At 72.6% G+C, this 57671-nt stretch carries 43 protein-coding genes, 1 tRNA gene, 1 rRNA gene and 2 pseudogenes (1 of these 47 running past the window's edge); 27 read left to right on the forward strand and 20 right to left on the reverse strand.

The genetic code is table 11. The annotated features are described in order from the left end of the window. The first annotated feature begins 140 nt into the window (after positions 1-140). From rrf to ACZ45T_RS14920, 3 genes are all read left to right on the forward strand, one after another. Positions 141-258 (forward strand): 5S ribosomal RNA (gene rrf / locus ACZ45T_RS14910). Positions 259-263: 5 nt separating this feature from the next. Further along, a tRNA-Thr gene (locus ACZ45T_RS14915) sits at positions 264-339 on the forward strand. A gap of 213 nt (positions 340-552) precedes the next feature. After that, entirely contained in the window at positions 553-774 is a 222-nt protein-coding gene (locus ACZ45T_RS14920; RefSeq protein WP_468441159.1) for a hypothetical protein, read from the forward strand. A 28-nt stretch (positions 775-802) separates the two neighbouring features. On the opposite strand, the gene ACZ45T_RS14925 is transcribed toward ACZ45T_RS14920, so the two are convergent. After that, the gene (locus ACZ45T_RS14925) at positions 803-3388 is read right to left on the reverse strand and encodes a SpoIIE family protein phosphatase (protein WP_468441161.1); all 2586 of its coding nucleotides are present in this window, start codon (positions 3386-3388) and stop codon (positions 803-805) included. 166 nt (positions 3389-3554) lie between these two features. Here ACZ45T_RS14925 and ACZ45T_RS14930 point away from each other — a divergent pair, with 166 nt between their 5' ends. The 9 genes from ACZ45T_RS14930 (at position 3555) to ACZ45T_RS14970 (ending at position 17904) form a co-directional block, all read left to right on the forward strand. Beyond that, entirely contained in the window at positions 3555-9089 is a 5535-nt protein-coding gene (locus tag ACZ45T_RS14930; protein WP_468441163.1) for a HAMP domain-containing protein, read from the forward strand. 274 nt (positions 9090-9363) lie between these two features. Next, the gene (locus ACZ45T_RS14935) at positions 9364-10047 is read left to right on the forward strand and encodes a response regulator (RefSeq protein ID WP_360892641.1); all 684 of its coding nucleotides are present in this window, start codon (positions 9364-9366) and stop codon (positions 10045-10047) included. A gap of 175 nt (positions 10048-10222) precedes the next feature. Further along, the gene (locus ACZ45T_RS14940; RefSeq protein WP_468441165.1) at positions 10223-13012 is read left to right on the forward strand and encodes a DNA translocase FtsK; all 2790 of its coding nucleotides are present in this window, start codon (positions 10223-10225) and stop codon (positions 13010-13012) included. Positions 13013-13220: 208 nt separating this feature from the next. Then, positions 13221-14117 carry a helix-turn-helix domain-containing protein gene (locus ACZ45T_RS14945; RefSeq protein WP_468441167.1) on the forward strand — a complete coding sequence of 299 codons (897 nt, stop codon included), beginning with the start codon at positions 13221-13223 and terminating at the stop codon, positions 14115-14117. Between the two features lie 126 nt (positions 14118-14243). Continuing rightward, positions 14244-15749 (forward strand): 30S ribosomal protein S12 methylthiotransferase RimO, encoded by a 1506-nt coding sequence (gene rimO / locus ACZ45T_RS14950; protein ID WP_468441169.1) that lies wholly within the window; start codon positions 14244-14246, stop codon positions 15747-15749. Continuing rightward, the gene (pgsA, locus tag ACZ45T_RS14955) at positions 15746-16402 is read left to right on the forward strand and encodes a CDP-diacylglycerol--glycerol-3-phosphate 3-phosphatidyltransferase (protein ID WP_468441171.1); all 657 of its coding nucleotides are present in this window, start codon (positions 15746-15748) and stop codon (positions 16400-16402) included. The genes rimO and pgsA overlap by 4 nt, the downstream gene beginning before the upstream one ends. 62 nt (positions 16403-16464) lie before the next feature. Continuing rightward, the gene (locus tag ACZ45T_RS14960; RefSeq protein WP_468441173.1) at positions 16465-16965 is read left to right on the forward strand and encodes a CinA family protein; all 501 of its coding nucleotides are present in this window, start codon (positions 16465-16467) and stop codon (positions 16963-16965) included. A 109-nt stretch (positions 16966-17074) separates the two neighbouring features. Beyond that, complete coding sequence (locus ACZ45T_RS14965) at positions 17075-17452, forward strand: helix-turn-helix domain-containing protein (protein WP_202199433.1); 378 nt, start codon at positions 17075-17077, stop codon at positions 17450-17452. Between the two features lie 143 nt (positions 17453-17595). Continuing rightward, entirely contained in the window at positions 17596-17904 is a 309-nt protein-coding gene (locus ACZ45T_RS14970) for a hypothetical protein (protein ID WP_468441175.1), read from the forward strand. Here the strand turns inward: ACZ45T_RS14970 and ACZ45T_RS14975 are convergent. Together ACZ45T_RS14975 and ACZ45T_RS14980 are read right to left on the reverse strand one after the other, a co-directional pair. Next, a complete protein-coding gene (locus tag ACZ45T_RS14975; RefSeq protein ID WP_468441177.1) occupies positions 17852-18622 on the reverse strand; it encodes an SDR family NAD(P)-dependent oxidoreductase in 771 nt (256 codons plus the stop codon). The two genes, ACZ45T_RS14970 and ACZ45T_RS14975, sit on opposite strands and share 53 nt — an antisense overlap. A gap of 32 nt (positions 18623-18654) precedes the next feature. Continuing rightward, positions 18655-19794, reverse strand: coding sequence for a nuclear transport factor 2 family protein (locus ACZ45T_RS14980; protein ID WP_468441179.1), 1140 nt, complete (start codon positions 19792-19794; stop codon positions 18655-18657). 244 nt (positions 19795-20038) lie between these two features. Between ACZ45T_RS14980 and ACZ45T_RS14985 the strand changes: the two genes are divergently transcribed. Further along, a complete protein-coding gene (locus ACZ45T_RS14985; protein WP_468441181.1) occupies positions 20039-20746 on the forward strand; it encodes an NADPH-dependent F420 reductase in 708 nt (235 codons plus the stop codon). A 129-nt stretch (positions 20747-20875) separates the two neighbouring features. On the opposite strand, the gene ACZ45T_RS14990 is transcribed toward ACZ45T_RS14985, so the two are convergent. Both ACZ45T_RS14990 and ACZ45T_RS14995 read right to left on the reverse strand, forming a co-directional pair. After that, a complete protein-coding gene (locus ACZ45T_RS14990) occupies positions 20876-21550 on the reverse strand; it encodes a hypothetical protein (protein WP_468441183.1) in 675 nt (224 codons plus the stop codon). A gap of 156 nt (positions 21551-21706) precedes the next feature. Continuing rightward, a complete protein-coding gene (locus ACZ45T_RS14995) occupies positions 21707-26323 on the reverse strand; it encodes an ATP-dependent helicase (RefSeq protein WP_468441185.1) in 4617 nt (1538 codons plus the stop codon). Between the two features lie 80 nt (positions 26324-26403). On the opposite strand from ACZ45T_RS14995, the gene ACZ45T_RS15000 reads away from it, so the two are divergent. The 3 genes from ACZ45T_RS15000 to ACZ45T_RS15010 all read left to right on the forward strand — a co-directional run bounded on the left by ACZ45T_RS15000 (position 26404) and on the right by ACZ45T_RS15010 (position 28356). Beyond that, positions 26404-27237 (forward strand): helix-turn-helix transcriptional regulator, encoded by an 834-nt coding sequence (locus ACZ45T_RS15000; protein ID WP_468441187.1) that lies wholly within the window; start codon positions 26404-26406, stop codon positions 27235-27237. A 106-nt stretch (positions 27238-27343) separates the two neighbouring features. Beyond that, positions 27344-28042, forward strand: a complete 699-nt coding sequence (locus ACZ45T_RS15005; RefSeq protein ID WP_468441189.1) for an AzlC family ABC transporter permease — start codon at positions 27344-27346, stop codon at positions 28040-28042. A 5-nt stretch (positions 28043-28047) separates the two neighbouring features. After that, complete coding sequence (locus ACZ45T_RS15010) at positions 28048-28356, forward strand: AzlD domain-containing protein (RefSeq protein WP_468441557.1); 309 nt, start codon at positions 28048-28050, stop codon at positions 28354-28356. Here the strand turns inward: ACZ45T_RS15010 and ACZ45T_RS15015 are convergent. Continuing rightward, positions 28325-29317, reverse strand: coding sequence for a hypothetical protein (locus tag ACZ45T_RS15015; RefSeq protein WP_468441191.1), 993 nt, complete (start codon positions 29315-29317; stop codon positions 28325-28327). The genes ACZ45T_RS15010 and ACZ45T_RS15015 overlap by 32 nt on opposite strands. 81 nt (positions 29318-29398) lie before the next feature. Between ACZ45T_RS15015 and ACZ45T_RS15020 the strand changes: the two genes are divergently transcribed. Next, entirely contained in the window at positions 29399-29593 is a 195-nt protein-coding gene (locus tag ACZ45T_RS15020) for a DUF3046 domain-containing protein (RefSeq protein WP_468441193.1), read from the forward strand. A gap of 99 nt (positions 29594-29692) precedes the next feature. Then, on the forward strand, positions 29693-30898 hold the full coding sequence (locus tag ACZ45T_RS15025; RefSeq protein WP_468441195.1) for an AI-2E family transporter: 1206 nt from the start codon (positions 29693-29695) through the stop codon (positions 30896-30898). Here ACZ45T_RS15025 and ACZ45T_RS15030 read toward each other — a convergent pair. Both ACZ45T_RS15030 and ACZ45T_RS15035 read right to left on the reverse strand, forming a co-directional pair. Next, the gene (locus tag ACZ45T_RS15030) at positions 30846-31601 is read right to left on the reverse strand and encodes a Clp protease N-terminal domain-containing protein (RefSeq protein ID WP_468441197.1); all 756 of its coding nucleotides are present in this window, start codon (positions 31599-31601) and stop codon (positions 30846-30848) included. The two genes, ACZ45T_RS15025 and ACZ45T_RS15030, sit on opposite strands and share 53 nt — an antisense overlap. A gap of 100 nt (positions 31602-31701) precedes the next feature. Next, the gene (locus ACZ45T_RS15035; RefSeq protein WP_468441199.1) at positions 31702-32487 is read right to left on the reverse strand and encodes a hypothetical protein; all 786 of its coding nucleotides are present in this window, start codon (positions 32485-32487) and stop codon (positions 31702-31704) included. Between the two features lie 126 nt (positions 32488-32613). Here ACZ45T_RS15035 and ACZ45T_RS15040 point away from each other — a divergent pair, with 126 nt between their 5' ends. After that, positions 32614-33237: a class I SAM-dependent methyltransferase gene (locus tag ACZ45T_RS15040; RefSeq protein WP_468441201.1), complete on the forward strand. Its 624-nt coding sequence runs from the start codon at positions 32614-32616 to the stop codon at positions 33235-33237. A 136-nt stretch (positions 33238-33373) separates the two neighbouring features. Then, positions 33374-34741: a pyridoxal phosphate-dependent decarboxylase family protein gene (locus ACZ45T_RS15045; protein WP_468441202.1), complete on the forward strand. Its 1368-nt coding sequence runs from the start codon at positions 33374-33376 to the stop codon at positions 34739-34741. Here ACZ45T_RS15045 and ACZ45T_RS15050 read toward each other — a convergent pair. Continuing rightward, positions 34740-35028 (reverse strand): annotated as a pseudogene (locus tag ACZ45T_RS15050) (cation efflux transmembrane domain-containing protein); the annotation flags it as partial. The gene ACZ45T_RS15045 and the pseudogene ACZ45T_RS15050 sit on opposite strands and share 2 nt — an antisense overlap. Before the next feature lie 13 nt (positions 35029-35041). Then, positions 35042-35212, reverse strand: a pseudogene (locus ACZ45T_RS15055) (transcriptional regulator); the annotation flags it as partial. 182 nt (positions 35213-35394) lie between these two features. Here ACZ45T_RS15055 and recA point away from each other — a divergent pair. The 3 genes from recA to ACZ45T_RS15070 all read left to right on the forward strand — a co-directional run bounded on the left by recA (position 35395) and on the right by ACZ45T_RS15070 (position 39961). After that, positions 35395-36513 carry a recombinase RecA gene (recA, locus tag ACZ45T_RS15060; protein WP_468441204.1) on the forward strand — a complete coding sequence of 373 codons (1119 nt, stop codon included), beginning with the start codon at positions 35395-35397 and terminating at the stop codon, positions 36511-36513. Positions 36514-36516: 3 nt separating this feature from the next. After that, complete coding sequence (recX, locus tag ACZ45T_RS15065) at positions 36517-37080, forward strand: recombination regulator RecX (RefSeq protein WP_468441207.1); 564 nt, start codon at positions 36517-36519, stop codon at positions 37078-37080. Between the two features lie 307 nt (positions 37081-37387). After that, complete coding sequence (locus ACZ45T_RS15070) at positions 37388-39961, forward strand: FtsX-like permease family protein (RefSeq protein WP_468441209.1); 2574 nt, start codon at positions 37388-37390, stop codon at positions 39959-39961. Between the two features lie 227 nt (positions 39962-40188). Here the strand turns inward: ACZ45T_RS15070 and ACZ45T_RS15075 are convergent, their stop codons facing one another. The 8 genes from ACZ45T_RS15075 to ACZ45T_RS15110 all read right to left on the reverse strand — a co-directional run bounded on the left by ACZ45T_RS15075 (position 40189) and on the right by ACZ45T_RS15110 (position 46441). Further along, the gene (locus tag ACZ45T_RS15075) at positions 40189-40578 is read right to left on the reverse strand and encodes a rhodanese-like domain-containing protein (RefSeq protein ID WP_468441559.1); all 390 of its coding nucleotides are present in this window, start codon (positions 40576-40578) and stop codon (positions 40189-40191) included. Continuing rightward, a complete protein-coding gene (locus ACZ45T_RS15080) occupies positions 40569-41102 on the reverse strand; it encodes a cupin domain-containing protein (protein ID WP_468441211.1) in 534 nt (177 codons plus the stop codon). The genes ACZ45T_RS15075 and ACZ45T_RS15080 overlap by 10 nt, the downstream gene beginning before the upstream one ends. A gap of 77 nt (positions 41103-41179) precedes the next feature. Beyond that, entirely contained in the window at positions 41180-41266 is an 87-nt protein-coding gene (locus ACZ45T_RS15085) for a putative leader peptide (protein WP_311318651.1), read from the reverse strand. Between the two features lie 32 nt (positions 41267-41298). After that, a complete protein-coding gene (locus ACZ45T_RS15090; protein WP_468441213.1) occupies positions 41299-42882 on the reverse strand; it encodes an FAD-dependent monooxygenase in 1584 nt (527 codons plus the stop codon). Between the two features lie 155 nt (positions 42883-43037). Next, on the reverse strand, positions 43038-43931 hold the full coding sequence (locus ACZ45T_RS15095) for an amino acid ABC transporter permease (RefSeq protein ID WP_468441215.1): 894 nt from the start codon (positions 43929-43931) through the stop codon (positions 43038-43040). Beyond that, positions 43928-44602: an amino acid ABC transporter permease gene (locus ACZ45T_RS15100; protein ID WP_468441217.1), complete on the reverse strand. Its 675-nt coding sequence runs from the start codon at positions 44600-44602 to the stop codon at positions 43928-43930. The genes ACZ45T_RS15095 and ACZ45T_RS15100 overlap by 4 nt, the downstream gene beginning before the upstream one ends. An 83-nt stretch (positions 44603-44685) precedes the next feature. After that, positions 44686-45537, reverse strand: a complete 852-nt coding sequence (locus ACZ45T_RS15105; RefSeq protein ID WP_468441219.1) for a glutamate ABC transporter substrate-binding protein — start codon at positions 45535-45537, stop codon at positions 44686-44688. A 118-nt stretch (positions 45538-45655) separates the two neighbouring features. Then, positions 45656-46441 carry an amino acid ABC transporter ATP-binding protein gene (locus ACZ45T_RS15110; protein ID WP_468441221.1) on the reverse strand — a complete coding sequence of 262 codons (786 nt, stop codon included), beginning with the start codon at positions 46439-46441 and terminating at the stop codon, positions 45656-45658. Between the two features lie 314 nt (positions 46442-46755). On the opposite strand from ACZ45T_RS15110, the gene ACZ45T_RS15115 reads away from it, so the two are divergent. Both ACZ45T_RS15115 and ACZ45T_RS15120 read left to right on the forward strand, forming a co-directional pair. Continuing rightward, positions 46756-47475 (forward strand): response regulator transcription factor, encoded by a 720-nt coding sequence (locus ACZ45T_RS15115; RefSeq protein ID WP_468441223.1) that lies wholly within the window; start codon positions 46756-46758, stop codon positions 47473-47475. 13 nt (positions 47476-47488) lie between these two features. Next, on the forward strand, positions 47489-48901 hold the full coding sequence (locus ACZ45T_RS15120; protein WP_468441225.1) for a sensor histidine kinase: 1413 nt from the start codon (positions 47489-47491) through the stop codon (positions 48899-48901). Positions 48902-48914: 13 nt separating this feature from the next. On the opposite strand, the gene ACZ45T_RS15125 is transcribed toward ACZ45T_RS15120, so the two are convergent. Together ACZ45T_RS15125 and ACZ45T_RS15130 are read right to left on the reverse strand one after the other, a co-directional pair. Then, positions 48915-51083 (reverse strand): endo-beta-N-acetylglucosaminidase, encoded by a 2169-nt coding sequence (locus ACZ45T_RS15125; protein WP_468441227.1) that lies wholly within the window; start codon positions 51081-51083, stop codon positions 48915-48917. A gap of 82 nt (positions 51084-51165) precedes the next feature. Continuing rightward, on the reverse strand, positions 51166-52419 hold the full coding sequence (locus tag ACZ45T_RS15130) for a glycoside hydrolase 5 family protein (protein WP_468441229.1): 1254 nt from the start codon (positions 52417-52419) through the stop codon (positions 51166-51168). Between the two features lie 190 nt (positions 52420-52609). On the opposite strand from ACZ45T_RS15130, the gene ACZ45T_RS15135 reads away from it, so the two are divergent. Further along, a complete protein-coding gene (locus ACZ45T_RS15135) occupies positions 52610-56956 on the forward strand; it encodes a glycoside hydrolase family 38 N-terminal domain-containing protein (protein ID WP_468441231.1) in 4347 nt (1448 codons plus the stop codon). A gap of 12 nt (positions 56957-56968) precedes the next feature. Further along, positions 56969-57671: the 5' portion of a LacI family DNA-binding transcriptional regulator gene (locus tag ACZ45T_RS15140; protein ID WP_468441233.1), read on the forward strand. Its footprint extends 341 nt past the window's final position; the window shows 703 of its 1044 coding nt (coding positions 1-703); the start codon lies at positions 56969-56971; its stop codon lies off the right edge, out of view.

Genomic DNA, 57671 nt, shown 5'->3' on the forward strand with positions numbered 1-57671 from the left:
CCAGATGTGGAAGCCCGGTAACGGGTGAAGCTGACTGGTACTAATAGGCCGAGGGCTTGTCCTCAGTTGCTCGCGTCCACTGTGTTAGTTCTGAAATAACGAACAGCTGTGTCCATGCCAGCGTTCAAATTTCATAGTGTTTCGGTGGTCATAGCGTTAGGGAAACGCCCGGTTTACATTCCGAACCCGGAAGCTAAGCCTTTCAGCGCCGATGGTACTGCAGGGGGGACCCTGTGGGAGAGTAGGACGCCGCCGAACAACCCGCCCTTTTAGCTCAGTCGGTAGAGCGTCTCCATGGTAAGGAGAAGGTCAACGGTTCGATTCCGTTAAAGGGCTCCAAAATGAAAAGGCCCCCGCTATCTGGCGGGGGCCTTTTTGCGTTTCAAGGCCTCCGCCAGCCGACGGGGGCCTTCCTGTCAAGCCCCGACTTTTCGGGCCGTGACCAGGGGCGCCGCTCGGGGCGCAATGGGATCACGGATGACGAACGGGGAGGCGGACAGCCCCCTCGCCGCATCCGCAGATCGAGCCCCCGACCTGCGGAAGGACCCTCTCATGAGCATCGAAAAGATCCGACGCATCGCCTTCATGATCGTGACGGCCTTGGAGCCCGGTAGCGCCCCCTACTCGTCGGCCTCGGCCGACCAGGGCACCGCTCCGGCGAGTGCCGGCTCCGCTGCCGACGCCCCTGACACGGTCCACGACAACGGCAGGACGGGCTGGGCCACGGAGATGGCGTCCCCGTCATTCATGATCTTGTCAGCGCGGCTGCGGTAGTTCGGTAGAAAGGGGAGGCTGGCCGGCCTCATTCGCCTTCGCGCTGGTGAGGGACACGGAAGGCCAGGATGGCCATGTCGTCCGAGGCGGGCTCGGCCGCGAAGCGTTCCACCGCGCGCAGGACGCGGGAGGCTACCGCGCCGGCCGTGAGGCCCGTGCAGGTGGTGAGGACCTCGGCGAGGCCGTCGTCCCCCAGCATGCGGGTGCCCTCGCGGCGCTCCGTCACCCCGTCCGTCACGCACAGCAGGACGTCGCCCGGGTGCAGGGTGAGGGTCTGCTCGTAGAGGGACAGGTCTTCCATGACGCCGAGCAGCGGCTGGGGGTCCGCGGCCGCCTCGACCACGCCGCTCGGGCGCAGCCGCAGGGGGAGCGGGTGGCCCGCGCAGACGACCTTCATCAGGGCGCCGCCGTCGGGCTGGGGGTGGAGTTCGCCGTAGAGGAGGGTGAGGAAGCGGCTGCGGGCGCCCTCGTCGAGGATGGCCGCGTTGAGGCGTTCGAGGACGGCCGGGCCGCCGAGGCCCTCGCGGGCCAGCAGGCGCAGGGCGTGCCGGGCGAGGCCGGTGACGGCGGCCGCCTCGGGGCCCGTACCGCAGACGTCGCCGATGGCGAAGCCGTACACGCCGTCGCGGATCGGGAAGACGTCGTAGAAGTCGCCGCCCACCTCGTTGCCCTCGCCGGCCGCGCGGTAGATGACCTCGACCTCCATGCCGGGGATGGCGGGGGAGCCGGGCGGCAGCAGGCTGCGCTGGAGGGAGCGGCTGATCGCGGTGCGCTCGGAGTAGAGGCGGGCGTTGTCGAGGGCGAGGGCGGCCCGACGGGAGAGGTCTTCGGCGAGTTCGAGGATCTCCTGGCGGAAGTGCTCCTCCCGCGGCTTGCCGAGGGTGAGCATGCCGATCACGCGGTTGCGGGCGAGGAGCGGGAGGACCACCGTCTCGCCGCCGACCGCGAGGGCCGTCTCGGGCCAGGGGCGGGCGCCGGCCTCCCGGACCGGTTCCGGCGGGCTGACCCGGGAGAGCAGGGCCTTGAGGCCGTCGATGCGCTCCTCGTCCTCGTGCAGGACGTAGGAGAGGTACGGGTCGGAGGACTGGTCGGCGATCGTGTAGACGGCGCACCAGGTGGCGAGGGTCGGGACGGTCATCTGGGCCATGAGGGCCAGGGTCTGGTCCCGGTCGAGGGTGCCGGCCAGCAGGTCGGAGGCCTCGACGAGGAAGGAGAGGGAGCCGCGGCGCAGCCGTTCCAGTTCGCCGAGGCGGGCCGATTCGACGGCCAGGGCGATGCGGTCGGCGGCGAACTGGAGGTGCAGGGCCTCTTCGTTCGAGTAGCGGCCGGGGGTTTCGGCGGCGACGCCGAGTGAGCCGGTGAGCCGGCCTTCCACCTTGAGGGGGACGGTGACCGCGGAGCGCATGCCGGTGGATTCCAGGAGCGGGACGGCTCCGGGGACGGCGACGAGGTCGTCGTGGACGGCGGGCATGCGGGCGGAACCGTACCGATTGGTGCCGGCCTCGACGGGGACGCGGGCGAAGCGCTGGCGGGTGGAGGGCAGGCCCGTGGTGGCGCGGACCTCCAGCTCGGTCTCGTCGTCGGTGGCGAGCAGCAGGAAGGCGGCGTCGGCGTCGAGGAGGTCGCGGGCCCGTTCGACGGTGCGCTGGAGGAGTCCGTCGAGGTCGTCGGGGGCGGGGGAGCCGATGAAGACCTCGAAGGGGTCCGCGGGGCGCGGATCGGTGAAGTGGCCGCTGTCGGTGCTGGGGACCCGTACGGGGGTCTGGAGGAGGGCGCGCTCGTCGTCGTGGACGAGGAGGCAGACGATGGACGGCTCGCCGTGGGCATCGCGGACCCGCAGGTGGGAGGCGTAGACGGGGATCACGCGGCCGTCGGAGCCGCGGAGGCCGTAGCTGCCCTCCCAGCGGGACAGCCGCAGGGCCTCGGCGATGCCGGTGCCGGTGCCGGGGGTCTGTGGCCAGGCGGCGAGCTCGGCGAGCTGGCGGCCCACGACCTTCTCCGCGGCGTAGCCGAAGATGTGCTCGGCGTCCTCGTTCCAGGCGGAGATGGAGTCGGCCGAGTCGATCTGGAGCACGGCGACGCGGACGCGGCTGTCGGCGAGGGGGAGCAGCTGGTCGGGGACGACGGGGCCGGCGGAGCGGGTACCGACCGGCCGGTCCGGAAGGTCCAGGCGGAACCACACGTGTTTGTGCGTGGCCGTGTATTCGACGCCCCAGCGGGTGGCGAGCGCGGCGCAGAGCATCAGGCCGCGGCCGTTCTCGCGGTCGGGGTCGGCGTACGGGCGCTCGCCGGGGTGCCGGAGCGGGAGCTCGCGCTCCGGGTACCGGTCGGCGACCTCGACCCGTACGCCGCCCTCGGCGCGCAGGCACAGGACCTCGGCCCGGGTTCCGGCGTGGACCACGGCATTGGTGACGAGCTCGCTGGTGAGGACCACCGCGTCGTCGACGATGTCCGCGAAGCCCCAGCCCTGCAGGGTGTCGCGGACGAACGCGCGAGCGGCGGCGACCGAACGCCCGAGGGGATCGAAGCTGGCAGCCGCCCGTGCCGTGATCACTAGTCTCCTTCGACGCGGTTGGACATCGGGTGCCAGGTTACTTACCTTCGCGGTCGGCATGTTGCCGTCGTCGGGGAATCCACCCGCAGGGTACGGCGGGTGTGCGATGGTGCCGAAGTGTTATGGCCGGGTTCGGCCAGGGTGAAACACTGGGCAGGCTTGAAGAGCCGGGCAGGCACACTCGACGCCCGGTGGAACAGCGGTCGACCCTTTCGGGAGGGACACGGTGGAGTCTGGCGCAGCGGTGCGGCGTACAGGAACGCGGCCGAAGGGCGGACGTTCCCGGCGCGGTGGTACGACGGAGGTCGATACCGCCGCACTGAACCGGCTGCTCACGGCCCTGGTGTCGATGCGGGACGGGAACTTCCGCAAGCGGCTGACGGTGTCCGGCGAGGGCGTGATGGCGGAGATCGCCGCCGTCTACAACGAGGTCGCCGACCGCAATCTCCACCTGACCGGGGAGCTGTCCCGGGTGCGGCGGATGGTGGGCCGCGAGGGCAAGCTGAGCGAACGGCTGGAAACGGGCGCTTGCGAGGGCTCCTGGGCGGCCGCGATCGATGCCTCGAACCAGCTGGTGGACGACCTGGCCCGGCCGGTGTCCGAGGTGGGCCGGGTGCTGTCGGCGGTGGCCGAGGGTGATCTGGACCAGCGGATGGACCTGCGGACGCAGAGCCCCGAGGGGGTCGGGCATCCGCTGCGCGGGGAGTTCCTGAAGGTCGGGCGCACGGTCAACAACCTGGTCGACCAGCTGTCCGCGTTCACCGACGAGGTGACGCGCGTGGCGCTGGAGGTGGGTACCGAGGGCAAGCTCGGCGGGCAGGCCCAGGTGCGCGGAATGTCGGGTTCCTGGAAGGATCTGACCGACTCCGTCAACACGATGGCGTACCGGCTCACCGCTCAGGTGCGTGATATCGCTCTCGTGACGACGGCGGTCGCCAAGGGCGATCTGTCGCGCAAGGTCACGGTGCACGTGGCCGGCGAGATGCTCCAGCTGAAGAACACCGTGAACACGATGGTGGACCAGCTGTCGTCCTTCTCCTCCGAGGTGACCCGTGTCGCCCGCGAGGTGGGTACCGAGGGCGAGCTGGGCGGCCAGGCGAAGGTGCCCGGGGTCGCGGGTGTGTGGAAGGACCTGACCGACTCGGTCAACACCATGGCCGGCAACCTGACGGCCCAGGTGCGCGGGATCGCGCAGGTGACGACGGCGGTCGCGAACGGTGACCTGTCGCAGAAGGTACGGGTGAGCGCGCGCGGCGAGGTCGCGCAGCTGGCCGAAACGATCAATCAGATGACGGAGACGCTGCGGACCTTCGCGGACGAGGTCACGCGCGTGGCCAGCGAGGTCGGTGCGAAGGGGACACTCGGCGGCCAGGCGCAGGTGCCGGGTGCCGCGGGGACGTGGAAGGACCTCACCGATTCGGTGAACACGGTCTTCCGCAACCTCACCACGCAGGTGCGGGACATCGCGACGGTGACGACGGCGGTGGCCAACGGCGACCTGTCGCAGAAGGTCACCGTCGATGTGGCCGGCGAGATGCTGGAGCTGAAGAACACCGTCAACACGATGGTGGACCAGCTCCAGTCCTTCGGTGCGGAAGTGACGCGGGTGGCCCGTGAGGTCGGCGTCGAGGGTGAGCTGGGCGGTCAGGCGCAGGTGCCGGGTGCGGCGGGCACGTGGAAGGACCTCACCGACTCGGTGAACACCGCGTTCCGCAACCTCACCGGGCAGGTCCGCAACATCGCGCAGGTGACGACGGCGGTCGCCAACGGCGACCTGTCGCAGAAGGTCACGGTGGACGTCTCCGGCGAGATGCTCCAGCTGAAGAACACCGTGAACACCATGGTCGACCAGCTGTCCTCCTTCGCCGACCAGGTCACGCGGATGGCGCGGGACGTGGGTACGGAGGGCCGGCTCGGCGGCCAGGCACGGGTGGAGGGGGTGTCCGGTACCTGGAAGGAGCTCACCGACTCCGTCAACTTCATGGCCGGCAACCTGACCTCTCAGGTGCGCCAGATCGCCCAGGTGACGACGGCGGTGGCGCGCGGCGACCTGTCCCAGAAGATCGACGTGGACGCCCGGGGCGAGATCCTGGAGCTGAAGAACACCATCAACACGATGGTCGACCAGCTCTCGGCCTTCGCCGAGCAGGTGACCCGGGTGGCCCGGGACGTGGGTACGGAGGGCCGGCTCGGCGGCCAGGCGCAGGTGCCCGGGGTGGCCGGCGTATGGCGTGACCTCACGGACTCCGTGAACGGCATGGCCGGGAACCTGACCTCGCAGGTGCGCAACATCGCGCAGGTCGCCACGGCGGTGGCGCGCGGTGACCTCTCGCAGAAGATCGACGTGGACGCCCGGGGCGAGATCCTTGAGCTGAAGAACACCCTGAACACGATGGTCGACCAGCTCTCGAACTTCGCGGAGCAGGTGACGCGGGTGGCCCGCGAGGTGGGCACGGAGGGCATCCTCGGCGGTCAGGCGGAGGTGAAGGGGGTCTCCGGTACCTGGAAGGACCTCACCCAGTCCGTCAACTTCATGGCGAACAACCTGACGTCGCAGGTGCGCAACATCGCCGAGGTGACCACGGCCGTGGCCATGGGCGATCTCTCGAAGAAGATCACCGTCGACGCCAAGGGCGAGATCCTCGAACTGGTCACCACCGTCAACACGATGGTGGACCAGCTGTCGTCGTTCGCGGAGCAGGTGACGCGGGTGGCCCGCGAGGTGGGCTCCGAGGGCATCCTGGGCGGTCAGGCCCGGGTGCGCGGGGTGACGGGCATCTGGAAGGACCTGACCGACAACGTCAATCTCATGGCCAACAACCTGACCTCCCAGGTGCGCAACATCTCCCAGGTCTCGGCGGCGGTCGCCAACGGCGACCTGACGAAGAAGGTGACGGTCGAGGCGCGCGGCGAGGTCGCGCAGCTCGCCGACACGGTCAACACGATGGTGAAGACCCTGTCCTCGTTCGCGGACGAGGTCACGCGCGTGGCGCGCGAGGTGGGTACGGAGGGCCGCCTGGGCGGTCAGGCGCACGTGCCGGGCGTCTCGGGGACCTGGAAGGACCTCACCGACTCGGTGAACTTCATGGCCTCCAACCTCACCGGCCAGGTGCGGCAGATCGCCATGGTCACGACCGCCATCGCCAAGGGCGACATGACCAAGAAGATCGACATCGATGCCCGCGGCGAGATCCTGGAGCTCAAGACCACCATCAACACGATGGTCGACCAGCTGTCGTCCTTCGCCGACCAGGTGACCCGGGTGGCCCGCGAGGTGGGTACCGAGGGCATCCTCGGCGGCCAGGCCCGGGTCCGGGACGTGGACGGCACCTGGCGGGACCTGACCGAGTCCGTGAACGAGATGGCCGGGAACCTCACCCGGCAGGTGCGCGCGATCGCGGCCGTGGCCACCGCGGTGACCCGCGGCGACCTGAGCCTGAAGGTCGACGTGGACGCGGCGGGCGAGATCCAGGTCCTCCAGGACAACATCAACACGATGATCGTCAACCTGCGCGACACCACCTTGGCCAACAAGGAGCAGGACTGGCTCAAGGGCAACCTCGCCCGGATCTCCGCCCTGATGCAGGGCCGCCGGGAGCTCGACGACGTGGCCTCGCTGATCATGAGCGAGCTCACCCCGGTGGTGTCCGCGCAGCACGGCGCCTTCTTCCTGGCGCTGCCGGCCGGCGGCACCACCGAGATCGGGACGGAAGGGGGCGCGGACGGCTCGTACGAGCTGCGGATGCGCGGGAGCTACGCGTACGCGGGCGGCCAGATGCCCATCTCCTTCCGGCCGGGGGAGGGGCTGATCGGGACGGTCGCCGAGGAGAAGCGGACGATCCTTGTCGAGAACACCCCGCCCGGCTATCTGAAGATCTCCTCGGGGCTCGGTGAGGCGCCGCCGGCGCACGTGATCGTGCTGCCGGTGCTCTTCGAGGGGAAGGTGCTCGGCGTCATCGAGCTGGCCTCCTTCACGCCCTTCACGCAGATCCAGAAGGACTTCCTCAGTCAGATCGCCGAGATGATCGGTACGAGCGTCAACACCATCAGCGTCAACTCCAAGACGGAGATGCTGCTCAAGCAGTCGCAGGAGATGACCGAGCAGCTGCGCGAGCGTTCCGACGAGCTGGAGAACCGGCAGAAGGCCCTGCAGGCCGCCAACGCGGAGCTGGAGGAGAAGGCCGAGCTGCTGGCCCAGCAGAACCGGGACATCGAGGTGAAGAACACCGAGATCGAGGAAGCCCGGCAGGTCCTGGAGGAGCGTGCCGAGCAGCTCGCGGTCTCGATGCGCTACAAGTCCGAGTTCCTGGCGAACATGTCGCACGAGCTGCGGACCCCGCTCAACTCGCTGCTGATCCTCGCCAAGCTGCTCGCCGACAACGCGGACGAGAACCTCTCGCCGAAGCAGGTGGAGTTCGCCGAGACCATCCACGGCGCGGGTTCCGACCTGCTCCAGCTGATCAACGACATCCTCGACCTGTCGAAGGTCGAGGCCGGGAAGATGGACGTCTCGCCGACCCGGATCGCGCTGGTCCAGCTCGTGGACTACGTGGAGGCCACCTTCCGGCCGCTGACGGCGGAGAAGGGCCTGGACTTCTCGGTGCGGGTCTCCCCGGAACTGCCCGCCACCTTGCACACCGACGAGCAGCGGCTGCTCCAGGTGCTGCGCAACCTGCTGTCGAACGCGGTGAAGTTCACCGACGGCGGTGCGGTGGAGCTGGTGATCCGGCCGGCCGGGGCCGATGTGCCGACGGCGATCCGCGAGCAGCTGCTGGAGGCCGGTTCGCTGCGGGAGGCGGACGCGGACCTGATCGCCTTCTCGGTCACCGACACCGGGATCGGGATCGCGGCGAGCAAGATGCTGGTGATCTTCGAGGCGTTCAAGCAGGCGGACGGGACGACGAGCCGCAAGTACGGCGGCACGGGCCTGGGGCTGTCCATCAGCCGGGAGATCGCCCGGCTGCTGGGCGGCGAGATCCACGCGGCCAGCGAGCCCGGCCGCGGGTCCACCTTCACGCTGTACCTGCCGCTGCACCCGAGCGAGCTGCCCCCGCAGGGGTACGCCCCGCCCACGCCCGGCGGCGGCCGCGGCGATCTGTACCGCCGTTCCCTGGACGGGATGCGGCCCGCGCGGCCGGTGTCGCCGGCCGGGACCGCGGCCCTGCCGTCGGCGCAGCCGCAGCCGGTGCGGCCCGCCCTGTCGGCGACCGAGTCGGCCGGGCAGGGGCAGGGCGGCGGGGCCGCGCTGTTCCGGCGGCGGCGTAAGGCGCTGAGCGACCTGGAGCCGCGTACGGCGGTGCCGGGGCAGCCGAACGCGGTGGGGGCGGAGGACGCCTGGGCCAACCCGGAGGAGGAACTTCCGGTGGTGCCGCGGACGTACGACTTCCACGGCGAGAAGGTGCTCATCGTGGACGACGACGTACGCAACGTCTTCGCGCTCACCAGCGTGCTGGAACAGCACGGGCTGGCCGTGCTGTACGCGGAGAACGGGCGGGAGGGAATCGAAGTCCTGGAGCAGCACGACGATGTGACGGTCGTGCTGATGGACATCATGATGCCCGAGATGGACGGGTACGCAACGACCTCGGCGATCCGGCGGATGCCGCAGTTCGCGGGGCTGCCGATCATCGCCCTGACGGCCAAGGCCATGAAGGGGGACCGGGAGAAGGCGATCGACTCCGGGGCTTCCGACTACGTCACCAAGCCGGTCGACCCCGACTACCTGTTGTCGGTGATGGAGCAGTGGATGCGCGGGAAGTGACCGCCCGGAGAGCGAACGGATACCAATTGCTGACTCACTGTGGCCGGGGCGGTGTGGGAGCCCGGTAAACGGGGAACCTTCTGCTCTCCCACCACGTTTCTGCTTCGTGCACAGTGACATCTTGGTGACAGGGTGTGGCGATCTCGGGACTGGGGCTACGATGACCGGCACAAGGACGGACGGCGCAAGGATGTCGTCCTCTGGGGCGGGGCCCGGCGCACAGGCCGGAGCCAGGAGCCGGGGAGGCCCCATGCCGGGGCGAGGAGGACAGGGCATGGTGCAGAAGGCCAAGATCCTCCTGGTCGATGACCGGCCGGAGAATCTGCTGGCGCTGGAGGCCATCCTCTCCGCGCTCGATCAGACACTGGTCCGGGCATCGTCCGGGGAGGAAGCGCTCAAGGCGCTGCTGACGGACGATTTCGCGGTCATCCTGCTGGATGTGCAGATGCCGGGGATGGACGGATTCGAGACGGCCGCGCACATCAAGCGGCGGGAGCGGACCCGGGACATCCCGATCATCTTCCTCACCGCGATCAACCACGGTCCGCACCACACCTTCCGCGGCTACGCGGCGGGTGCGGTGGACTACATCTCCAAGCCCTTCGACCCGTGGGTGCTGCGGGCCAAGGTCTCGGTCTTCGTCGAGCTGTATACGAAGAACTGCCAACTGCGGGAGCAGGCGGCCCTGCTGCGGCTCCAGCTGGAGGGCGGCAGCTCGAACGGCGTGGACGGCAGCAAGGAGACGGCCGGACTGCTGGCCGAGCTCTCCGCGCGGCTCGCGGCGGTCGAGGAGCAGGCCGAGGCGCTGACCAAGCAGCTCGGCGAGGATTCGGCCGACGCGGGCGTGGTGGCGACCGCGGCCCATCTGGAGCGCAAGCTCACCGGACTGCGGCGGGCGCTCGACGCGCTGGAGCCCGGGACGGCCGGAGGGGCTCCGGTTCTGCCCTCGCAGAACTGACCTCGCCCGCGTCGGGTCTGGCGGTGCGTCAAGGCGCGGTGCGTCACAGCACGGTGCGTCACAGCGCAGTGCGTGAAAGCGCACCGTGTCAAAGCGCCTACGGAGCCGACGACACGAACGGGTGAAGGGGTGGGCACGCGTGTCCACCGGCGCGTGCACCGGTAACCTCGGGCCCATGGCCTCAAGTACGTCCGGCAAGGGTTCCCAGAGCGCCGCGGGCACCGCGAAGGGCCGCACCGGCCGTACGACGGCGCCGGCGAAGAAGACGGCCCCCGCGCGCAAGCCCCCCGCGAAGAAGGCCGCGCCCGCCAAGCGCGCCCCGGCCAAGAAGGCCGCGGCCAAGCCCGCGCCCTCCCCGACGGGAGGTGTGGTGCGGCTGGTGCGCGCCGTGTGGCTGGGCTGCGCGCACGCGGTCGGCGCGGTCTTCCGCGGGATCGGCCAGGGGGCCAGGAACCTCGACCCGGCCCACCGCAAGGACGGCGTGGCGCTGCTGCTGCTCGCCCTCGCGCTGATCGTCGCCGCCGGAACCTGGTCGAATCTGAGCGGTCCCGTCGGGGAACTGGTCACCATGCTGATCACCGGCGCCTTCGGACGACTGGATCTGCTCGTGCCGATCCTGCTGGGCGTCATGGCGGTACGTTTCATCCGCCATCCCGAGCAGACCGACGCCAACGGCCGCATCGGCATCGGGCTCTCCGCCCTGGTCATCGGGGTCCTGGGCCTGGTCCACATCGCCTGCGGGGCGCCCGGCCGCGGCGAGGGCACCGCCGCCATGCAGGACGCGGGCGGGCTCATCGGCTGGGGCGCCTCCAAGCCGCTGATCTTCACCATGGGCGCGCCGCTGGCCGTGCCCATGCTGGTGCTGCTCACGATCTTCGGGCTGCTGGTGGTCACCGCGACCCCGGTCAACGCGATCCCGCAGCGGCTGCACAGGCTCGGCATCCGGCTCGGGATCATCGCCCAGAACGAGGATGCCGACGGCGATTACGTCTACGAGGAGGGCGAGGGCGGCGCCGCCGAGCGGCGGGACCGCCATGACGCGGAGCGGTGGCGGGCCCTCACCGGCTCCGACGCGGGCTCCGGCGACCCGGTGGACGCCGTCGAGGAGGATGCGCTCGCCCGGCGGCGCAGGCCGCGCAGGACCGCCGCCGGGCCGGCCATGGACCGCGAGATGGACGCCGTCGACGTGGCCGCGGCGGCCGCCGCCGCGCTGGACGGGGTGGTCTACGGCGGCATGCCGCCCTCCCCGCTGGTCGCCGACCTCACGCAGGGAATCAGCGTGGAGCGGGAGGGTGCGGAGCGCACCGCCCCGGTGCCGACCGCCCGCGGGGAGCGTCCCGTACCGGCTGCCGCTCCCGAGGCCCCGGCCGGGCAGCCGCACGCCACCACCGCCGCGGCCTCCGGGACGCTGTCCGTGCCGGATCTGACCAAGGCGCCGCCGCAGACCCAGGCGCTGCCGCCGCGCGCCGAGCAGCTCCAGCTGCGCGGGGACATCACGTACGCGCTGCCCTCGCTGGACCTGCTGGAGAAGGGCGGGCCCGGCAAGACCCGCAGCGCGGCCAACGACGCCGTGGTCGCCTCGCTGCGCAACGTGTTCACCGAGTTCAAGGTCGACGCGGACGTCACCGGTTTCACCCGGGGCCCGACGGTCACCCGGTACGAGGTCACCCTGGGCGCGGCGGTGAAGGTCGAGCGGATCACCGCGCTGACCAAGAACATCGCCTACGCCGTGGCCTCGCCGGACGTGCGGATCATCAGCCCGATCCCGGGCAAGTCGGCGGTCGGCATCGAGATCCCGAACACCGACCGCGAGATGGTCAACCTGGGCGACGTGCTGCGCCTCGCGGACGCGGCCGAGGACGACCACCCGATGCTGGTCGCGCTCGGCAAGGACGTCGAGGGCGGCTACGTCATGGCCAACCTCGCCAAGATGCCGCACGTGCTGGTGGCCGGCGCCACCGGCTCCGGCAAGTCCTCCTGCATCAACTGCCTGATCACCTCCGTCATGGTCCGGGCCACCCCCGAGGACGTCCGGATGGTGCTGGTGGACCCCAAGCGGGTGGAGCTGACGGCGTACGAGGGCATCCCCCACCTGATCACGCCGATCATCACCAACCCCAAGCGGGCCGCCGAGGCGCTCCAGTGGGTCGTGCGCGAGATGGACCTGCGCTACGACGACCTGGCCGCCTTCGGCTACCGGCACATCGACGACTTCAACCAGGCCATCCGCGACGGCAAGATCAAACTGCCGCCGGGCAGCGAGCGGGAGCTCAGCCCGTACCCGTACCTGCTCGTGATCGTCGACGAGCTGGCCGACCTGATGATGGTGGCCCCGCGGGACGTCGAGGACTCGATCGTCCGCATCACCCAGCTGGCCCGCGCGGCCGGCATCCACCTGGTGCTCGCCACCCAGCGGCCCTCGGTGGACGTGGTCACCGGCCTGATCAAGGCGAACGTGCCCTCGCGCCTCGCCTTCGCCACCTCCTCGCTCGCCGACAGCCGGGTCATCCTCGACCAGCCCGGCGCCGAGAAGCTCATCGGCAAGGGCGACGGGCTGTTCCTGCCGATGGGGGCGAACAAGCCGGTCCGCCTCCAGGGCGCCTTCGTCACCGAGGACGAGATCGCCGGGATCGTGCAGCACTGCAAGGACCAGATGGCGCCCGTCTTCCGGGAGGACGTCACCGTCGGTCAGAAGCAGAAGAAGGAGATCGACGAGGACATCGGCGACGACCTGGACCTGCTCTGCCAGGCGGCGGAGCTGGTGGTCTCGACGCAGTTCGGCTCCACCTCGATGCTCCAGCGCAAGCTGCGGGTGGGCTTCGCGAAGGCCGGACGGCTCATGGACCTGATGGAATCGCGGGGAATCGTCGGCCCGAGCGAGGGCTCGAAGGCGCGCGACGTCCTGCTGAAGGCCGACGAGCTGGACGGCGTGCTCGCCGTCATCCGCGGGGAGGTGCATCCATAGAGAAATCGCGGGCAACCGTTTCCCTTGGGCGCGCGTCCAGTTGAAGGGAGGTGGCGGCACTGCGCTCGGCGCCGGGCCGCCGCACCGACCGGGACCTCCCGTCGCCATTCGGATGGCGTAGGAAGTGCACCCTCCGGTTGCTCCACCCTTTCGTCACCCCCCTAGACTGGACATCCAGCAGGTGGCTACACGCTCGAAAGGCGCCCACGTGTCCATCGGCAACTCCAACTCCCCCGAAGAAGAGCGGCCTTCGACCGACGACCGGTCCGAGGACCGCATCGTCGAACGCTCGGTCGAAGAACCGTCCATCGGGACGGCCCTCAAGAAGGCCCGGATCGCCGCCGGGCTCACAGTCGACGAGGTCAGTTCCACCACCCGCGTGCGCATCCCGATCGTGCACGCGATCGAAGAGGACGACTTCACGCGGTGCGGCGGCGACGTCTACGCCCGCGGTCACATCCGTACGCTCGCCCGCGCCGTGCACCTCGACCCGGCACCCCTGGTCGAGGCCTACGACGCGGCCCACGGCGGTCGGCCGGCACCCACCCCCGCCGCACCGATGTTCGATGCCGAGCGCATCCGCCCCGAGCGGCAGCGGCCCAACTGGACCGCCGCCATGGTCGCCGCCATCGTCGCCGTGATCGGCTTCGTGGGCTTCACCGCCTTCAGCGGCGGCGACGAGAAGGACAAGCGGCCGGTGGCGGAAGGTTCCGCCTCCCCGAAGCCCGCCGCACCCAAGCAGACCGGCGGGAAGCCCGCACAGCCCCAGCAGACCCCGCAGGCGCCCAAGCCGGAGCCTTCGGACAGCGCCATCGCCGCCGCGCCCAAGGACCTCGTCACGGTCGTCCTGACGGCCGACACGGGCGAGAGCTGGATCTCCGCCAAGGACTCCACCGGCCGGCTGCTCTTCGACGGCACCCTCATGCAGGGCGAGTCCAAGACCTTCACGGACAAGGAGTCCGTCGACCTCGTGCTCGGCGACGCCGGGGTCGTGAAGCTCTTCGTGAACGGCAAGGAGATCAAGGACGACTTCCAGCCGGGTCAGGTGGAACGTCTCACTTACACCAAGGCGGACCCCCTCCAGGACCAGCCCCAGGCGGGCTGACCCGAGGCCGCCCTAGGGCGGAAGGTTTGAATCCGGATCCCCGGGGTGCTGCGCCGCACTCCGGGGATCTTGCTGTACGGGGACTTGCGGCTGGGGCCGACGCCGGGACGAAGTAGTCTTGAGTCCATGCCCGAACGCCGTACCGTCGCCCTTGTCACTCTTGGCTGCGCCCGTAACGAGGTGGACTCGGAGGAGCTCGCAGGCCGCTTGGCGGCGGATGGCTGGGAGCTCGTCGAGGACGCCGCCGATGCGGACGTAGCCGTCGTCAACACCTGCGGCTTCGTCGAAGCCGCCAAAAAGGACTCCGTAGACGCCCTGCTGGAAGCCAATGATCTGAAGGATCACGGCAAGACCCAGGCCGTCGTAGCCGTCGGCTGTATGGCCGAGCGCTACGGCAAGGAGCTCGCCGAAGCGCTTCCCGAGGCCGACGGCGTGCTCGGCTTCGACGACTACGCCGACATCTCCGACCGCCTCCAGACCATCCTCAACGGCGGCATCCACGCCTCCCACACCCCGCGCGACCGGCGCAAGCTGCTGCCGATCAGCCCGGCGCAGCGCCAGGACGCCGCGGTGGCCCTCCCGGGCCACGCGCAGGCGCCCGCCGAGGAGCCGGCCGAGGCTCCCGCCGACCTGCCGGACGGGCTCGCACCCGCCTCCGGGCCGCGCGCGCCGCTTCGCCGCCGCCTGGACAAGAGCCCCGTGGCCTCGGTCAAGCTGGCCTCCGGCTGCGACCGGCGCTGCTCCTTCTGCGCCATCCCGTCCTTCCGCGGCTCCTTCATCTCCCGCCGCCCCAGCGACGTGCTGGGCGAGACCCGCTGGCTGGCCGAGCAGGGCGTCAAGGAGATCATGCTGGTCTCCGAGAACAACACCTCGTACGGCAAGGACCTCGGCGACATCCGGCTGCTGGAGACCCTGCTGCCGGAGCTGGCCGAGGTGGACGGCATCGAGCGCGTCCGCGTCAGCTACCTCCAGCCCGCCGAGATGCGGCCCGGCCTGATCGACGTACTCACCTCGACCCCCAAGGTCGTGCCGTACTTCGACCTCTCCTTCCAGCACTCGGCCCCCGACGTGCTGCGCGCCATGCGCCGCTTCGGTGACACCGACCGGTTCCTGGAACTGCTGGACACCATCCGCTCCAAGGCCCCGCAGGCCGGCGTCCGGTCCAACTTCATCGTCGGCTTCCCCGGCGAGAAGGAGTCGGACTTCGCCGAGCTGGAGCGGTTCCTCACCCACGCGCGGCTCGACGCCATCGGCGTCTTCGGCTACTCGGACGAGGACGGCACCGAGGCCGTCACGTACGAGAACAAGCTGGACGAGGACACCATCGCCGAGCGCCTCGCCCACATGCAGCGGCTCGCCGAGGAGCTCACCTCGCAGCGCGCGGAGGAGCGGATCGGGGAGACCCTGGAAGTACTCGTCGAGACGGTCGTCCCGCTCGACGAGGCGGAGGAGGGCGAGGGCGCCTACGGGCGCGCCGCCCACCAGGCCCCCGAGACCGACGGCCAGGTCGTCTTCACCGACGGCGCGGGCCTGGTCCCCGGGCGTATCGTCACGGCGAAGGTGGTCGGCACCCTGGGTGTGGACCTGGTGGCCGAGCCCCTGGGCATGGATCTTGAGGAGGCGGCCGGATGACCGGAGTCCCGGCATCTGCGGCGGGCGGGACCGGCCGCCGGCCGGCGCCCGGCGCGAAGCTGGGGGCCGCGGCGGTCAATCAGGCCAGCCTGTGGAACATCGCCAACATCCTGACGATGATCCGGCTCGTCCTGGTGCCGGGATTCGTCCTGCTGCTGCTCGCCGACGGGGGCTACGACCCCGTCTGGCGGGCCTGGGCCTGGGCGGCCTTCGCCGTCGCCATGATCACGGACATCTTCGACGGGCACCTGGCCCGGGCGTACAACCTGGTCACGGACTTCGGCAAGATCGCCGACCCGATCGCCGACAAGGCGATCATGGGGTCGGCGCTGATCTGCCTGTCCTGGCTCGGTGACCTCCCCTGGTGGGTGACCGGGGTGATCCTCGGACGCGAGCTCGGGATCACGCTGCTCCGCTTCTGGGTCATCCGCTACGGCGTGATTCCGGCCAGCCGCGGCGGCAAGATGAAGACCCTGGCCCAGGGCACGGCCCTGGGCATGTACGTGCTCGCGCTGACCGGGCCGCTGGCGACCTTGCGCTTCTGGGTGATGGCGATCGCCGTCGTGCTGACCGTCGTCACCGGTTTGGACTACATCCGCCAGGCGGTCGTGCTGCGCCGCCAAGGTCTCGCCGCGGAGCGGGCCGAGAGGTGACGTACGCGGCGGGGGATTCTGCGGCGGCGGAGGCCGGCGCCGGAGGGGTCGGAGCGGTCGAAGTGGCCGCGGACGTGTTGCGGCTGCTTGCGGAGAGTGACCTGTCCCTCGCCGTGGCCGAATCCCTGACCGGCGGCATGGTGGCCGCCGAGCTCACGGCCGTCCCCGGCGCCTCGCTGTCCTTCCGTGGCTCGGTCACGGCGTACGCGACGGAGGTCAAGCACCGGGTCCTGGGGGTGGACGCGGCACTGCTCGCGGCCGAGGGCGCGGTGAACGCGCAGGTCGCGGCCGAGATGGCGGCCGGTGTGCGGCGGCTGATGGGCGCTTCGTGGGGAATCGCGACCACCGGAGTGGCCGGTCCGCAGCCACAGGACGGGCAGCCGGTGGGCACCGTCTTCATCGCCGTGGACGGTCCGGGGAGCAGGAAAACGGCCCGGCTGAGGTTGAAAGGCTCCCGTGCGGAAATTCGTAGGGAGAGTGCACGCACAGTGCTCGAGCTTCTCTCAGGCCAACTCCGTGAGAATGCGCGGAGGCAGGATACGGAACAGAACGGGGGGATTTGATGTTTGCAGCCCTGAGTGAACACGACATCGCTCCCCGCACGGCCGCGGCGCGAGGCGGTACGGTGGGGCGTGAAGGATGCGGCTACACGGTCAGAGGAGGGAGCCACCGATGATTCTGCTCCGTCGCCTGCTGGGTGACGTGCTGCGTCGGCAGCGCCAGCGCCAGGGCCGTACTCTGCGCGAAGTCTCCTCGTCGGCCCGAGTTTCGCTCGGCTATCTCTCCGAGGTGGAGCGGGGGCAGAAGGAGGCATCCTCCGAGCTGCTCTCCGCGATCTGCGACGCGTTGGACGTACGGATGTCCGAGCTGATGCGCGAAGTCAGCGATGAACTGTCGCTGGCCGAGCTGGCACAGTCGGCCGCGGCAAGCGAACCGGTGAGTGTGCCGGTCCGCCCGATGCTCAATTCGGTCTCCATGGCTTCGGTCACGGGGCCGGAGCGGGTGACCATCAAGGCGCCTGCGGAAGCGGTGAATGTCGTAGCCGCGTGAGCGAGCACGTGAGCGTTTGAGTGTGGCCGGAGCCCCGGCCGGTGCGTGGAGCACCGGTCGGGGCTCCCGGCCGTTCTGGGTGCGGGGGCGAGGGGCGTGCGGGAGGATGGGGCCGTACGGGTCCTGGCCCCTGGGAGGTAGCCGTGCGGCGGTTACTGCGGATACCTGCGGCGTTGGCCCTCGCGCTGGCGGTCGGGGTGCTGTGGTGGTGGGCCGTGCTGCGGCTGCTGCTGGCGCCCGAGGAGTCCGGGGCCGTGGAGGGCGCGGTGGCGGTGGGCGGCTGGGGACTGGGGCTGCTGCCGGTGCACTGTGTGCCGGGCCCGGTGCGGAAGGCCCGGCGGCGGGCTGCGGGAGCGGACTCGGCCGGCGGTTCTGGTGGGGCCGATGGCACCGGCGGTGCTACCAGGGCATCGACACTCCACCGTTCGGGCGAAGGATCTGGCCGGTCATGAAGGACGAGGCGTCCGAGGCCAGGTAGAGCACCGCCTGGGCGATGTCCTCCGGCTCGCCGACCCGGCGCAGGGGGGACATGCGGACCATCGCCGCCTCGGTCTGCTCCTGGACCTCGGGGCTGTGGCGGCCGGTCATGGGGGTGCGGATCCACCCGGGGGCGACGGCGTTGACCCGTATCCCGTGCGGGCCGGCCTCGGTGGCGAGGGTCTTGGTCAGCTGGACGACGGCGGCCTTGGCGGCGCTGTAGCAGAGCAGGCCGGGCTGGGCGGCGTCCACGGCGCCGGAGGCCATGGTGATGATCGAGCCGGGTCGGCTCGCCGCGATCATGGAGCGGGCGGCTTCCTGGCAGGTGCGCAGGACCCCCTTGAAGTTGATGTCCAGGACCCGGTCGAGGTCCTCGTCGGTCGTGTCCAGGACGCTGCTGGTGTGCATGACCCCGGCGATCGCGGCGGCGACGTCGAGCGGTCCCGCCGCGGTGACGGCAGCGCGCAGGGCGGCCCGGTCGGTGACGTCGAGGGGGTGGACGGTGGCGTTGCCGCCGGCCTTGGCGATGAGGGCCGCCGTCTCGGCGAGGCCCTCATCGTCGCGGTCCGCGCAGTGCACGTACGCGCCCGCCCCGGCGAGGAGGAGGGCGGTGGAGCGGCCGATGCCGCTGGCGGCGCCGGTGACCAGTGCGGTGCGGCCGGTGAGGTCGTACGAGGCTGTGGGTGTGGGCATGCCGGGACCGTACGAGGGGATCTGACGGGTCGTCAACTGCTCTGGCGGGGCTCCTCGTACACGTGCCAGCGGGTGATCAGGCCGTCCTGGACGGTGGCGGTCCAGTGGGCGGGCCCGGCGAGGCGGGGGTCTGTGCACTCGGAGTACCCGGCGGCGCTGACGACGTCGTGGTGCACGACCACCGAGGTGAAGACGTTGCGGTAGTCCGGAAAGGCGGCGAAGAAGCCGCGCCAGGCGTCCAGGCAGGCCTGTTTGCCGGTCAGGACGGTGCCCGCGGAGTCGACGAAGGTGTGGTCCTGCGACATCAGGGCGGCCAGGCCGTCGAGGTCGCGGGCGGTGATGCGGTCGTTGAAGGCGAGGGCGGCCGCCCTGGGATCGCCGCCCACGGGGCCGCTTTGGCAGCGGGGGCACCAGTACGTGGGGCGGTCGTCCTGCGGGGCCTCGCGGACCGGGGCGCCGCAGCGCAGGCAGGGCCGGTGGGCGCGCCCGTAGACGAAGAGCTCCTGGCCGGGGCGGCGGATTCCGGTGGTGTTGCGGGGGCTGTGGCCGGGGCCGATGTTGGCCGTGAGCAGGCGGTGGGCGGCGCCCGGGATCTTGGCGAGGGTGGCTGCGGGGACGTCGCCCACCGGCGTCCAGGGGGTCACCCGGGCCATGAAGCAGAGCTCGGCCTTGTAGATGTTGCCGATCCCGGCGAGGTTGCGCTGGTCGAGCAGGGCCTCGCCGAGGGGGCGCTCGGGGGCGGAGCGGAGGTTGGCGGTGGCGCGGTCGGGATCCCAGTCCGGGCCGAGGAGGTCGGGGCCGAGGTGGCCCACGGCCCGGTCCTCCTCGGTGGTGCGCAGCAGTTCCAGGACGGGCAGGCGGTAGCCGACGGCGGTGTACTCCGCGGTGCCGAGCACGGCCCGGATCTCATGGGCGGGGCCGCCGCGCCAGCGCTCGCCGGTGGCGAAGACGTGCCAGGCGCCGTCCATGCGGAGGTGGCTGTGCAGGGTCAGCCCGCCTTCGATCCGGGCCAGGAGGTGCTTGCCGCGCGGTGCCACCTCCAGGACCGTCCGGCCGGTGAGGTCGGCGGTGGCCAGCCGCGGCACGCGCAGGTCGCTGCGGGTCAGCGGCCTGCCGGCCAGGGCCGCGTGCAGGCGGTCCGCGGCTCGCCGGACGCTGTCTCCTTCGGGCATGCCCTCATTGTGCGCGTCGGTGGCGTCCGGTGGCGTCCGGCGGCCTCCGGCGGTGTCCGGCGGTGTCCGGCGGCGGTGTGCGGCGGCGTGGGCGTCCGGCGCGTCCGGCGCGGCGGACCGGGCCGGTCGAGGTCGCGGTCTTCAATGACCCGTGGGGCCGCAGGAGGGTCCTGCACGAGAGCGCGGGCCCAGACGCGGGAGAGAACGCGGGCGGCAACCGCCCGAACGGGAAGGGAGCATCGGCATGAAGGTCGCAGTCCTCGGAACCGGCGGCGGAGGCCGTGCGCACGCCGCCAAGCTGCTGGAACTCGGTCACGAGGTGTACGTCGGCACCCGGGACTCCCAGGTCACCCTCAGCCGTAACGAAACCGACTTCATGGGGATCGACCCCTTCGGGCAGTGGCTCGCCGAGCACCCGGGCATCGAGCTCCTGAACTTCGACGCCGCCGCGTCCGCCGCCGACTTCGTCATCAACGGGATCGACGGGGCCAACGCCGTGCGCGTGCTCAGCGGGATCGGCGTACACCTGGCCGGCAAGACCCTCATGGACTACGCCGTCCCCTTCATCTACAACCCCGAGCAGGCCCACCCCTGGCCCACCCCCTGGGGGGTGATGCCCGCGCTGGACCCGGTGGACCACGACAGCCTGGGGGAGCGGATCCAGCGCGCTCTCCCTGCGGTCAAGGTGGTCAAGGCCTGCGTCACCCAGGAGCAGGAGACCGCCGTCGACCCGAAGGCCGTGGCCGCAGGGGACCACACGACGTTCATCGCGGGCGACCACGACGACGCCAAGGCCGAGGTCACCGCCCTGCTGCGCGACTACGGCTGGCAGGACGTGCTCGACCTCGGTCCACTGGTCTCCTCCCGCGGCATGGAGATGTACACGCACCTGCACAGCGCGATCCAGTTCGCCCTCGGCGGCGCCCGCTTCGGCATCAAGGTGATGCGCTGACGGCGGAGCCGGCCGGGCGGGGGCGTGCGAAGGGCCCCGGCCCCCGTGGTGGCCGGGTGCCGCCGCGGGGGCCCGGTGGTTGCGCCCGGTGGTTGCGCCGGGCGAGGCGGTGGCGCCCGGTGGTGGGGGCTACTTCCAGGCGATGCCCTTGCTGTTGCTCGCCGCGTTGTACGGGTTGCCGCGGTACTCGGCCCCGGCGACCTTCGTCTGGGCGGACGGGGCGAGGGCCATCGTGCAGATGGTCTGCGTCTGGCCGTTGGTGAAGCCCTTCGGCATGGACTCCTCCTTGCACTTCTCGAACTTGCCGATGACCGCCAGGCTCTGGGCGTCGGTGCCGTCGCCGAGCAGGCCCTTGACGTGGCCCACCGCGGCGTACGACATGTCCGTGGTGCCGATGTTCTTGACCGTGTAGCGGATGTAGTACGGGACCTTGCCGTTCGCCTTGTCGCCGAGCCCCAGCCCCTCCAGGTCGACGGGGGTGCCCTGCTCGATCGCGGTGACGGTGAGGGCGAGCTTGCTGCCCTTGAAGTCTCCGTAGTCGTACGGGATCTGCGCGGCCTCGCCGATCTTGAAGGTCTGGCCGGGCTTCGCCACGCCCGCGGCCCCGGCGGGGGCCTCGCTGCCGCCGGTCGACGGGCTGGCCGGGGCGCTGGAGGCGGCCGGGGCGCCGGCCCCGGCGGACTTGCCCGGCTGCGCCGGAGTCACCTCCCCGTTGCCGCTCTCGCAGCCCGTCAGGGCCAGGGTGCCGACGACCGCCAGGCCGACCGCGCCCAGGGTGGTTCCACGCATGCTGATGGTGCTCACTCTTCTATTCCCCCATGACCGTGCATCGCCCATGCGATGCCTATGATCATCTTCATAAGGGATGGATAAGTGTCTGTTCCAGCTCAGCGGCGGCCGGCGACGGTTCTGTGACGTGCCCAAGACATCAGCGGAACAGTCGCTACCGTTTTTGAGCCGTCAGGAGCGCAGGCGCAGCCCTCTCGGAGTGGCGTGGAAGCCGGACGCCTCCAGGGCGGGGCCCAGGGGGGACGTGAGGGAGGCCGCGGCATTGATCCGCTCCACCGTCAGCGCCGGGAGGGTACCCGCGCGGGAGGCGGCGGCCAGGGCCGTCACCGCCGAGGCCAGGCGGGGGTCACCGGCGTCCGGCCAGGCGAGCAGGGTCTTGCCGCCGCGCTCCAGGTACAGCGTGAGCTCGCCGTCGACCAGGACCACCAGCGAGCCCGCCTTGCGGCCCGGCTTGTGGGTGGCCCCGGCGGGCGGCTCCGGCCAGGGCAGGGCCGCGCCGTACGCGTTCGCCGGGTCGGCGGCCGCCAGGACGACCGCCGCCAGCGGGGGCGGGGTCCGCTCGGCGGCCCGGAGCCGGTCCACGGCGCCGTCCATCGCGAACTGGGCCGCGCCCAGCCCCTCGACCACATAGCCCCGACGGGCCTGCCCGCTGTCCTCGAAGGCCGACAGGACGCGGTAGACCGCGCTGAAGCCGCCCTCCACCCCTTCCGCGGCGACCGCGCCGCGGGTCACCACCCCGTGCCGGTCCAGCAGGGTGCGGGCCAGCGCGTGGGCCCGGTGGGTCGGGTCGGGGGCGTGGGACGGCAGGAGCGACCAGCGTCCGGAGACCGTGGGCGGGCCCGAACGGGACGCGGTCGCGCTGAGCGTGCCGTACCGGCCGCGGGGGACCGTGCGCCGGGCCCGGTGGGCGGTGGCGCCGGCCGTGCGGCCCGAACCCAGCAGCGAGCGCAGCGGGGCCAGAGTGTCATTGGTGAGCCGGCCCGACCAGGCCAGATCCCACACGGCCTCGGAGAGCGCGACATCGGAGACCTCGGGGAACTCGGCGCGGACCGCTTGCGAGATCTGCCGGAAGAACAGGCCGTACCCGCCCGCGAGGGACGCCAGGACCGCCTGGTGGAGCGGGCTCTGCTCCAGGGGGTGCGGCGGGGGCAGGAGCAGGGGGGCCGCCTCCGCCAGGTAGAGGGAGATCCAGCCGTCCTTGCCCGGGAGGGCCCCGGCGCCCGCCCAGACCACCTCGCCCGTGGTGGTCAGCTCGTCCAGCAGGCCCGGGGAGTAGCCGGCCACCCGCGACGGGAGGATCAGCCGCTCCAGCGCCGAGGCCGGGACGGGGGCGCCCTGGAGCTGCTCGACCGCCCGGGCCAGCCCGTCGAGGCCGCGCAGGGCCCCGCCCAGGTGCTGCCACTGCGGGAGGAAGGTGGCCAGGGAGGTCGGCGGGACCGGCTCCAGCTCCTGGCGGAGCGCGGCGAGCGAGCGGCGGCGGAGCCTGCGCAGCACCGTCGCGTCGCACCACTCCTGGCCGATGCCCGCCGGATGGAACTCGCCCTGGACCACCCGGCCGGCCGCGGCGAGCCGGTGCAGGGCGCCGTCGGTCACCGCCGCGCCCAGGCCGAAGCGGGTGGCGGCGGTCGCCGTGGTGAACGGCCCGTGGGTGCGGGCGTACCGGGCCAGCAGGTCCCCCAGCGGGTCCTTGACCGGCTCGGTGAAGGCCTCCGGGACACCGACCGGGAGCGCCGTGCCCAGCGCGTCCCGCAGCCGGCCCGCGTCCTCGATCGCCGCCCAGTGGTCCACACCGCCGATCCGGACCCGGATGGCGCGGCGGGCCGCGGCGAGCTCCTGCGCCCAGGCCGGATCGGCCCCGCGCTCGGCCAGCTCGCCCTCCGTGAGGGGGCCGAGCAGGCGCAGCAGGTCGGCCACCGACTCGGCGTCCTTGGCCCGCCGGTCCTCGGTGAGCCACTGGAGCTCCCGCTCCAGCTCCTCCAGCACCTGCGCGTCGAGCAGCTCGCGCAGCTCGGCCTGGCCGAGCAGCTCGGCCAGCAGCCGGGAGTCCAGCGAGAGCGCGGCCGCCCTGCGCTCGGCAAGGGGCGAGTCGCCCTCGTAGAGGAACTGGGCGACGTACCCGAAGAGGAGGGAACGGGCGAAGGGGGAGGGCTCCGGGGTGGTGACCTCCACCAGGCGGACACGGCGCGCCTCGATGTCGCCCATCAGCTCGGTCAGGCCGGGCACGTCGAAGACGTCCTGGAGGCATTCGCGTACGGCTTCCAGCACGATCGGGAACGAACCGAACTCCGAAGCCACCTGGAGCAGTTGGGAGGCGCGCTGGCGCTGCTGCCACAAGGGGGTGCGCTTGCCCGGACTGCGGCGCGGCAGCAGCAGGGCGCGGGCCGCGCACTCGCGGAAGCGGGAGGCGAAGAGCGCCGAGCCGCCGACCTGGTCGGTGACGATCTGGTTGATGTCGCCGTGGTCGAAGACGACGTCGGCGGCGCCCAGCGGGGCCTGTTCGTCGTCGAACTCGAACGGCTGCGGAGCCGCGGGGTCGTGGTCCAGCAGGTCCATGGACAGCAGGTCCGCATCCGGGAGACGCAGCACCATGCCGTCGTCGGCGTGCATCACCTGCGCGTCCATGCCGTACTTCTCGGCGAGGCGGGCGCCCAGCGCCAGCGCCCACGGGGCGTGCACCTGCGCGCCGAAGGGAGAGTGGACCACGACCCGCCAGTCGCCGAGCTCGTCGCGGAAGCGCTCCACCACGATGGTCCGGTCGTCCGGGACGTGGCCGCAGGCCTCGCGCTGCTCCGCGAGGTACGACAGCACGTTCTCCGCGGCCCAGGCGTCCAGGCCGGCCGCCAGCAGGCGCAGCCGGGCGTCCTCGTCGGTGAGGCCGCCGAGCTCGCGGAGGAACGCGCCGACCGCGCGGCCCAGTTCGAGCGGACGGCCCAGCTGGTCGCCCTTCCAGAACGGCAGCCTGCCCGGCACCCCGGGGGCGGGGGTGACCAGGACGCGGTCGCGGGTGATGTCCTCGATGCGCCAGGAGGTGGTGCCCAGGGTGAAGACGTCCCCGACGCGGGACTCGTAGACCATCTCCTCGTCGAGCTCCCCGACCCGGCCGCCGCCCTTCTTCGGGTCCGAACCGGCCAGGAAGACGCCGAAGAGCCCGCGGTCCGGGATGGTCCCGCCGGAGGTCACCGCGAGTCGCTGGGCCCCTGGCCGGCCCGTGATCGTCCCCGCCACCCGGTCCCACACCACCCGGGGTCTCAGCTCCGCGAACGCGTCCGACGGATAGCGGCCCGCCAGCATGTCCAGGACCGCCGTGAACGCGGACTCCGGCAGCGCCGCGAACGGGGCCGCCCGCCGCACCAGCGCGAGCAGGTCGTCCAGCTGCCAGGTGTCCATCGCGGTCATCGCGACCAACTGCTGGGCGAGGACGTCGAGCGGGTTGGAGGGGATGCGCAGGGACTCGATCGAGCCCGTGCGCATCCGCTCGGTGACCACGGCCGCCTGCACCAGGTCGCCGCGGTACTTGGGGAAGACCACGCCGGTGGAGACCGCGCCCACCTGGTGCCCGGCCCGGCCCACCCGCTGGAGACCGGAGGCCACCGACGGCGGGGACTCCACCTGCACCACCAGGTCCACCGCGCCCATGTCGATGCCCAGCTCCAGGCTGGAGGTGGCGACCACGGCGGGCAGCCGGCCCGCCTTCAGATCCTCCTCCACCAGCGCCCGCTGCTCCTTGGACACCGAGCCGTGGTGCGCGCGGGCCAGCAGCGGCGGGGCGCCCAGGGCGGCGCCCGACTGGGCCATGACCTGCGCCGGGGGCGCCCCCTCGGGGAGCTGCTCGCCGACGGCGCGCTCGTAGGCGATCTCATTGAGCCGGTTGCACAGCCGCTCGGCGAGGCGGCGGGAGTTGACGAACACGATCGTCGAGCGGTGCGCCTGCACCAGGTCCGCGATCCGCTCCTCCACATGCGGCCAGATTGACGGCTTGTCGCCGCCCTCCTTGCCCTCGGTGGCGGGGGAGCCTCCCCCTGACTTCGTCGGGGGGACCCCCACCAACTCGCCCATGTCCTGCACCGGGACGACCACCGACAGGTCGAACTCCTTGGTGGAGGGGGGCTGGACGATCTCCACCTTGCCGCGCGGCGCGAGGTACCGGGCCACCTCGTCCACCGGCCGGACCGTCGCCGACAGCCCGATCCGGCGCGCCGGGCGCGGCAGCAGCTCGTCCAGCCGCTCCAGGGAGAGGGCGAGGTGGGCGCCCCGCTTGGTCCCGGCGACCGCGTGCACCTCGTCCAGGATCACCGTCTCGATCCCGGCGAGGGCGTCCCGGGCCGCCGAGGTCAGCATCAGGAACAGCGACTCGGGCGTGGTGATGAGGATGTCCGGCGGGCGGGTGGCCAGCGCCCGCCGCTCGGCCGGCGGGGTGTCGCCGGAGCGGATCCCGACCCGGATCTCCGGCTCGGGCAGGCCGAGGCGGACGGACTCCTGGCGGATCCCGGTCAGCGGGCTGCGGAGATTGCGCTCCACGTCCACGGCCAGGGCCTTCAGGGGCGATACGTACAGGACGCGGCAGCGCTTGCGCGCCTCGGCGGGCGGCGGGGTCGAGGCGAGCTGGTCGAGGGCGGCGAGGAAGGCGGCCAGCGTCTTGCCGGAGCCGGTGGGCGCGACGACGAGCACGTCCGAGCCCTCCGCGATGGCTCGCCAGGCCCCCTCCTGCGCGGTGGTGGGCCTGACGAAGGCCCCCGTGAACCACGAGCGGGTCGCGGGGGAGAACGAGTCGAGCGCAGCTCCAGCCATGCCCCCATCGTGCACCCGGCCACTGACAACGGGCCGGACCTGGGGAAACGTGCGTCACGGGCGAAGCGCAGAATGGGGGGATGGGGACGGACGAGGGGCGCCGGGAGTGGGCACGGCACTGGCAGTACGCGGAACTGCCCGGGCTGGACCTGCTGCGCGCCCACTACGTACGCCACACCTTTCCGCGCCACGCCCACGACGGGTACGTCATCGCGGCCGTCACCGGCGGCATCGAGGAGGTCGGCCTCCCCGGCGGCGCGGTGCGGGCCGGGCCGGGCAGCGTGGTCCTGATCAACCCCGAGGTGCCGCACACCGCGCGCGCCGGGGCGCCCGAGGGCTGGGCGTACGCCACCCTCTACCCCTCCCGCGACCTGATCGCCGAGGTCGCCGCCGAGATCGGCACCCTGCGCGGCACGCCCGGCTTCACGGCCGACGTGGTCACCGACCCGCACGGCGCGCGGACGATCACCGAGGTGCACCGGGCCGCCGAGGCCGGGAACGCGCTGGCCGCCGACACCCTGCTGCGGGGTGCGGTGGCCCGCATGCTCAGCCGGCACGCGGGCCCGCTGCCCGCCCGTACGGTCCGTGGCGCGGGAGGCGTCGACGCGGCGGCGGCCCGCGCCGTGCTGGAGGAGCGGATGGCCGACCCGCCGTCGCTGGAGCAGCTCGCGGCGGAGCTGGGGACGAGCCCCTTCGCCCTGCTGCGGGCCTTCCGGGAGCGGTACGGGATGCCGCCGCACACCTGGCTGACCGACGCCCGGGTCCGCCAGGCCCGCCGGCTCCTCGACGCGGGCACCCCGCCGGCGGAGGCGGCCGTGGCGGTCGGCTTCACCGACCAGCCGCACCTGAACCGGCACTTCACCCGGATCGTGGGGGTCCCACCGGGCGCCTACCGGCGGGAGCGCGCCGGCTAGTGCTGTGGCCGTGACCGGGGCTCCCGCCCCGGACCGGTCGCCTGCAAGAACGTACAAGACGGCTCGGCCGGGCCCCGCATAGCTTCGGCGTGTGGGAGAACAACGGATGGTCACGGAGCCAGAGGTACGAGAGACGGCCGGGCGCCCGCGCGCGGCCGTCGTCAGGGACGCGCTCGGAGTCGGGGTGGCCGTCGGCCTGTCCGGTTTCGCCTTCGGGGTGACCGCCGCCGGTGCCGGGATCAGCACCCTCCAGGCCTGCGTGCTGAGCCTGCTCGTCTTCACCGGGGCATCGCAGTTCGCCCTGGTCGGGGCGCTCGCCGCGGGCGGGAACCCGTTCACCGCCGCCGCCGGGGCCTTCTTCCTCGGGACCCGCAACGCCTTCTACGGGCTGCGGCTCTCGCAGCTGCTCGCCCTGCCCCGCGCCGTACGGCCCTTCGCCGCCCACTGGGTGATCGACGAGACCACCGCCGTCGCACTGGCCCAGGACGGCCGGAAGTCGGCCCGGCTCGGGTTCGCCGTCACCGGGGTCAGCCTGTACGTCCTGTGGAACCTCACCACCCTGCTCGGCGCGCTCGGCGCCGAGGCCATCGGGGACACCGAGGCCTGGGGGCTGGACGCCGCCGGACCCGCCGTCTTCCTGGCGCTGCTCGCGCCGATGCTGAAGACCTCCACCGAGCGGGCCGTCGCAGCCCTGGCGCTCGTCCTCGGGCTGGGATTCCTGCCCGTCCTGCCCGCCGGGGTGCCCGTCCTGATCGCGGCCCTGGCCGCCCCCGTCGTGCTGTGGATGAAGGGACGCCGCTCGTGAACGGCATGAACGTCTGGATCGCCATCGCACTCACCGTCGTCGGCTGCTACGCCGTCAAGCTCGCCGGGCTGCTCGTCCCCGCCGGGGCCCTGGAGCGGCCGGCGGTGCGCCGCCTGTCGGCCCTGCTGCCGGTCGCGCTGCTCGCCGCGCTCACCGCCCAGCAGACCTTCAGCACCGGCCACGAGCTCGTGCTCGACGCCCGCGCCGCCGGGCTCGCCGCCGCCGGGCTCGCGCTGCTGCTGCGGGCCCCCTTCCTGCTCGTGGTCGCGGCCGCCGTCGTCGTCACCGCGGGGGTACGGGCCCTGGGCGGCTGACCTGGGCCGGCAGGCGGCCGTACGCCCGCAGGGTCAGCAGGGCCTCCAGGGTGGCGATCGGCCGCCGCTCCAGCGAGCTCCCCGGCGCCCAGGCCCTGCGGTGCACCGGCCAGCCGCCGTCGGGCTGCTGCTCGGCGGCCAGGAAGTCCAGCGAGCGGTCCAGCTCCTCGTCGGTGAACCAGCCGCGGGCCAGCGACTCGGGCCGCCGCGCGAAGTCGTACGGGAACAGCTGCTCGCCCGGCGCGTAGCCGGGAGCGGGCGGATACTCCTCGCGCCGCTCCGGATCGAGCACCGCCAGCCTCCGCTCGCGCACGAGCCGCCCCAGCCGGTCCGCGGCCGCCGCCGCGCGCGCCCGGTCGGGGACGCCGTCGAGGAAGGCCACCGCGCTCTGGACCTCGTACGGATGCGGGTGGCTCAGGCCCTCGACCCGGTCCCAGCAGAAGTCCGTGGCCCGGAAGAGCCAGGCGTGCCAGACCCGGTTGCGGTGCAGGAGACCGACGACCGGGCCCGTGGCCAGCAGCTCGCCCGGCGGGTCGTCGTGCATCGGGTGGTACGGGGCCGCGGGGTACGCGAGCGGGGCCGGGAAGACCACCGGAAGCGCGCCGTCCTTGGTGGAGACCCGCGTCAGGTGGCGGCAGAGCCGCTCGATGCGCTGGCCGGCGCAGCGGCCCAGGCTGTCCAGCACGCGCAGGGCGTGCGCGGTGTGCAGGGGCTGGCTGAGCGGACCGCGCAGATCCGGATCGAGCGCGTGGCCGTAGCCGCCGTCGCCGTTGAGGTACGAACCGAGGGCGGTGTCCACGGGGTCGGCGTCCCCGCCGAGGAAGTGGTACGCGAACCGCCGCTGCTCCAGCACGCGGGCCGTGAGCCAGATGAACTGCTCGGCGCGGGCCAGCGGCGTCGGCGGGGCCGGCGGCGTCGGCGGCGTCGGCGGGGTCAGAGAGGAAGCTTCGTCTCCGGGCATGCGTGCAACGTAGGACGCGGCGGTGCGGCGAGGAGGGCCGAACGCGGCCGGTGCACTCTCCCGGGGCGGGATACTGGAGGCATGCGGTTGACGATTTTCTGGGAGCGGATGGCCGAGCACTTCGGCGCGGGCTACGCCGACTCCTTCGCGCGGGACCACGTCATGACGGAGCTGGGCGGGCGGACCGTCCACCAGGCACTGGACGCGGGCTGGGAGACCAAGGACGTGTGGCGCGCGGTGTGCTCGGCGATGGACGTGCCGGCTCGGCTGCGCTGACGCCCGGCAGGCCGGGCGAGGCCGCGGCGGGCTCGTCTCGTCGGCGGCGTGCGGGACTGCTTTCGCGGTAGGGGCCGCCGGTGGGACAGACTTGGCGGCGTGGCAGCCAGTGATGAGACGACGACCCACGACCCGACCGTCCCGCAGGCCGGGTCCGAGGGGGCCGGGAGCCCCCCGACCGCCGCGGACACCGCCGGAGACGACACACGGATGCCGCGCTGGCTACCGCGCGCCGTGGTCCTCGTACTGGCGCTCGTCGCCTGTTTCCAGCTCGGCAGCTGGGCCTTCCACCAGCTGATCGGGCTGCTGATCAACATCCTGATCGCGTTCTTCCTCGCGCTCGCGATCGAACCCGCGGTGTCCAGGATGGCGGCCCGCGGCATGCGCCGCGGGCTCGCCACCTTCCTGGTGTTCCTCGGGGTGTTCGTGGTGAGCGCGGGCTTCCTCACACTGCTCGGCTCGATGCTCGCCGGGCAGATCGTCGAGATGGTGGAAGGCTTCCCGGGCTACCTCGACAGGGTGATCAAGTCGATCAACACCACCTTCCGCACGGACTTCTCCCGGCTGGAGATCCAGGAGAGCCTGCTGCGCTCCGACTGGCTGCGCAAGTACGTGCAGAACAGCGCGACCGGCGTGCTCGACGTGTCCGCCACGGTGCTCGGCGGACTCTTCAAGCTGCTGACGATCGGGCTGTTCTCCTTCTACTTCGCCGCCGACGGACCGCGGCTGCGGCGCGCGCTGTGCTCCGTACTGCCGCCCGCGAAGCAGGCCGAGGTGCTGCGCGCCTGGGAGATCGCCGTCACCAAGACGGGCGGCTACCTGTACTCGCGCGGGCTGATGGCGCTGATCTCCGGCATCGCGCACTACATCCTGCTGGAGATCCTCGGCGTGCCGTACGCGCCCGCCCTCGCCGTGTGGGTGGGGCTGGTCTCCCAGTTCATCCCCACCATCGGCACCTATCTGGCGGGCGCGCTGCCGATTCTGATCGCCTTCGCCGTCGATCCCTGGTACGCGCTGTACGTCCTCGGATTCGTGGTGGTCTACCAGCAGTTCGAGAACTACGTCCTCCAGCCGAAGCTGACCTCGAAGACCGTGGACATCCATCCGGCGGTGGCCTTCGGATCGGTCATCGCGGGCACCGCCCTGCTGGGTCCGGTCGGGGCGCTCATCGCGATCCCGGCCGTCGCCACGCTGCAGGCCTTCCTCGGCGCCTACGTGAAGCGCTACGAGCTGACGCGGGACGCGGACGCGTCTACTGCCCGCCCGCGGCGCCGAGTACGGTTGCCAAGGTTTCGGCGACGGTAGCCTCGGCGGCCTCCTTGGTCACGCCGAGGCCGCTCAGCGGGCCCTCGCCGTTCTCCAGCTCCAGGAGCGCGAGCAGGATGTGCTCGGTGCCGACGAAGTCGTGCCCCAGGCGCAGGGCTTCGCGGAAGGTGAGCTCCAGGGCCTTCTTCGCGGACGCGTCGAAGGGGATGAGGTCGGGGACCTCCGCCCGGGCGGGGGGCAGTACGGCGGCCACGGCGGCGCGCACGTCGTCCGCGGACGCCCCCTGGGCGCGCAGGGCGAGGCCCGCGATGCCCTCGGGTTCGGCCAGCAGGCCCAGGACCAGGTGCTCGGTGCGGATCTCGGTGCCGCCCGCGGCGCGGGCCTCGTTCTGCGCGGCCATGACGACGTTGCGGGCCCGGGGGGTGAACCGGCCGAAGCCCTGGTTGGGGTCGAGGCCGCCGTCGCCCTCCTTGTCGGCCTTGGGGACGAAGCGCTTCTGGGCGGCCTGGCGGGTGACGCCCATGCTCTTGCCGATGTCGGTCCAGGAGGCTCCGGAGCGGCGGGCCTGGTCGACGAAGTGACCGATGAGGTGGTCCGCCACGTCGCCGAGGTGCTCGGCGGCGACGACGGCGTCGCTGAGCTGCTCCAGCGTGTCGGTGTGGACCTGCTTGATGGCCTCGATGAGGTCGTCGAGGCGTACCGGATTGGTCATGCGAACTGGTTCCACGGAAGGGTTCGTCATGGGTGCAACCGTAGGTTGACAGTCGAAGGACTGTCAACCGTTGGTTGTCACTCTGTGGTGGAGGCCTACGCCGACGCCGACGCCGACGGTCCGGCGGACCCTACGAGGCCGGAGCCGCGCCCCCCGCCTTCGAGAACTTCTCCCACTGGGCCGTCACCACTTCCTCCGGCACCCCGCCGAAGTCCTTCGTGTCGATGGCGTCCGACCGGAAGGAGAGCGTCACCGGCCCGGAGCGGATCACCGTCAGGTACTTGTAGAGCGAGATGTTCTTGTCCTTCACGTCCTGCACGACGATCCGGTACGCGAGAGCCTCGTCCCCGAGCGCGGGAGCCTTGACCGGCTCCACCTTGAGGACCTTCGCCTCCGCGAGCGCGCGGTCCTCGGTGTATCCGCCCGCGCACTGCCGGCCCGCCTCGGCCAGACTCTTCAGCGCCGCGGCCGCGCCGCCGTCCTTGTAGGAGCGCAGCAGGATCTCGGTCCCGACGGCCTGCCATTCGCCGGGCACGTCGGTCTTGGCGTAGGCCTGGGCCGTGTGGCCCGCCTTGCCCAGGCCGGTCAGCGGCTGACAGGCCGCGGGCTGCGCGTCGTACAGCTCGCTCATCGGCTCGTCCAGGAGCGGCTCGGAGGCCTCGTACCGTCCCGCCTTCTCGCCCGGGGCGAGCGCGAAGGCCTTGAGGCGCTCGGCGCCCGGTCCGGCCGGACCGGAGCCAGCGCTCGCGCCCGTACCCGCACCCGCACTCGTGCTTGCGTTCGGGCTCGGGCTCGTCGAGGCCGAGGCCTTGCCCTCCTTGCCGCCGCCGCAGGCGACGGCGCCGGCCAGAACCGCCGCCACACCGACCGCGACCGCCGCCGTACGGCGCGTCTTCCCGTTCCCCACCCTGTTCACGTACTGCCGTCCCCTCAAGATCCTGTCGAAGCCACGATTGTGCGGGACCGCTGGCCGGGACCGCTGGCCGGGGCGGGCGTCCGGGTTCCTCCGGTGCCATGCTGAGAAGGAGACACGGAGGCCGCGATGGGGTTCTACACCGACCGGATCGTGCCGCGGATCATCAATCTCGCCTGCGGGGCCAAGACGTCCGAACCGCTGCGGCGCCGGGTCTGCGAGGGACTGCAGGGCGAGGTCGTCGAGATCGGATTCGGCACCGGACACAACGTCCCCTTCTACCCGCCGGACGTCACCGGCGTGGCCGCGATCGAACCCTCCGACCTCGGGTGGAAGCTGGCCGGCGACCGCGTCGGGGCCTCGCGCGTCCCGGTGCGGCGGGCCGGTCTGGACGGCCAGTCGCTGCCCTTCGAGGACGACAGCTTCGACTCCGCCCTGTCCACGTGGACGCTGTGCACCATCCCGGACGCCCTGGCGGCCCTGCGCGAGGTGCGGCGCGTACTCAAGCCCGGCGGGACCCTGCACTTCATCGAGCACGGGCTCGCGCCGGAGGGCGACTGGGGCGTGCGCCGCTGGCAGCGAAGGCTCGAACCGCTGAACATGCGGCTCCTCGGGGGATGCCACCTCACCCGGTCGACGCCGGACATGCTGACGACCGCGGGGTTCACGATCACGTCACTCGACGTCTTCTACGAGACGGGCGCGCCAAAGGTCTGGTGCGCAGACTCCCTCGGCACCGCGATCTCCCTCTGACCCCTTCTGACCCCCTCTGACTTCCTGCTGACGGCCGGGCGGGCGTAGCGGATCCGGCCACGCCCCGGCGAGCCGCCCGTGACCGAGCGCGGTGGTCGGCTTGCGGGGTCGTGGCGAGCGGCCCATAGTCCGAGGTATGGACGCGCGCGAGGCGGCGCTCCGACAGGCACACGACCACGCCGTCCGCTGGCTGGCGAGCCTTTCCGACCGCCGGGTTCCCGCCCGCGCTACGGTCGACGAGATCGTGCGGGCGCTCGGTGTCGAACTGCCCCACGGTCCCAGCACGCCCGCCGACGTCGTCGACCTGCTGGCCACGGCCTGTGAGCCGGGGCTCACCGCGTTTCCCAGCGGCCGCTTCTACGGCTTCGTGGTCGGTGGCACCGAACCGGCCGCGCTGGCCGCGGACTGGCTGGTCAGCGCCTGGGACCAGAACTGCGTGATGCGCGCCGTCTCGCCCGCGTACACGGCGGCGGAAGAGATCGCCGGCGCATGGCTGCTCGATCTGCTCGGCCTGCCGGGCGACAGCTCCGTCGGCTTCACCACAGGCGCCACGATGGCGAACTTCACCTGCCTCGCCGCCGGGCGCGACGCGGTGTTGCGGCGCACGGGCTGGAACGTCGCCCGCGACGGACTCACCGGAGGGCCGGCCCTGCGCGTCCTCGCGGGCGAGGACCGCCACATGGCCATTGACCTGGCGCTGCGCTACCTGGGCCTCGGCAGACCCGAACTGGTGAAGGCGGACGATCAAGGACGCATCGAGCCCGAGGCCCTGCGGCGCACCCTCGCGGCCGGCGGGCAGAGCCCCACGATCGTCATCCTCCAGGCCGGGGACATCCACTCCGGCGCCTTCGATCCCTTCACCGAGACGATCCGTGCCGCTCGCGAGGCACATGCATGGGTGCACGTCGACGGCGCCTTCGGGCTGTGGGCGGCGGCCTCACCGGCCTACGCACACCTGACCGCGGGCTGCGCCGGCGCCGACTCCTGGGCGACGGATGCCCACAAGACCCTGAACGTCCCCTACGACTGCGGCCTCGCCATCGTGCGCGACCCGTCGGCGGTCCGGGCGGCGATGGGCCTGCGCGGCGACTACCTCATCCAAGACGAACAAGGCGACCCCATCGACAAGGTCCCCGAGCTCTCCCGGCGGGGCAGGGCCTTCACCGTGTGGGCCGCACTCAGGTCCCTCGGCCGCTCGGGCGTGACCGACCTCGTCGACCGGCTGTGCCGGCACGCCCGCGCGTTCGGCACCGGCATCGCCGGGATCGACGGCGCGACGGTCCTCAACGACGTGGTGTTCACCCAGGTCTGCGCCGGGTTCGGCAGCGACGAACGCACGGAACGGGTACTCACCGAGCTGCTCGACGACGGCACGGCGTGGATCAGCGGTTCCACCTGGCACGGCCGGCGCGTCATGCGCATCTCGGTGAGCAACTGGTCGACGACGGACGACGACGTGAGGCGCGCGCTCGACGCGATCCGGCGCGCATCCGTCAGCGCCTGATGGGGAGACCGGCGATGGGATCGGCCCCAGGACCAGCCGAGGGTGGCGTTGAGGACCAGGCCGACGAGGAGCACGGCGGAGAGGTAGGTGCACAGCAGGGTCTGCTTGGAGTCCGCCACCGCCGAGGCGGAGCCGAGTTCGCGGCCGGCACGGCGCTGGGCGGCGGACAGGAACGGCATGACCGCGAGGGAGAGGGCAGCCATGACGATGCCGGGGACGGAGCTGTCGGCCTCGCCGGAGCCGGTCAAGGCGCGGATGGCGTCGACGGTGACGTAGGTGGCGAGCGCATCCCGGCGGTCATCAGCAGCAACCCTTCTCGTCGGCGTCCGGGCAGGTGCGGTCGGTCTCGACGGCGACCACGGCGGTGCGCAGGTCGTCCAGCGCGCGACCGAGGCGCTCGTCGGCGAGTTCGTAGCGGGTGTGGCGGCCGTCGGGGACGGTCATGACCAGGCCGCAGTCACGCAGGCACGCGGGTGGTTCGACGGACACTGCGGTCTCGGCGGCCGGGCGGGCGTGGCGCGCTTGACAGGGAAATCGAACATCCATTCTGATGAGTTATCCACAGCCGAACCGGTCGTGGAGGCGCATTGTCAGTGGCAGGCATTAGCGTCAATGGCGTGAAGCGATCGACTCAAGCAAACCGGGTGGAACCCATGGCAGGCACCGACCGCGAGAAGGCTCTCGACGCCGCGCTCGCACAGATTGAACGGCAATTCGGCAAGGGTGCGGTCATGCGCCTCGGCGACAAGCCGAACGACCCCATCGAGGTCATCCCCACCGGGTCGACCGCGCTGGACATCGCCCTCGGCGTCGGCGGGCTGCCCCGCGGCCGCGTGATCGAGGTGTACGGGCCGGAGTCCTCCGGTAAGACGACCCTGACCCTGCACGCCGTGGCCAACGCGCAGAAGGCCGGCGGCACCGTGGCCTTCGTGGACGCCGAGCACGCGCTCGACCCCGAATACGCGAAGGCCCTCGGCGTCGACACCGACAACCTCATCCTGTCGCAGCCGGACACCGGCGAGCAGGCGCTGGAGATCGTGGACATGCTCGTCCGCTCCGGTGCCCTCGACCTGATCGTCATCGACTCCGTGGCGGCCCTGGTGCCGCGCGCGGAGATCGAGGGTGAGATGGGCGACTCGCACGTGGGTCTCCAGGCCCGCCTGATGAGCCAGGCGCTCCGGAAGATCACCGGTGCACTCAACCAGTCCAAGACCACCGCGATCTTCATCAACCAGCTCCGCGAGAAGATCGGTGTGATGTTCGGCTCGCCGGAGACCACCACCGGTGGCCGCGCGCTGAAGTTCTACGCCTCCGTGCGTCTCGACATCCGCCGCATCGAGACCCTGAAGGACGGCACGGACGCGGTCGGCAACCGCACCCGCGTCAAGGTCGTCAAGAACAAGGTCGCGCCGCCGTTCAAGCAGGCAGAGTTCGACATCCTCTACGGCCACGGCATCAGCCGCGAGGGCGGCCTGATCGACATGGGCGTCGAGCACGGCTTCGTGCGCAAGGCCGGCGCCTGGTACACGTACGAGGGCGACCAGCTCGGCCAGGGCAAGGAGAACGCGCGGAAGTTCCTCTGCGACAACCCCGCCCTCTCCGACGAGATCGAGCGGAAGATCAAGGAGAAGCTGGGCGTGGGGGTCCGCAAGGACGCCGAGAGCGCCACCGCCGAGGCCGCTGCCGACGCGACCGACGCCGCGTCCGCCTCCGTGCCCGCCCCGGCATCGAAGGCCAAGACGACGGCCAAGGCCGCCGCAGCCAAGAGCTGACCCGTGCGGGAGCAGGAAGGGGGCGGCGGGCGCCGGGGCGGCCGTGAGGCCCGCCCGGAACTGCCGCCCCAGAGCCCCGAGGAGCAGGCGCGGGCGATCTGCCTGCGCCTGCTCACCGGGAGCCCGCGCACCCGGCGCCAGCTCGCGGACGCCCTGCACAAGCGGGGCATCCCCGAGGAGGTGTCGCAGCAGGTCCTCTCCCGGTACGAGGAGGTGGGCCTGATCGACGACGCCGCCTTCGCCGGCGCCTGGGTCGAGTCCCGCCACCGCGGCCGGGGCCTGGCCCGCCGGGCGCTCGCGCAGGAGCTCCGGACCAAGGGGGTGCACGCCACCCTCGTGGAGGAGGCCCTGGAGCTGCTGGACTCCGAACAGGAGGAGCAGACCGCCCGGGAGCTCGTGGAGCGCAAGCTCCGCGCCACCCGGGGCCTGGAGCGGGACAAGCGGATCCGGCGCCTCGCCGGGATGCTCGCCCGCAAGGGATACCCGGAGGGCATGGCCCTGCGGGTGGTCCGCCGCGCGCTGGAGGCGGAGGGCGAGGACGCCGACGACCTGGGGTACCCGGGCTAGGGGGTGTCTTGTCGGTCAGGCCGGGCTCGCGACGCCTGCCACGCGCTCCCCCAGAGCTTCGCCTGGGGGTACCCCCAGCCGCGTTGTCGTCACTCGCCGACGTCCCCCAGCTACCGCTGGGAGGTGCCCCCACCGCGTCGACTCGCTCCTCCGCCTTGCGATCGCACGCGTCAGACGCCGCTCCCTGATCTGGCCTGACCGACAAGACACCCCCTAGAACCGGCACGTCGGGGTGGGGGTAACCCCCGGGTGCGGACGCCGGGGTACGCCAATGTCAAGCGGCGGGCCCGGCAGCAGAGTTGGCCCCATGATGCTGCGTCACGCCCTCCAGACCGTCAGGGACCGCAAGGCCGGTTTCCTCGGCGCCTTCGTCGCGCTCCTGTGCGCCGCCGCCCTCGTCACCGCCTGCGGGACGCTCCTGGAAACGGGACTCCGCGGAACGATCGGCACCGAGCGGTACGCGGCCACGCCGGTCCTCATCTCCGCCGACCAGAACGTCCACGAGACCACGGTCAAGGAGAAGAAGGGCAAGGCGAAGACGAAGCACAAGGCCAAGCCCGTCGCCGAGCGGGCCTGGCTCCCCGCCTCCACCGTGGAGGCGGTCCGGGCCGTTCCCGGCGTCGAGCGGGCCGTGCCCGAACTCACCTTCCAGGCCGTCCCGATGGTCAAGGGCCCCGCCGAGCGGAAGCCCTCGTACGGGCACGCCTGGACCTCCGCCGCGCTCACCCCCTTCACGATCGCCGAGGGCCGCGCGCCCCAGGGCGGCGGCGAGGTCGTCGTCGACCGTGCGCTGGCCGCCCGGGCTAGCCTGGGGCCCGGTTCCGAGCTCACCGTGCAGTCCACCGGCGAGCCCAAGACGTACCGGGTGAGCGGGGTCGCGAGGACCGCCCGCGGCGACCTCGCCCAGCAGAGCGCGCTCTTCTTCAGCGACGACGAGGCCCGGCGGCTCGCCGCCCGCGAGGGGCAGGTCAGCGCCATCGGGGTGCTGCCCGCGCCCGGCGTGGACGCCGGACAGCTCGCCCGCCGGGTCGAGCAGGCGCTGAAGAACACCACGGCGCCGGCCACCGTGCCGGCCACCGCGCAGGTCAGCACGGGGGACGAGCGCGGACCCGTGGAGTTCCTCGACGCCGCCGGGGCCCGGATCAAGCTGGTCTCCATGGGCGGCGCGATGGGCGGCACCTCGCTGCTCGTCGCGATCCTCGTGGTCGTCGGCACCTTCGCGCTCTCCGTCCAGCAGCGCTACCGCGAACTCGCCCTGCTGCGGGCCATCGCCGCCACCCCCAAGCAACTGCGGCAGATGATCGGACGGGAGGCGCTGCTCGTCGGTCTGGCCGCCGGGGTCGCCGGGGCGCTCGCCGGGCTGCCGCTCGCCGCCTGGCTGCACGGCCGGTTCGTCGACAGCGGGGTCGTCCCCGCCACCCTGGAGCGCACCGCCGGCATCTTCCCCATGATCGCGGCCGTCGGGGCCAGCCTGCTCGGAGCCTGGGCCGCCGCGCGGATCACCGGGCGGCGCATCGCCCGGATCCGCCCGGCCGAGGCGCTCGCCGAAGCCGCCGTCGAGCGGAGCCGGCCGCGCTGGATCCGTACCGCCTTCGGCCTGCTCCTGCTGGCCGGCGGCGCGGTGCTGGTCGTCGTGCTCGGTTCGCTGCGCACCGAGCCGGCGTCGACCCCGGTCACCTTCCTGGCCGTGGTGGTCCTGGCCGGGGCGGTCTCGCTGCTCGGCCCGCTGCTCGTACGGGGCGCCACCGCGCTGCTCGCCGGTCCGCTGAAGCTGGCCGGCCCGGGAGGCCACCTGGCCACCGCCAACCTGCGCGGGAACGCCACCCGGATGGCCTCCGCCGTCACCCCTCTCGCGCTGCTGATCGGCATGACCTGCACCGTGCTCTTCATCACCCCGACGCTCGGGGACGCCGCCCGGGCGCAGGCCCGTGACGGGATCCGGGCCGACTGGGTGCTGGCCGCGCAGGGCCCCGGCGTGACGCGGGAGGCCGCCGAGCGGATCCGGCGTACCCCCGGGGTCACGGCGGCCACCGAGATCGTGCACACCTCCGTACGGGTGGGGCTGACGAAGTACGCCGCGCAGGGCGTGACCCCGGCCGGGCTGACCCGGACCTGGGACCCCGAGGTCATGGGCGGGAGCCTGGACGGGTTCGGGGAGGGGACGGCGGCGGTGAGCGAACTCGCCGCCGACCAGCTGGGGCTGAAGCCGGGGAGCCGGCTGAAGCTGACGCTGGGGGACGGCACGCCCGTCACCCTGACGGTCTCGGCCGTGTACGCGCGGGGCCTGGGCTTCGGGGACCTGACGCTGCCGCACGGGCTGGTGGCCGCGCACGCGGACAATCCCCTCGCCGCCAGCGTGCTGGTGGCGGCGGAGCCGGGCTCGGGCACCGGACGGGAACAGCTGGCCGCGGCCGTGAAGGGGTTCCCGGGGGTGATGGTGCTGTCCGCGGCGGACGCCGACGAGGTGCGGGCGCGGCGGCAGGACGCCGGGGCGGAGATCAACCTGCTGGCGATGGGGCTGGTCCTGGCCTTCACCGCGATCGCGGTGGTCAACACGTTGGCGATGTCGACCGCCGAGCGGTTCCGGGAGTTCGCGATGCTGCGGCTGGCCGGGGCGAAGCGCCGGCAGGTGCTGCGGATGCTGCGGGCGGAGGCGCTGGCGGTGCTCCTGATCGGGGCGGTGCTGGGGTCGGGGATCTCGCTGGCCGTACTGACCGCGTTCAGTGTGGGCATGACGGGGGCGGCGGCGCCGGCGGTGTTGCCGGTCGCGTACGCGGTGGTGGTGGGGGTGGCCGGGCTGCTGGCCCTGTCGGCCACTGCCCTCCCGGGCCGGGTGGCACTCCGGGTACGCCCTGTGGACGTGGCCTCGGCCAAGGCCTGACCACCGGCAGCCTCCCGGGGCTCCGCCCCAGACCCCGCGCCTCAAACGCCGGCGGGGCTGGATTGGGCGGCGGCGCCTGTATTTCAGCCCCGCCGGCGTTTGAGGCGCGGGTCCGGGCAGAGCCCGGGGAACGGTGGAAGGGTGGGTAGGGGACAGCTCCGCGCAGCGGCACCCGCACCCCGCACCCGCCGCCCAGCCCGCACCCGCAGCCCCCACCCGACCCCGCATCAGGAAACAGGTAGGCCGGCGGATTTCCAGGCCTGGAAGCCGCCCGCCAGGTCCGTCGCGCGGTGGAGCCCCAGGGCGTGCAGGGACGCCGCGGCGAGGCTGGAGGCGTAGCCCTCGTTGCAGATCACCACCACCTGGAGGTCGTGACCGGTGGCCTCCGGGGCGCGGTGGCTGCCCTGCGGGTCCAGGCGCCATTCCAGTTCGTTGCGCTCCACCACCAGCGCGCCCGGGATCAGCCCGTCACGCTCGCGCAGGGCCTGGTAGCGGATGTCCACCAGGAGGGCCCCGGCCCGCGAAGCCGTGTACGCCTCGTGCGGGTCGAGGCGGGTGTAGCCCGCGCGGACCCGCTCCAGCAGTTCGTCGATGCCGGTCGGGGCGCTCACTGCCAGTCCGCCGGGCGCTCGACGTGCTCGAGGTTGAGCACCGGGCCGCTGCGGCTGAAGCGGCGGATCAGCGGGAGCGGCGGGTAGTACGCGTGTACGGAGATCGCGTGCTCGGCCGGGGACTCGTTGAGGACCTCGTGTACGTGGTGTTCCCCGAAGGCCCGTCCGGCGCCCGCGTCCAGGGTGCGGCGGCGGTCCACGCCGGGGGCCAGCTCCAGCGACTTCCAGCCCTGCGCGGGCAGTCGTACGGTCAGGGAGTGTTCGGTGAGCCGGCCCCTGGCGGTGGCGAACGCGCCCCGCGATTCGGCGTGGTCGTGCCAGCCGGTGCCGGTGCCCGGCGGCCAGCCGATCAGCCAGGCCTCGCTGCCGCCCGGCCCGTCCAGCCGGATCCAGGTGCGGCCCTCGGGATCGAGCGGCAGGGACGCCACGATCCCGGGGTCGGCCGCCGTGCGGAGGGCGAAGTCGAGGAGTTCGGCGGCCGTGGGGCCGGGCAGGCCGACGACGGCAGGGGAGTACGCGGGTGCGGACATGAAGGGGACCGTTCCTGGGTTCGCGGAGGTGCGCGCAGGCCGGTGGACGGCACGGGGCGCGCGGAGGGAAGGGCGAATTAGCAGGAAGGGCGACACACGCAGCCCGCGTAGCGGAGCAGGTCCATATGGACCCTCCGCCACAGGCGTACGTCGTTGCCGGTCATTTCGCGAGTGAACCACGGAGTCCGGGAGACGGTCAATCGACCACCACGGTCGGTGTCGTCGACGGCGTCGGCACCCGGGACGCGGGCGCGCCCGCCCGGACGGCGTCCGCCGCCTCGTACAGCTCCGCCGGCCGGACCCCCGCGAAGGTGGCCGCCAGGTGCCCGTCCGGCCGTACGAGCAGCACGGTGTGCGCCGGGGCCCCCGGGTAGCTGTCCGCGACCAGCAGGTCGGTGCGGACCGGCAGGGCGCTCACGGCCGCCGCGAGGCGGGGCATCAGCCCGGCGCCGAGCCAGTGGCGCCGGTCCCAGACCCCGGTGCCCGGGGCGACGAGGACCACCAGCAGCCGGCCCTGCCCCAGCAGGTCGCGCAACGGCACGGTCGACCCGTCGGGCGCGGTCACCGGGACGTTCGCCACCGGACCGCCCGGTTCCGTGGCCGTCGGGACCTCGCGTACGGCCACCGGAGGGGCGTACGTCGGCTCCGCGCCCAGCGGCCCCCGGCCCAGGTGGCCGTCGGTGAGCAGGGTTTCGGCGGAACGCGCGGCTCCGGGGAAGTAGGTGCGCAGCCCACCCCCGGCCCGCAGCGTCGGCACCGCCTGGTCGGCCGCGCGCAGCCGGGCCGCGACCGCGGTGCGCCGCTCGCCCTCGTAGCTGTCGAGCAGGGCCTCGGAAGCACCCTGGTGCCAGGCCAGCGACAGCTTCCACGCCAGGTTCTCGGCGTCCCTGAGACCTTCCTCGACGCCCTGGGTGCCGAGCGCGCCCAGCAGGTGCGCGGCGTCCCCGGCGAGGAAGGCGCGGCCGTCGCGCCAGCGCCGGGCCAGGCGGTGGTGCAGGGTGTACACCCCGGTGTCGATGAGGTCGTACGGGGGAGTCGTGCCGCCGCACCACACCGCGAGGGTGTCCCGGACGAGGGTCACCAGCGCGTCGGGGGTCACCAGGTCCCCGCGCGGCGGGAGCAGCCAGTCCAGCCGCCACACCCCGTCGGGCAGCGGCCGGGAGGTGACCTCCTCGGGCCCGGACGGCGGGCTGCGGTGCAGCAAGGCCTCGCCGGGCCACGGCAGTTCGGTGCGCAGCGCGGCCACGGCGTGCCGTTCCACGGCGGTGCGGCCGGGGAAGCGGATGCCGAGCAGCTTGCGCACGGTGGAGCGGGCGCCGTCGCAGCCGACCAGGTAACTCCCGCGCCACCACGTGGTCTCGGAGCCCCGGGTGTGCGCGGTGATCCCCCGGTCGTCCTGCTCCAGGGAGTCCAGCTTGCTGTCGGTGACCAGCTGGACGAGCGGGTGCGCGGTCGCGGCGTCGCGCAGTCCGCGGGTCAGGGCGTGCTGGGGCAGGTGCAGCGGGGCCGGGTGGTCCTCGAAGGTGATCCGCTGGGCGGGCCGGCCGCGCCGCATGGTGCGCCAGGCGGCGTAGTACGCCCCCTCGTCGCGCAGCGTCGTACAGCCCAGCCGGTGCGCCATGGCCGCCGTGTCGGAGTGCAGGACGACCGAACGGGCCGGGCGGGGCTCCTCCTTGCCGGGCCCTTCGTCGAGCACGACGGAGGGCACGCCCTGGCCGGCCAGGGCGAGGGACAGGGACAGTCCGACGGGCCCCGCGCCGACGACGATCACCGGGTCCATGGCGCGGCTCCCGATGTCCGGTATGTGATCACAGAACGTATGCAACCCACTGGAGGTGCCTGCGTCAAGTGACGCCGGTCGTGACAACGCCGTGTGGTGCGGCGGAAAAGAGCTCCGCCGCACCACACGTGTCACACCAGTGTACTGACCAGGTGTCAGGGAGCCTCGCCCACGCCGGCGGCGCCGCCCGCGTCGACCTCGGCCACGTCACCGGCGACGACCGCGCCGGTGCCCTTCTTCGACGTCCGCAGCCGGCCTTCCAGCCAGGAGGCGAAGGTGGTGAGGACGAAGTTCACCACGATGTAGAGCAGCGCGACCACGACGAGGGTCGCGATGGTGTTGCTGTAGTTCGCCGCGATCTGCCGGTTCATCGACATCAGCTCGGTGAGGCCCAGCACCGCGCCGCCGAGCGCGGTGTCCTTCAGGATCACCACGAGCTGGCTGACCAGCGCCGGCAGCATCGCCGTGACGGCCTGCGGGATCAGCACGTGGACCATGGTCTGGCCCTTGCGCATGCCGATGGCCTTCGCCGCGTCGGTCTGGCCCCTGGGCAGGGACAGCACACCCGCCCGGACGATCTCGGCGATGACGGCCGCGTTGTAGAGGACAAGTCCCGTGACCACGGCGTAGAGCGGCCGGACGTCCGAGGGGACGTCGGTGAACTGCACGTACAGCTGGGAGCCGAACAGCATCAGCATCAGCACCGGGATGGCGCGGAAGAACTCCACGACCGCGCCGACCGGCCCCCGCACCCAGGCGTGGTCGGACAGTCGGCCGATGCCCAGCAGGGCGCCCAGCGGGAGCGCGATCACCATGGCGATCGCGCCGGCCTTGAGGGTCTCCAGCAGGCCCGGGATCAGGAACGTGGACCAGATCCGGCCGTCGGTGACGAAGGGGGTCCACTTGTCGGCGTCGAGTTGGTTCTTCTCGGCCATGAGGGACAGCGCCCACCACAGGGCGAGCCCGAGCAGCACGAGGAAGATCCCGCTGTAGATCCAGTTGCGCGTCTTGGCCTTGGGGCCCGGCACGTCGTACAGCACGGAGGTCATCGCTTCACCGCCACTCGCTTGGACACCCAGCCCAGGAGCAGGCCGGTGGGCAGGGTCAGCAGGACGAAGCCGAGGGCGAAGACCCCGAAGACGGCGAAGAGCGCGTCCGCCTCGTTCTCGACCATTTCCTTCATCAGCAGGGCCGCCTCGGCCACACCGATGGCCGCCGCCACCGTGGTGTTCTTGGTGAGTGCGATCAGTACGTTGGTGAGCGGTGCCACGACCGCCCGGAAGGCCTGGGGGAGCACGATCAGGGTGAGTACCTGGAAGAAGCCCAGTCCCAGCGCGCGGGCAGCCTCTGCCTGCCCGACGGGCACGGTGTTGATACCGGAGCGCAGGGCCTCGCAGACGAAGGTTCCGGTGTAGGCGATCAGTGCGAGGACCGCGAGCCGGAAGCCGGTCTCCTTGGACGTGTCGCCGCCCAGGTTGACGCCGAGGGTCTGGTAGAGGCCCAGCGAGCTGGCGATGATCAGCACCGTCAGCGGGGTGTTGCGGACCACGTTGACGTACGCGGTGCCGAAGCCCCGCATCAGCGGGACCGGGCTGACCCGCATCCCGACCAGGACGGTGCCCCAGATCAAGGATCCGGCCGCCGAGTAGAGGGTGAGCTGAACCGTCACCCAAAAGGCTCCGAGCAGGTCGTACTGCCCGGACTCAAGAAAATCGAACACGATGCCCTGCGCTCTCCCCAGGATGGCCGGCGAGGGGCGCCGCCGCCCGTGGCAGGCGGGCGGCGACGCTCCTCACCGATGAATCAGCTGCCTTCGGTGATCTGCGGAGCAGGCTCGCTCTTGTAGTTGGCCGGGCCGAGGTTCTTCTGAACGGCCGCGTCCCAGGCGCCGTCCGCGACCATCTTCTTCAGCGCGGCGTTGATCTTGGTCTGGAGGTCCTTGTCGCCCTTCTTCAGACCGATGCCGTAGTTCTCGTTGCTCATGCTCAGGCCGACGAGCTTGAACTTGCCCTTGTTCTTCTCCTGCGCGGCGTAACCGGCCAGGATCGAGTTGTCCGTGGTCAGCGCGTCCACGGCCTTGTTCTCCAGGCCGGAGAGGCAGTCGGAGTAGCCCGGGTACTCCTGGAGGTCCGCCTCGGGGGCCAGGGTCTTCTTGATGTTCTGCGCCGAGGTGGAGCCGGTGACCGAGCAGAGCTTCTTCTTGTTGAGGTCCTCGACCTTGGTGATGGACGAGTCGTCGGCGCGGACCAGCAGGTCCTGGTGCGCGAGGAAGTACGGGCCGGCGAAGTCGACCTTCTCCTTGCGCTTGTCGTTGATCGAGTAGGTCGCGACGATGAACTTCACGTCGCCGTTGGCGAGCAGGTTCTCGCGCTCGGCGCTGACGGCCTGCTTGAACTCGATCTGGTCGGGCTGGTAGCCGAGCTCCTTGGCCACGTACGTGGCGACGTCGACGTCGAAGCCGGTGTACTTGCCGTCCGGGGTCTTCAGGCCCAGACCCGGCTGGTCGAACTTGATGCCGATGACGACCTTGTCCTTCTTGGTGTCACCGCTCGCGCTGGAGCCGCTGTCCTTGTCACTGCTGCCGCCGCAGGCGGTCGCGGTCATTGCAAGGGCGACGGCGACGGCCGCGGCCGCAGCGGCCTTGGAGATCTTCATGGTGAACTTCCCTCGGATGAGACGTTGTTGAACGACGAGCGACGCTTACGGCGCATGCACGGCCGACAGAAACGATTCCGGCGGTGATCCGCATACGGATGACTACCAGACGAGACCCTCAGTGGTGCAGGATCTTCGACAGGAAGTCCTTGGCGCGGTCACTGCGCGGGTTGCTGAAGAACTGCTCGGGCGTGGCCTCTTCGACGATCTTTCCGTCAGCCATGAAGACGACCCGGTTGGCCGCAGAGCGGGCGAAGCCCATCTCGTGCGTGACGACCACCATCGTCATTCCCTCCCGGGCGAGCTGCTGCATGACCTCCAGCACCTCGTTGATCATTTCCGGGTCGAGAGCCGAGGTCGGCTCGTCGAACAGCATCACCTTCGGCTCCATGGCCAGCGCGCGGGCGATCGCCACGCGCTGCTGCTGGCCGCCGGAGAGCTGCGCCGGGTACTTGTCGGCCTGAGAGCCGACGCCCACCCGCTCCAGCAGGGCCACCGCCTTCGCGTGGGCCGTGGCGGAGTCGATCTTGCGGACCTTGAGCTGGCCCAGCATGACGTTCTGCAGCACCGTCTTGTGCGCGAAGAGGTTGAACGACTGGAAGACCATGCCGACGTCGGCACGCAGCCGGGCCAGTTCCCTGCCCTCCGAGGGCAGTTCCTTGCCGTCGAGCGTGATGGTGCCCGAGTCGATCGTCTCCAGCCGGTTGATGGTCCGGCACAGCGTGGACTTGCCCGATCCCGAAGGACCGATCACCACGACCACCTCACCGCGGGCAATGCTCAGATCGATGTCCTGAAGCACGTGCAGCGCGCCGAAGTGCTTGTTGACGTTGCTCAGTACGACCAGGTCGTCCGCGGCACCAGCCGCGTCCTGCACGTCCTTGGTCACTGATACTCCGCTCATCGGCTCTAGCTCCGTCCTCCTCGGTTGGGAGGACAGTAGTGACGAGATGCGCACAACGTCATCACATCTGAGGGAGAATTGAGCATAACGATCCGGCCTCCCCCGGATACGCTCCGTGCGCGGCATCGGCGTGGTCGACTATGGACGCGTACCGGGTGCATAACGGAAGGCGCGCCGGAGCGGAACCCACTTGACGTGGCACTCTGTATCGGCGTGGATGCAGGGTGGCCCCGCACGGGGCAGCCGAAGAGCGAGCCGAACGGGCGAGCCGCAAAGAGCGAGCTGAAAGAGCGAGAAGGGGAGAGGGGGACGACATGAGACTGCTGCTCGTCGAGGACGATGATCACGTCGCCGCCGCCCTGTCCGCGATCCTCGCGCGGCACGGCTTCCAGGTCACCCACGCCCGCAACGGCGAAGAGGCCCTGCAGGCGCTGCTGCCCGCCGGTGCCCCGCCCACCGCAGCCTCGCCCTACGGGGTGATCCTGCTCGACCTCGGCCTGCCCGACCAGGACGGCTACGAGGTGTGCGGCAGGATCCGCAAGCGCACCGCCACGCCCGTGATCATGGTGACCGCGCGGGCCGACGTGCGCTCCCGCATCCACGGCCTGAACATGGGCGCCGACGACTACGTCACCAAGCCGTACGACACCGGCGAACTCCTCGCCCGGATCCACGCCGTCGCCCGGCGCACCGGCGCCTCCGAGGAGGCCGCCGCCACCGGGACCGGTACGCCCGCCACGGTCCGCCTCGGTCCCGTCAGCATCGAGCTGCCCACCCGCCGGGTCAGCGTGGACGGTGCCGACGTACAGCTCACCCGCAAGGAGTTCGACCTGCTGGCCCTGCTCGCGCAGCGGCCCGGTGTCGTCTTCCGCCGCGAACAGATCATCAGCGAGGTGTGGCGCACCAGCTGGGAGGGGACCGGGCGGACCCTGGAGGTCCACGTCGCCTCGCTGCGCTCCAAGCTGCGCATGCCCGCCCTCATCGAGACCGTCCGCGGGGTGGGCTACCGGCTCGTCGCCCCGGCGGCCCCCTAGGGGGCCCTCCGCCGTGCGCGCCCGCCTGCTCCCGCTGCTCGTCGTCCTGATGGCGGGCACGCTGCTCGCACTCGGCTTCCCGCTCGCCGTGAGCCTGGCCGCCGGACAGCAGCAGCGGGTGGTGGTCGACCGCATCGACGACAGCGCCCGCTTCGCCGCCCTCGCCCAGTTCGTCATCGACGCCGAGGGCTCCGGATCCACCGGCGCCGGCGAGCGCCGCAAGATGCTCCAGCTCGAACTCGCCCGCTACCAGGAGCTGTACGGCATCCGCGTCGGCATCTTCCTGCGCGACGACAACGCCATGGCCCGATCGCCCAGCTGGTGGGAGCTCCCCGAGGCCGGAGAGGGCCGCCGCGCCTTCGAGGAGGCGCTCGCCGGGCGGCGCAGCCACGATCCGCCGCAGGTGTGGCCGTGGCAGAGCAACGGCAAGCTGCTCGTCGCCTCGCCGGTCGTCCTCGACGGGGACGTGGTCGCGGTCGTCGCCACCGAATCGCCGACCGACCTCATGCGCGGCCGGATCCTGCAGGGCTGGCTGCTCATCGCGGGCGGGCTCTCCGCCGCCATGCTGGTCGCCTTCGGCGCCGCACTGCGGCTCACCAGCTGGGTGCTCAAGCCCGTGCGGACCCTGGACGCTGCCGCCCACGGCATCGCCACCGGGCGGATGAACTCGCGCGTCGCGGCCGCCGGCGGGCCGCCGGAACTCCAGCGCCTGGCCGCTTCGTTCAACGAGATGGCCGACAACGTCGAAGAGGTTCTGGAGCAGCAGCGGGCGTTCGTCGCCGACGCCTCCCACCAACTGCGCAACCCGCTCGCGGCGCTGCTCCTGCGGATCGAGCTGCTCGCCCTCGAACTGCCCGAGGGGAACGAGGAGATCGCCTCCGTCCGCACCGAGGGCAAGCGCCTGACACAGGTCCTGGACGACCTGCTGGACCTGGCGCTGGCCGAGCACGCCTCCGCCGAGATCAGCCTCACCGACATCGGGGCGCTGGCCGCCGAGCGGGTCGCAGCCTGGCGTCCGTACGCCGAGGAGAAGGGCGTACTGCTCACCGAGACGGGTCGCACCGCCGTCACCGGCTGGGCCGACCCCATCGCCCTGTCCAGCGCGCTCGACGCCGTCATCGACAACGCGCTCAAATTCACCCCCACGGGTGAGGAGGTCGACGTGTCGGTCTCCGTCTCGGGGCGCTCCGTCCACGTGGTCGTCGCCGACCGCGGTCCCGGCCTCACCCAGGACGAGCTGCTGCGCGTCGGCGACCGGTTCTGGCGCAGCGGACGCCACCAGAACATCAAGGGCTCCGGGCTCGGCCTGTCGATCTCCCGCACCCTGCTCGCCGCGGGCGGCGGGTCCCTCTCGTACGAGACGAACCCGCCGCACGGGCTGCGGGTGACGGTGGCCGTGCCGCGCACCGAGCCCCACGGGCCCTGACCGGTCCGGGGCCCTACCAGGTGAGGGCGGCGCGGGCCGGGGCCGAGACCCCGTACAGCTCGTCGACGGCCCGGACCTCGAAGGCGGCCGCCCGCTCCCGCCCGGCGCGCGGGACGGCGGGGAGGTAGAGGGCGGCGGCGCAGGTACCGCCGAGGAAGCGGCGGGTGCCGTCGGGCAGGACGCGGGACACCTCGTAGTGCCGGATCGGCCCGGACGCCCGGCGCCACGACAGCCGCAGCCACGCCTGGTCCCCGCGCCGGGCCGCGGCGTCCACGCTCAGTGCCACGGGCGGGGCCGGGTGCCGGGTGCGGGTCTCGTCGCGTACCGACAGGGCTCCGAGCCGCCACGCCACCGGCTCCTTCCCGAGCGCGGTGATCCGTACGGCCAGGGCGTACGCGGTCCGGCCCGCCAGTGACGCGAGCCCGGCCCGCGTCGTGCGCCAGCCCTGCCCCGTGCCGGTGCGTGCGGTCCTGAACCAGGTGTACGGGACCGGCTCGCCGGGGCCGGCGGGCTCGCGGGTGGCCACCCCGACCTCCACCGCGACCGGTCCCGACCCGGTGGCGTGGACCAGCTCCACGACGGTCCCGCGGGTCAGCGGCAGCCGCGTGGCGTGCAGCCCGATGACGGCGGGAGCGGTCAGGGCGCCCGCGACGAGCAGGCTGGAGCCGCCGCGCCAGGCGTCCGCGAAGTCCAGGGTGACGGAAGGGCGTTCCCCGGCGGTGTCCACCGCCCAGCGGCGTCCCGGGAGCCGGTCCTGGAGGCCGAGGTGGTTCCACGGCGCGTCCGAGGTGACCTTGCCCGCCTCGTACCAGCGCAGCCCGTGCCCGGTGTTGAAGGAGCAGGCGAAGGGCAGCCCGGTCACGGTGGACCGGTCGGCGACGACCGTGGCGGGGGCCCGCCAGCGGGACTGCGGCGCGGGCCGGGCGGGGTCCAGGGACTCACCCGTCCAGAACCGGTCGTCGGCGCGGTGGAAGGCGCCGGGGGACCGGTCGGCGAGGTGGTTGCGCGTCCATTCGGGCCGGTAGAAGCCGTAGCTGACGACGTGCTCCCGGTCGCGCGGAACGATCGCGTCCCAGGGGACCGCGGAATCCCAGCCGCGGGACTCCGTGTCCACGGCCGCCCACAGCTCGTGGCGGGAGCGGCCCAGCCGGTCGGCGAGCGCGCCCGAGGCCGACAGGCTTTCCGCGGTCCAGCGGAAGTCCACGAACACCGTGTCCGCGACCTTCCCGGCCCGGTCCTCGAAGAACTCCTGGTTGAGCGCGTTGAGGGCGCCCTGCCAGCCGACCCGTCCGGTGGTGTTCATGGCGTCGTACCAGGTGATGCGCAGACCGTGCGGGGCGCCCGCCGCCCGCAGGGCGCGCAGGAACTCCCGCATCCGGGTGGCGAGCGCACTGTCGCCGCCGTCCGTCTCGGCATTGACGAACCAGCCGTCGAAGCCGTACGTCCGCGCCACCTGGACGAGCTTGTCCGCGATCGGGAAGCGGCCGAGGGAGTCGCGCTGGACCAGGTCGCGCGTCCACTGGAGGTCGCCGCCGTAGGCGACGGGCGGCAGGAACACGTTGCCCAGCACCCGCACCCCGTTGCGGTGGGCCGCGTCGACCACGGGTGCGTTCGGGGCGAGCACGATCCCCTCGCCGGCGGAGCCGCCCCAGAAGACGAGCTCGTCGATGTACGCCCAGTGCGTGAGCGCGTAGTAGTCGGCCGTCGGGGAGCCCTGGGCCGGATTCCCGGCGGTGGGCCCGAAGGAGACGAGGGAGGAGATCCGGGCCTGGCCGGCGCGGGCGTCCCGGTTCGCCGGGACCGGGGTGAACCGCTGCGCCAGGGGCACCGTCGCGGTGTTGTGGGCGAGGTCGGGGTCGCTCTCGGGAGTCCACTGCTTGAGCGAGCGCCACACGATTCCGGGGCCGGGGGTCCCCTGCGGGAGGGAGTCCGGGAACCAGTAGGAGGCGTACGGGGCCAGGTCCGCCGGGGTCGCCGGGGCGGGCGCGGCGTCCGGCGCGGCGTCCGGCGCGGCTTCGGGCGCGGTCTGCGGCGCGGCGGAGGCGTACGGGACCAGGCCCGGCGCGCCCAGCAGCGCCGCGGCCCCGGCCCCGGCGGCGAGCACCGTGCGCCGGGCCGGCGGCCGTATCGCGGTCGAGGGGTGCGGCGTACGAGCGTCGACGCCGTTGTCGGTCTCGGACATGCGGGGCTCCTCCGGAGGGGAAGGCGGTCGGGGGACGGGGTGGCCGGGGGACGGGTGGCCGGGGGACGGGGCGGGCGCCCGGTCAGCCGAGGTCGTGCACGCGCAGCACCTCCGTGATGCCGCGCGCGGAAAGGTGCGCCGGGTCCTCGGCGAGCTCGGCGAGGACCACCGCGGGCCGGACCCCGTCCGCGGTGAGCGCCGCCCAGGCTTCGAAGAACGCGCCGCCGGGGGCGCACACCGACCGGCCCGGCGCCTCCTCGGCCGCGCCGACGTCCACCGCCAGCGCGGTGGACCGTACGGCGGGCCGGTGCGCGCGCCCGCGCCACTCCTCGGTGATCCGGGCGATGGCGGCGCCCGCCGGCTTGGTCCGGCGGTCGTTGGTGAGCAGGCCGAGGCCGTACTCCAGCTCCGGGAAGTCCGCGAGCTCCCGGGACACGTCGTGCGAGCACCACCAGGTCACGCCCCACAGGTCCGGGCAGTCCAGGGCGCCCGCGACGGTGGCCTCGGTGAACCGCGCCGCGCGCTCCGGCCCGATCAGCGGCGCCGGGGCGCCGACCTCCTGGAGCCACACCGGACGGTGCGGGTCCACGGCCCAGGCCTTGGAGAGCTCGATCAGGTACGCGGCGTGGTGCTCGGTGGCCGTCCCGGACGGGCCGTGGCGCTGCGCGGTGCCGTTGAACACCCAGGAGTGCACGGCGGTGGCCGCGCCCAGCCGGGCCGCCTGGGCCGCGGTGAAGGGGTGCCCGTCCTGGTACCAGGCCGCGTCGTACTCGGCGTGCACGTGGAACCGCCCGGGCGCGCCCCGCTCGCAGGCGGCGAGCATCCGCTCCAGCCAGCGGGCGGCCTGGTCCCGGGTGATCCGGTCGGGGTCGGGGTGCGGGGCGTCGGAGAACTGGTTGATCTCGTTGCCCACCGTCATGCCCAGGAAGTTGGGCCGGTCGGCGAGGGCCGCGGCCAGCGTGCCCAGGTACGCCTCCTGCCCGGCGACCACGTCCGGGTCGGTGAAGATGTTGCGCCGGTGCCAGGTCCCGGTCCAGGCGGGCAGGAAGTCGAAGCTCGACAGGTGCCCCTGCAACCCGTCCACGTCGACGTCCAGTCCGCGCTCGGCGGCCGCGTCGACGAGCGCGACGAGCTGCTCGACGGCGCGCGGCCGGATCAGCGTCCGGTTCGGCTGGAAGACCGGCCACAGCGGGAAGACGCGGACGTGGTCCAGCCCGAGCGCGGCGATCGAGTCGAGGTCGGCCCTGACCTCGTCGAGGTCGAAGTCCAGCCAGTGGTGGAACCAGCCGCGGGTCGGCGTGTAGTTGGCGCCGAAGCGGAGCGCGTCATCGTGCACGGGGCGTCCTGGAGTTCTGGAGGAATTCACCGGGTGGGGCACAACCTGCCGGTGCGGATGAGGAAAGTCAACAGGGCCTCAGGCGTGCGCACTTATGCGCTTCAGTCCAGTTGACACAAGGGTTCTTCTCGCGCAACCTGAGGGAACTAATGCGCTTTAGTTGTGCCTGGCCACAGGGAAGTACGTGGAAATGGACAGCGGTATTTCGGTCACGGCGGTCACCACTCCGGCCCTCTTCACCGGGCCGCCGGAAACGCCCTCGCAGGTGGTCCGCGTGCGGATCCGCGGGGAGCGTCCCGCCGGCCCGCTGCACGTCACCGTGCACGGCGCGGGCGTCACCACCCCGCACCCGCGGATCCTGCGCGCGGACGCGGTCGGGACGGCGCGCGAGGCCACCGACGGGGTCACCGACGACGTCACCGACGGGGCCACCGGCGACGTCACCGCCGACGTCACCGCCGAGGTGGCCGTCCGGACCGGGGACGCGGTGCCCGGGGAGCTGCTGGCCGCCACCGCCCGGGTCGCCACCCCGCAGGGGCGGACGCTCGCCGAGCTGTCCTTCGGGCTGACCGTCGCCGAGCCCGGCTGGACCGTCCGGCTCGTCCCGCACTTCCACTACGACCCGATGTGGTGGAACACCCAGGCCGCCTACACCGCCCTGTGGGACGCCCCGCCGAAGCCGGGCGCCCCGGAACCGGGCTGGGAGTACGCCGGCGTGCCCGCCTTCACCCTGATCCCGCTCCACCTCCAACAGGCGCGCGAGGACCCGGCGTACCGCTTCGTGCTCTCGGAAGTCGACTACCTCAAGCCGTACTGGGACGCCCACCCCGCCGACCGCGCCGAACTGCGCGCGCTGATCGCCGAGGGCCGCGTCGAGATCGTCGGCGGCACCTACAACGAGCCCTCCACCAACCTCGTCTCCGCCGAGACCACCGTCCGCGGCGCGGTCCACGGCCTCGCCCTGCACCGCGGCACCCTCGGCGCCGATCCGCGTACCGCCTGGCAGCTCGACGTCTTCGGCCACGACCCGTCCTTCCCCGCCCTGATGGCCGGCGCGGGCCTGGACTCCGCCGTCCTCGCCCGCGGACCCCACCACCAGTGGGGGCCGATGGCGGACACCTGGGGCGGCCCCCTGCGGGCACCCACCGCCATGCAACTGCCCGCCGAGTACGAGTGGATCGCGCCCGGCGGAGGTGAGGGACTGCTGCTGCACTACCTGCCCGCGCACTACTCGGCCGGCTGGTTCTCCCACCGGGCGCCGGACGCAGGGGCCGCCGCCGAGCAGCTGCTGGACCTGTACGAACTGCTGCGCACCTGCGCCGCGACCAGGAACGTCCTGATCCCCATGGGCACGGACTTCTCCTGGCCCCACCCCTGGGGCCTGGACGTGCAGCACACCTGGAACCGCCGCTACTGCTGGCCGCGCATGGAACACTCCGGCCCGCGCGCCCACTTCGACGCCGTCCGCGCCGAGTTCGCGGCGCGCGGGGAGCGGCCGCTGCCGGTGACCCGGGAGATGGGCCCCGTGTACACCGGCAAGGACGTCAGCTACATCGACGTGAAACAGGCCCACCGGGCCGCCGAGAACCTCCTCGAACAGGCCGAGACCTTCGCCGCGCTGGCCTGCGCGGAGGGCCTGCTGGACTACCCGGCGCAGACGCTGGACAAGGCCTGGCGGCACCTGGTGCACGCCGCCCACCACGACGCGGTCACCGGAACCTTCTCCGACCAGGTGTACCTGGACCTGCTCCCCACCTGGCGGGAGGCGTACGAACTGGCCCGCGCCGTACGGGAGGAGGCGCTCGCCGCGCTGACGGACGCGGCCGACACCCGGGGGCCCGCGCCGCTCGCGGTGACCGTGCACAACCCGCTGTCGTGGACGCGGACCGACCTGGTCCGCACCTCGGTGGAGCTGGCCGCCCTGGGGCTGACGGCCGCCGACGCGCACCGGATCGCGGTCCGCGACGCGGCGGGCGGCCGCGCCCCCGTCCACGTCGAGGCCGCGGCCGACGGAGTGGCCGACGTGGTCTTCCTGGCCGGGGAGGTGCCCTCGCTCGGGTACCGGACCTGGTGGCTGGAGGGTGCGGACGCGCCGGTGTCGGGCGGCTGGGAGCCCGCGGACGGCTTCGTGGTGGAGAACGAGGCCTTCCGCGCCGAGGCCGATCCGGCGCGCGGCGGCGGCCTCGTCCGGCTGCTGGACCGGCGCACCGGCCAGGAGCTGCTGACGCCCGGGCAGGTGGACGAGCTGGTCGTGCAGGAGGAGTACCCGGAGCACCCCGTCTTCGGGGAGGGCCCCTGGCACCTGCTGCCCAAGGGGCCGGGCACCGGCTCGGGTTCCGCGCCGGCCGCGTCCTGCCGGGTGGAGCGCGGGCCGCTCGGTGCGCGGATCGTCGCGACCGGGCGCACGGGGCCCGTCCGCTGGACGCGCACCACCACCCTGTGGGACGGCCTGGACCGGGTGGAACTGACCACGCGGGTCGACGCGTTCGAGGGCTCCGACCAGCTGCTGCGGCTGCGGATCCCGGCCGACGTGCCGGGCGCGGTCCCGGTCGCGGAGACGGCCGCCGCCGCCGTGGGGCGCGGCTTCGCCTTCCCCGAGGCGGATGCGGGGGCCGACGGCGCCCGGGCCCCGTGGACCCTGGACAGCCCGTGCCTGAACTGGTTCGCGCTGTCGGCGCCGCTGGCCGGGCCGGACCGGGCGCTGGGCGCTGCGGAGATCGTGCTGCCGGACGCGGGACATCCGGACGGCCTGCGGGAGCTGGTCACCGCGCTCGGCCGCCACGGGGTCACCGCCACTCCCACCCGGCCCGCCGGTCCGCGCTGGGGCGACCTGGCGGTGGACAGCAGCCTCCCGGACGTCCGGATCGCCCTCGGCGGCCCCGGGGCCAATGCCTTCACTGCGGCGGTGCTGGCGGCGGCCGATCCCGCGTACGCACAGGCCGTACGAGAGCACGCCCGGGTGTGGATCCCGGCCCGGGCCCCGCTGCGCGCACTGTGGAGCCCCGGCTGCGACCTCACCGGCATCCGGGACCTGCCGGTCCTGGTGCACACCGGGTCACCGGCGGAACTCGCCCGGGCCGTCGCCGGTTCGGGCCGCCTGGAAGCCGCGGAGGCACCGGCCGGGGCACCGGCCGGGGCGTGGGCCGGGGCGTGGGCCGGGGAGGACGCGCACGAAGTCCCGTACGCGAACCGGACGGTGGGGATCCTGGTCAGGGGCACGCCCAGCTTCGCCGTGGACACGGCGGGGAGGCTGCACAGCACCCTGATGCGTTCCTGCACCGGCCGCCCGTCCGGGGCGTGGATGGACCTCCCGCTGACTCCGTCGGGGGGATCCCCACCCCGGCGCACCGCCCCGGACGGCAGCTCCTTCCAGCTCCAGCACTGGACGCACGTCTTCGAACACGCGCTGGTCGCGGGGGAGGGGGACTGGCGGGAGCTCGACCTGGCGCGCCGGGGGCGGGAGTTCAACAAGCCCCTCACCGCCGTGACGGCCGCGCCGGCGGTCGGCCCGCGACCGTCGGCCCGCTCCCTCCTCACCGTGGAACCGGCCGACCGGGTGCTGATCGAGGCCGTGAAACGAGCCGGCCAGGGCGGACCGGGCGGCCAGGGCGGACAGGGCGGAAAGGGGGAGCCCGGCGCATCAGGCGGGCGGGGCCGCCTGGCGGTCCGGCTGCGCGAGACGCACGGCCGCCCGGCGGCGCCCGAGCTGCGCTGGCCCACCGGGCCGGCCACCGAGGCGGACCTGCTGGACCGCCCGCTCGGCCCCTTCGGGGCGGGCATCGGCGGCGCGGCCACCACCACCGTGCTGCTGCCCACGGAATCGGGCATGCCGCTGCGGCAGGGCGAACGGGAGCCGCACCAGCCGGTGTTCAGCCGCTACTGGCTGCACAACACGGGCACGGCCCCGCTGGGGGACGCGCCGTACACCGTGACGTGTGACGGGGCTGCGTCCGCGGCGGCGGTGACCCTCGCCTCCCACGCCGCCGCGGGCGGATCCGTCGCGCTGGAGGTCCGTGCCCCCGACGGCTGGCGCGCCTCCTGGACCCGGCGGACCGTGGACCTCCCGCCCGGCGGACACGTGCGGATCCCGCTGAGCGTGGTGCCCGCGACCGGGGCCGAGCCCGGCGAACACCTCGTCCGGATCCTCGCCGCCACCCCGGCGGGGGAGTTCGAGGACGGGCTGACCGTGACCGTCCCCGGTGGCCCGGTTCCGGCCGGGCTGTGGGTGGAGGCCGTCGAGCAGGCCGTCACGCTCGCCCCCGGCGCGCGGGGCCTCGTACGGGCCCGGATCGGCGCCACCGGCATCAGGAGTGCGCTGACGGGCCGGGCCCACGCCGTCTCCCCGTACGGGGGCTGGCAGTTGACGGCCCCCGCCGTGCTGCCCCTGCACATCACGGCGGACCGCCCCGCGGAGGTCGGGTTCGGGCTCCGGCCGCCGCTCGACACCCCTCCCGGGGACTACTGGGTGGTGGTCAAGGCGGTCTGCCAGGGCAGGATCGCGTACGGTCCGGCCATCGCAGTCCGCATCGAAGGATGAATGAGGCAGGCCATGGCCCGCAGACCCACCATCAAGGACATCGCCCGCCGGGCCGGGGTGTCGGAGAGCGCCGTGTCCTTCGCGCTCAACGACCGGCCGGGCGTCTCGCAGGACACCCGGGCCCGGATCCGCCGCGTCGCCGAGGAACTCGGCTGGCAGCCCAACAGCGCGGCCCGCGCCCTGTCCGGCGAACGCTCCGGAGCCGTCGGGCTCGTCCTCGCCCGGCCCGCGCACACCCTCGGCGTCGAGTCCTTCTTCCTCCAGCTCGTCTCCGGCATCCAGGAGGTCCTCTCGGCGGCCCGGACCGCCCTCCTGTTCCAGGTCGTCGAGGACATCGACGCCGAGTGCGCGGTCTACCGCCGCTGGTGGGCGGAGCGGCGGGTGGACGGCGTCCTGGTCGTCGACCCCCGGACCCAGGACCCCCGCCCGGCACTCCTCGGGCAGCTGGGCCTGCCCGCGGTCACCGTCGGCGAGTGCGCCCCCACCCCGGACCCGGCCCTTTCCGCCGTGCGGGCCGACGACGCGGGGGCCATGGCGCAGGTCCTGGACCACCTGTACGGGCTGGGCCACCGCCGGATCGTCCACATCGCCGGGCTCCCCGGCTTCGCCCACACGGCCCGCCGCATGGAGTCCCTGCGGACCGATGCCGCGCGGCGCGGGCTCGGCCCGGACCAGGTGCGCTCGGTGGTCACCGACTACTCCGACGCCGAGGGCG

The sequence above is a fragment of the Streptomyces sp. NPDC030995 genome (genome assembly GCF_055571215.1).

Coding starts and splice junctions, on each gene's coding strand:
- ACZ45T_RS14920 (WP_468441159.1), top strand. CDS start 553: ATGAGCATCGAAAAGATCCGACGCATCGCCTTCATGATCGTGACGGCC.
- ACZ45T_RS14925 (WP_468441161.1), bottom strand. CDS start 3,388: ATGCCGACCGCGAAGGTAAGTAACCTGGCACCCGATGTCCAACCGCGT.
- ACZ45T_RS14935 (WP_360892641.1), top strand. CDS start 9,364: ATGGTGCAGAAGGCCAAGATCCTCCTGGTCGATGACCGGCCGGAGAAT.
- ACZ45T_RS14940 (WP_468441165.1), top strand. CDS start 10,223: ATGGCCTCAAGTACGTCCGGCAAGGGTTCCCAGAGCGCCGCGGGCACC.
- rimO (WP_468441169.1), top strand. CDS start 14,244: ATGCCCGAACGCCGTACCGTCGCCCTTGTCACTCTTGGCTGCGCCCGT.
- pgsA (WP_468441171.1), top strand. CDS start 15,746: ATGACCGGAGTCCCGGCATCTGCGGCGGGCGGGACCGGCCGCCGGCCG.
- ACZ45T_RS14965 (WP_202199433.1), top strand. CDS start 17,075: ATGATTCTGCTCCGTCGCCTGCTGGGTGACGTGCTGCGTCGGCAGCGC.
- ACZ45T_RS14975 (WP_468441177.1), bottom strand. CDS start 18,622: ATGCCCACACCCACAGCCTCGTACGACCTCACCGGCCGCACCGCACTG.
- ACZ45T_RS14980 (WP_468441179.1), bottom strand. CDS start 19,794: ATGCCCGAAGGAGACAGCGTCCGGCGAGCCGCGGACCGCCTGCACGCG.
- ACZ45T_RS14985 (WP_468441181.1), top strand. CDS start 20,039: ATGAAGGTCGCAGTCCTCGGAACCGGCGGCGGAGGCCGTGCGCACGCC.
- ACZ45T_RS14995 (WP_468441185.1), bottom strand. CDS start 26,323: ATGGCTGGAGCTGCGCTCGACTCGTTCTCCCCCGCGACCCGCTCGTGG.
- ACZ45T_RS15000 (WP_468441187.1), top strand. CDS start 26,404: ATGGGGACGGACGAGGGGCGCCGGGAGTGGGCACGGCACTGGCAGTAC.
- ACZ45T_RS15005 (WP_468441189.1), top strand. CDS start 27,344: ATGGTCACGGAGCCAGAGGTACGAGAGACGGCCGGGCGCCCGCGCGCG.
- ACZ45T_RS15010 (WP_468441557.1), top strand. CDS start 28,048: ATGAACGTCTGGATCGCCATCGCACTCACCGTCGTCGGCTGCTACGCC.
- ACZ45T_RS15015 (WP_468441191.1), bottom strand. CDS start 29,317: ATGCCCGGAGACGAAGCTTCCTCTCTGACCCCGCCGACGCCGCCGACG.
- ACZ45T_RS15020 (WP_468441193.1), top strand. CDS start 29,399: ATGCGGTTGACGATTTTCTGGGAGCGGATGGCCGAGCACTTCGGCGCG.
- ACZ45T_RS15030 (WP_468441197.1), bottom strand. CDS start 31,601: ATGACGAACCCTTCCGTGGAACCAGTTCGCATGACCAATCCGGTACGC.
- ACZ45T_RS15040 (WP_468441201.1), top strand. CDS start 32,614: ATGGGGTTCTACACCGACCGGATCGTGCCGCGGATCATCAATCTCGCC.
- ACZ45T_RS15045 (WP_468441202.1), top strand. CDS start 33,374: ATGGACGCGCGCGAGGCGGCGCTCCGACAGGCACACGACCACGCCGTC.
- recA (WP_468441204.1), top strand. CDS start 35,395: ATGGCAGGCACCGACCGCGAGAAGGCTCTCGACGCCGCGCTCGCACAG.
- ACZ45T_RS15070 (WP_468441209.1), top strand. CDS start 37,388: ATGATGCTGCGTCACGCCCTCCAGACCGTCAGGGACCGCAAGGCCGGT.
- ACZ45T_RS15080 (WP_468441211.1), bottom strand. CDS start 41,102: ATGTCCGCACCCGCGTACTCCCCTGCCGTCGTCGGCCTGCCCGGCCCC.
- ACZ45T_RS15085 (WP_311318651.1), bottom strand. CDS start 41,266: ATGACCGGCAACGACGTACGCCTGTGGCGGAGGGTCCATATGGACCTG.
- ACZ45T_RS15090 (WP_468441213.1), bottom strand. CDS start 42,882: ATGGACCCGGTGATCGTCGTCGGCGCGGGGCCCGTCGGACTGTCCCTG.
- ACZ45T_RS15095 (WP_468441215.1), bottom strand. CDS start 43,931: ATGACCTCCGTGCTGTACGACGTGCCGGGCCCCAAGGCCAAGACGCGC.
- ACZ45T_RS15105 (WP_468441219.1), bottom strand. CDS start 45,537: ATGAAGATCTCCAAGGCCGCTGCGGCCGCGGCCGTCGCCGTCGCCCTT.
- ACZ45T_RS15110 (WP_468441221.1), bottom strand. CDS start 46,441: ATGAGCGGAGTATCAGTGACCAAGGACGTGCAGGACGCGGCTGGTGCC.
- ACZ45T_RS15115 (WP_468441223.1), top strand. CDS start 46,756: ATGAGACTGCTGCTCGTCGAGGACGATGATCACGTCGCCGCCGCCCTG.
- ACZ45T_RS15125 (WP_468441227.1), bottom strand. CDS start 51,083: ATGTCCGAGACCGACAACGGCGTCGACGCTCGTACGCCGCACCCCTCG.
- ACZ45T_RS15135 (WP_468441231.1), top strand. CDS start 52,610: ATGGACAGCGGTATTTCGGTCACGGCGGTCACCACTCCGGCCCTCTTC.